Raw genomic sequence first — 57,671 nt, forward strand, 5'->3', positions numbered from 1 at the left:
CTACATCGAACTCGCCAGTCTCACGGATAGTACCAAGAGGTAGACGAACTTCTGACTTAGATACCTCAACACCTACTGCAGAGATAGCATCAGCAATATCGCGAGTACCGATAGAACCGAATAGCTTACCTTCGTCACCCGCTTTAGAAACTAGAGTTACTTCAGCTAGTGCTTCTAGTTTTTCAGCGCGTGCCTGTGCAGCAACTAGCTCTTCAGCGATTTTCGCTTCAAGCTCAGCGCGACGTGCTTCGAAAGTTTCAATGTTAGATTTAGTTGCAGGAACTGCTTTACCCTTAGGGAATAAGAAGTTACGTGCGAAGCCAGATTTAACATTAACCTGATCACCTAGGCTACCTAGGTTTGCAATTTTGTCTAGTAGAATAACTTGCATGTCTCTACACCTTTTAAAAACTAGTAATCAGCTGCTTACTTGTGTAAGTCAGTGTATGGAAGAAGGGCTAGGTAGCGAGCACGCTTAATAGCAGTTGCTAGCTGACGCTGGTATTTAGCGCTAGTACCTGTGATACGGCTAGGTACGATTTTGCCACTTTCTGTTACGTAGTTTCTAAGAGTAGCCAGATCTTTGTAATCAATTTGTTGTACGCCTTCCGCTTTAAAACGGCAGAACTTACGACGTCTGAAATAACGTGCCATGAGTAATTTCCTCAATTAATTCTTTCAATATGTTGTGCGTGCAATACCAGCTGACTCAAGCCATTTCGGCTCTCGTGGCGATTTATAAAACCGCGAACTTGTAATGCTTGCCCAACGTATAAATGCTCAGTTTGGTTTCGGAACTGTTCTCCACTGGCAACCACTTGAATACGCACGTAGGCATTTCGAGTAAGGTCAGCCTCTAGCTGCATTGATTTGTGCTCAAGTACAAATATACAGTGTGGGATCCCAGCTGGGCTTTGACTAAATTTAGGTGTTTTACATATCACGCCCGAGAGCAGATATTGATTGGTATACAGGTCAACCTGAGTACTCACCATTACCTCGAAAGGTTAGTCAAATCCGAAATCAACAACGATTAAGCAGAAGCTGCTTCTTTTTTCTCTTCTTTTGCAAGAGGAGATGCTTCAGTTACTGCATTTTTAGTACGCATAACTAGGTTACGAAGCACTGCATCGTTGTAGCGGAAAGAAGTTTCAAGCTCGTTGATTACTTCAGTTGGTGCTTCAACGTTCAATAGAACATAGTGTGCTTTGTGAAGCTTTTCGATTGGGTAAGCCAGTTGACGACGACCCCAGTCTTCTAGACGGTGAATAGTACCGCCAGCTTCAGTGATAGCACCAGTATAACGCTCGATCATACCAGGTACTTGCTCACTTTGATCTGGGTGAACCATGAATACGATTTCGTAATGACGCATGGATATTCCTTACGGTTAGTATAGCCTTGTCCCGTTTCGGCCAGTCGGGGTAAGGCAAGGAACGATAATAGTAGGGCCGAAAGAGCGCGTATTTTACGCGTAGCATTAAAATTAAGCAATCAGTTTGTTGTGAAAAATTGGTGGAATAAGACTATATTTGCAAGGTTTTTTTAGAATGATTGAAAAACAAGGATATTTAGGAGAGTTGGAGCGGCACACGAGGTTCGAACTCGTGACCTCGACCTTGGCAAGGTCGCGCTCTACCAGCTGAGCTAGTGCCGCATTCCATTATTAGCTCGTTATGTTGTTGGTAATTACGCAAGGTCGCGTTGATTACCTACTGCAGCTGAGCTAGTGCCGCATTCCGATGTAGCTCTTAATTTTCCGCTGGGCGCAACCTTGAGGTCGCGTCTAACGTTTTAGCAGCTGAGCTAGCGCCGCGCTTGGGCTAAAAACCCCGCAGGGCTTGTCGTCTCAAGCGGGGCAGGATTCTACAAGATAAAATTTGCTTTGCAAGTATTTTTTTAAACTTTGAAGAATTTTTCTTGGTAAACTTTCAGCTCCATGATGGAGTCTTTGATATCATCCAGTGCTAAGTGAGAGCTTTTTTTCTTTATCTCTCCCAATAGTTCAGGCTTCCAGCGTCTCGCAAGTTCTTTTATCGTACTGACGTCCAAATTGCGATAGTGGAAATAAGCTTCTAGCTCTGGCATGTATTTGTTGAGGAATCGACGGTCTTGACCAATAGAATTACCACACATTGGAGAAGCTCCTGGCGGCACCCACTCTTTAAGGAAATCTAGTGTTTGCTTAACTGCATCTGCTTCCGTGAACTTACTCGCTTTACAGCGAGCAGTCAGACCTGAGCGACCATGTTGATTGGTGCACCACTCATCCATATTGTCCAACAGCTCATCACTTTGATGAATTGCCACTACTGGACCTTCAGCTAAAACATTGAGATCACCATCTGTGATCACCGTCGCGATTTCTAAGATTTTATCTGTTTTCGGTTCTAGCCCCGTCATCTCTAGATCGAGCCAGATCAAGTTTGATTCATGAAAAGTCATACTTTACCTTAGCGGTACTTTCCTTTAGATCCAATGCAATTAGATATATCATATTAGTTTAAACACTCGACCTAAAGCTTTTTTTACCATGCGCGGCGTTTTATTGATTTATAGCCTAAATTTGAACGCTCTGCACGCCAAAGCTTAAACAGATTATAAACATGGCAAAGAAAAAGAAACTCAGTAAGGGCCAATCCCGTCGGATTAGAGCCAATCATCAGAAGCGAATCGATAAAGCGAAGGAGACAGAAGTATCTGATGTTTCATGGCAAAACGACAACTTGGGGCCAACAGAAGCCGCAGTGGTGATCAGCCGCTTCGGCCAACATGCGGATATAGAAACCACAGACCAAGAAGTTTTGCGTTGCAATATCCGTCGTACCGTAACAAGCTTAGTTTGCGGTGATGAAGTCATTTTTCGTCGTGCCAAGGTCAGTGATGGTGACTTAGCCGGCGTAATTGAGGCTGTGCATGAAAGGCGCACGCAACTCACTCGTCCAGATTTTTATGACGGTGTGAAAGTTGTCGCTGCGAATATTGACCAAATATTGATGGTGTCGGCCGTTGTGCCCGAATTTACCCCTCAAATCATCGATCGCTATTTAGTCGCTTGTGAGGATATGGGGATAGAGCCGATTTTATTACTCAATAAGATTGATTTGCTTGACCAAGAAAGCCTCGAATATATTGATGAAGTCTTAGATATATATCGTGAGCTTGGCTATCGCGTACTGTTAGTCAGTACAAAGTCAGGCGAAGGCATTGACGAGTTAAAACACATGCTTGAGGACAAAAATAACATTTTTGTTGGTCAATCAGGGGTTGGCAAATCAACGTTGGTTAATACGGTACTGCCCAATGCAGATATTCTCACCAAAGAAGTCTCCGAAAATAGTGGCTTAGGGCAACATACAACCACAGTATCGCGCTTACACCACTTGCCGTCCGGTGGAAACCTGATCGACAGCCCCGGGATCCGTGAGTTCGGCCTATGGCACTTAGACGTGGAACGCGTCACTTGGTGCTTTAAAGAATTTAGGGAGTTTATTGGCGGCTGCCGCTTTAGAGACTGTAAACACCTGAACGATCCGGGATGCTTACTTCGTGAAGCCGTAGATGAAGGTAAAATCAGTGAATTACGTTTTGAAAGTTACCATCGTATTTTAGAATCTATGGCTGATGGCCGCGCAGGTGCGCGCGCGCCGAGAGTCTGATAATATTTGCTAAATTGGCTCAATGACTTGAGCCCGATAGCCACTTCGCAATACAAAAAAGCGAAAGTGACAAGACTAATAATTAGGAACTGTTAAAAGTGAATTTGGATAAACTAAAAATTGCCATGCAATATGCATTACCTAAACATGCGGTTTCTCGTTTGGTTGGTAAGCTTGCCGCAGCAGAAGCTGGCGCCTTAACCACAAAGCTAATTAAGCTGTTTATCAAACAATATAAAATCGACATGAGCGAGGCATTGCACGAAGATCCAGCTCACTATAAAACCTTTAACGAGTTTTTTACCCGTCCACTGAAACCGGGGATCCGCCCTTTGGCAGAAGAGAGCGATATCCTTGCCCACCCAGTTGATGGTGCAATCAGCCAACTTGGTGATGTCGTCGATGGTCAAATTATCCAAGCTAAGGGTCACAACTACAGCTTACAGACGCTGCTAGGCGGTAAAGAAGAAGATGTTGCGCCTTATGTTGGTGGTAAGTTTGCAACGATTTATCTAGCACCGAAGGATTATCACCGTATCCACATGCCGGTTGATGGCACACTTCGTAAGATGATTTATGTACCGGGCGATTTGTTCTCAGTAAATCCACTTACCGCGCAAAATGTGCCTAATTTATTTGCTCGTAACGAGCGAGTTGTTGCTATTTTTGACACTGAGATTGGTCCGCTTTCTATGGTATTGGTTGGTGCAACTATCGTTGCGAGCATTGAGACGATTTGGGCAGGTACAGTGACACCACCCGCTGGAAGAGACGTCTTTACTTGGACATATCCAGCAGAAGGTGACAACGCGATAACGCTGAAAAAAGGCGAAGAGATGGGTCGCTTTAAACTTGGCTCTACCGTGATCTTAGCGTGGGGGGCAAATAAGGCTGAGTTCTTAGATGGTCAAAACCCAGAGACCGTCACACGCATGGGTACCCCTTTCGCAAAAATAGCAGAGTAGACCACTGTATTAGTGGCTTGAAACTACTTCAAGCCACAACATTCACACTCGGGGTTTTTACTGAGCCCATACTGCTTTTGCTGCAAACTCATAGCATCTAGCGTACAAAATACACTTCCTTGATGATGTCCAAGTAGCACATTTGTGGTCAATAAAGCTTGCTGCGCACCGATCACACCCAGTAATGGACTAATGACGCCAAAGTTGTCACAATTCTCCACAGGAGTTTGCGACCTCTCAGGGAAAACGCAAGCATAACAAGGTGACTCAGCCCTAAAATCAAAGCACATGAGTTGGCCTTGTGTGGCAATCGCAGCTCCTGCTATCAACACCTTTCTCGCTCGATAACAATACCTATTGAGTAAATAACGGGTGGTAAAGTTATCGCTGCAGTCTAGGACAATATCTGCATCATGGAGCAACTCAGCGACGTTTTTATCAGTCAATCTCGCATTAATTGGTGCTAACGTGATCTCGTTATTGAGACTTGCCAGCACCTTTCCTGCCGCTTTGGCTTTTTGCTGACCAAGGTGGTTCACCTTATACAGAATTTGCCTTTGTAAGTTAGACAATTCCACGTCGTCGTCATCAACAAAAGTAAGCTTACCAATGCCACTCGCCGCTAAGTAAAACAACGCGGGACTTCCCAGCCCACCGCAGCCAATCACAGCCACATGCGCCTGTTTCAATGCGAGTTGGCCTTGCTCACCAACCTCTTTTAACAGCAAATGGCGACTATACCTTAGCCGCTCTTTGTCATTGAGTTCAGTCATGCCGCGCCATAGCTTGCTTTAATTCAAGTACAGCTTGCTCTGGGTCTTGGGCCTCAGTGATAGCTCTTACAACCGCAATACTAGATACGCCAGTTGCAGCCACTTCTGGCACGCGACTTAGATCAATGCCTCCAATAGCGACGGTTGGATAGCTACTCTGCATCAAAGGTACAAAGTGCATCAGCTTTTCCAACCCCTGGATTTGGCCGGTCATGTCTTTGGTCGTGGTTGGGTAGATAGCACCAAAAGCCAAATAACTTGGGCGATAGTTATGTGCCCTGAGCATTTCATAAAAACCATGGGTCGAAATACCCAAGCGCAGCCCTGCCTCTTGAATGGCAACAAGATTAGCCTTATCAATATCCTCTTGGCCTAAATGAATTCCATAGGCGCCGTGTTTAATCGCTAACTGCCAGTAATCGTTAATAAACACCTTCGCATCGTATTTTTGTCCAAGTGCAATGGCAGTTTGTATTTCAGCTTCAAGATTAGCTTGCTCTGAATCTTTAATTCTCAGCTGCACCGTATCGACACCTAAAGCAAGACATTTTTCCACCCAATCAGCGCTGTTTACTACTGCATAAAGCCCAATAGGGTCGTCAATGCTGGCAAAGCCCGCGGCAAAATTAAACTCCTCAGGTAATGCAAACTCTAGTTCATCAGCAAGCCAAGAGCCCGCTTCTATCACTTGCGGATAATCATTAAGATCAACAGGGAAACTCGTGTGCGCAACAGGGCCCACACCTTCGCCATAACGTATCGCCGCTTTTAACCCAGCGTTGATATACGCTTTTGCAAGAATAAAGGCATCTTTAAATGGGTACTCCTTGGCCATACATGCCGCGATCACTGACGATAAACTACACCCAGTACCGTGGCTATGCGGTGTTTGAATTTTCTCATTGCCAAGCCAATACTCAGTATCTCCCGCTAAGCCATAATCAATGCAGTAGCCTTTTGGATAATCCCAATGACCGCCTTTAATGATCACCGACTTTGCACCGAATTCACGCAATTTGGCAGCAGCCTCTTTTACCGCTTCAGGACCTATCAAATACACGCCTGTCAGCAGCTGAGTTTCGTGTGTATTGGGTGTAATGATATCCACCAGCGGTAATAAATGGGTTTTTAACGCATCTACCGTGTCTTCTTCGGTTAATGAATCCCCGCTGGTCGCGATAGCCACAGGGTCATAAACCACGAGCGGCGGCTTTTCCCATGTTGCTTTATAATGCACGAGGTGCTCAGCAATCAGTTGGATCTGCTGAACATTGGCGAGCATGCCAATCTTTATCACCGTTGCAGGCATATCTTGCGAAAGCGCCGTTAGCTGAGAGTCGATAACCGTGGTCGATACCGGGTTTAACGCTTCCACCCCTAAACTATTTTGCGCCGTCAACGCAGTTACTACAGTACAACAATGAACATTAAAGCTCTGCGTTGCTTTGATATCCGCTTGAATACCAGCGCCGCCGCCAGAATCAGAACCCGCAATACTCCAAACGATATGTGACAAAGAGAACTCCTTATATAGTTATCCGCAATTCAAGTTAGTTTGCGTGCCAAAAAGGCATGCCTAAGGTTGGCGTAGAAGGTGATGCCACCTCTTTTTGTGACATTGCTTTTGCTAAATAAGACAGGCGCCCTGCAACCGTGCTGGCTTCAAACGCTTTTGCCATGGTGATAGGACAGCCCGCCCCTGCCACTGCCGAATTTAATAATACGGCATCATAACCTAGCTCAAGTGCTTGGCAAGCATGAGACGGCAAGCCGAGTCCCGCATCGACAATCAAGGTTTGATGAGGTAAACGCGTGCGGATGGTTTGCAGGTTATATGGATTTAGCAGCCCTTTTCCCGTACCAATTGGCGCGCCCCAAGGCATTAAAACTTCACACCCCAGCGCATCCAACCGCTGACATAGCACCAAATCATCAGTGCAATAAGGCAATACTTTAAACCCATCTTTTATCAAGATTTCGGTGGCTTCGAGCAATGCAATTGGGTCTGGCTGCAAGTTATATTCATCGCCAATAAGTTCAAGCTTAATCCAATCCGTGGCAAACACTTCCCGGCACATCTGCGCCAAGGTCACCGCTTCTTTTACGCTATGACAACCTGCTGTGTTTGGTAAGACTCGTAGTCCCATCTCTTTGATAAGCGACCAAAAGTCATCACCTGCCTGCTTAGTTTGCTGGCGTCTCAGCGACACAGTAACAATCTCAGCACCCGAGGTGGCGATAGCTGCCTGCATTACCTCTGGAGAGGGATAAAGTGCCGAGCCAATTAACATGCGGCTAGTAAATTGTTCACCATAAATAGTGAGCTTAGTATCAGTCAAAGACTGCATGTTTATCCCCCTTGAATTGGTGATAAAAGCTCAATCTTATCACCGTCGCTCAATGTCACGCTTGGCAGCTCCGTGCGGGAAACAAAAGTACCATTAAGCGCGACGGCAAAAGGCGGTTTGGCACCTCTGGCTTCAATAAATTCCTGAATATTTTGCTCGCGGTTGATATTAATCGTTTCGCCATTAAATTCGACTTTCATAATAACTCCTTAGATAGTGCTTGTTTCACGATAAGCGGTGCTAGCAAATAACCGTGTCTATATAGGCCATTGATACTGATCACATTACCTTGCTGTTCAATTTTGGGGTGATTATCTTTAAAGGCAGGTCTAAGTCCTGCTAATAAAGACAATACTCGCGCTTCGGCAAACCCACGATGAACCGAATAAGCAGCAGAGAGTAATTCGAGTGTAGAACGTACCGTTATCTCATCATTATCTTGCGACTCAATTTCCGTCGCACCAATAACAAACTGATGATCTGGTTTTGGCGCAATGTAAATGGGGTATCTTGGGTGCATCAAGCGCACAGGTCGAGTCAGGGTCACTTCTGGGGCATAAATTCTCGCCACTTCGCCGCGCACACCACGAAGCCCACTACACGTGGCTTTCGCGCCAAGACCGCGACAGTCAATCACCCAATCATACGCTTGACTAAGCTGCGCCTTTTGCGCTTCGTCACAATGAACACCGTAGTTAATCTCTACCCCTTGCTTAGTCAATGTTGCCGCACTACTTTGATAGAACGCCTGGTTATCAAGCTGCCCTTCGCAAGGTAAATACAAACCTTGATGGAACACACCGCCAAGTTCTGGTTCCAATTGCGCGATCCGAGCACCATTCACCACTTCCGCGCTATGATCTTTTAACGGCTTTAAGCGCTGCTGAAAACTCACTAAATCACCACGGTCTTGGCCATGCGCCACAATAAGGGAGCCTTGCTGCTGGAAAAATACCGAGCTTTCCAGTTTAGCCAGTAATTGTGGCCAGAGTTTCATGGACTCCAGCCCCTGCAGCACCAACGCCTCATCGCATATCACAGACTCAGCCAACGGCGCTAACATGGCCGCCGCCACACTACCTGCTGAGGTCTCAGTACCTTGCTTTGCTTGTTCAAATACGCTGATTTGATAACGCTCAGCGAGCATCAATGCAGCGATACGCCCTGTTAAGCCAAAACCCAAGATAGCAACACGTGCTCGAGTAGACATAGCTACACTCCTAAAGTTAGCCACCCGACAGGCATCAAGGTGGCTATGATGGGTTAGGTTATATCGCTTTGTGGTAAAGCTCAGAGCCCGACTGCTTAAACTCTTCTGATTTTGCTTTCATCTCGGCTTCAACATCCACCATTTTAATGCTGATCTCTTCACCTACATTATTAGGATCAATACCTCGCGCTTCTAATTCTTTTGCATAGTCACGCACATCCTGAGTGATCTTCATTGAGCAGAATTTTGGACCACACATAGAGCAGAAGTGAGCGACTTTGCCCGACTCTTGCGGCAAGGTCTCATCGTGATATTCTCGAGCACGCTCTGGATCTAGACCGAGATTAAATTGGTCGTGCCAGCGAAACTCAAAGCGCGCTTTAGACAGCGCATTGTCACGAACTTGAGCGCCCGGGTGGCCTTTCGCCAGATCCGCTGCATGCGCCGCTATTTTGTAGGTGATCAGGCCTTCTTTTACATCTTCTTTATTCGGTAAGCCTAAGTGTTCTTTTGGTGTCACATAGCACAGCATCGCACAGCCATACCAAGCAATTTGCGCCGCACCAATCCCTGAAGTAAAGTGATCATAGCCCGGAGCGATATCGGTAGTGAGTGGGCCAAGCGTGTAAAACGGTGCTTCATCGCAGTGCTTTAGCTGCTCTTCCATATTCTCTTTGATCATATGCATCGGCACATGTCCTGGGCCTTCAATAAAGACCTGAACATCGTGTTTCCACGCAAGCTTGGTTAACTCACCAAGGGTACGCAGTTCACTAAATTGCGCTTCATCATTGGCATCGGCAATAGAACCCGGACGCAAACCATCACCCAATGAGAAACAAACATCATACTGTTTTAAGATTTCACAGATTTCTTCAAAGTGCGTATAGAGGAAGTTTTCTTTGTGATGCGCTAAACACCACTTCGCCATAATTGAACCACCGCGAGACACAATACCGGTCACGCGTTTTGCCGTCATCGGCACGTAACGCAGTAGTACTCCCGCGTGGATAGTAAAGTAATCCACGCCTTGCTCAGCTTGCTCAATCAAGGTATCGCGGAAGATCTCCCACGTAAGGTCTTCGGCAACGCCATTGACTTTTTCTAGTGCCTGATAGATTGGAACCGTACCGATTGGCACGGGAGAGTTACGTACTACCCACTCGCGAGTTTCATGAATGTAGCGCCCTGTCGACAGATCCATTACGGTATCTGCACCCCAACGGGTCGACCATACCATTTTTTCTACTTCTTCTTCGATAGAGGAGGTCACTGATGAGTTACCAATATTGGCGTTAACTTTTACTAAGAAGTTACGTCCAATGATCATCGGCTCAGTCTCAGGGTGATTGATATTGTTTGGCAGTACAGCACGACCACGAGCAATTTCATCACGGACAAATTCAGGCGTAATAAACTCAGGAATACTGGCTCCAAACGATTGGCCTTTGTGTTGCTGCGCCAGCAATTCTTCACGCAACTTAGCGCGTCCCATATTTTCACGGATCGCCACATATTCCATTTCAGGTGTCACTATGCCTTGGCGGGCGTAGTGCATTTGTGTGACATTTTTACCCGCCTTGGCACGGCGAATTTTAGGTAAATGTTCAAAGCGAATATGATCAAGTCCTTCATCCGCCATACGCTGCTGGGAAAACTGTGACGTCACCGACTCTAGCATTTCGGTATCATCGCGCTCAACTATCCACTGCGCTCTAAATTTAGGAAGACCAGCACGAACGTCAACCGGTACTTCAGGGTCTGTGTATGGACCTGAAGTATCATAAACACGAATAGGGTCGTTTGATTCAAATACCGGATTTTCTTCGGTGCCACCAACAAACGAATCACTTAGCGTGATTTCACGCATACCAACGCGTACGCCTGTTTGTTCGCCCTCCACATAAACTTTATGTGAGTTTGGAAAAGGTTGGCCTTTAAGATTATGGATAAATTCTGCCGCGGCTGCTCGCGCTTCACGACGACTTAGCTTGCTACTATTGTTTGACATGACGTCCCTCTTATTTTCATACAAAGGTGTCTTGTCAGATCTCCAAAAGGAGAGAGACGAGGATAGTCCTCGGGTAAGGTGGATAGCAATAAACCACTATTGCTACAGACAAACGCAGCACGTTTGCTGTCTTGTTCCCTACGCAGGCATTAACCTGATCAGGTCCACGGATCCCGCAAAATGCGATCTCAGCCCGACTATCTGCAACAAATTTGTTGCAAAAACTCAAGGCACTCCGACAAGTAACGAATTAGCGCCAGTCTACTTGCTAACACGAAAGCTCGCAAGCACTGACACTGGAATTCTTATTTTCAGCTTATTGTTTAATAAAACTAAACTGAGGTTTTCCTTTCAAGGTCAACTTATTAGCATTCACTTCAAGCAAGACACCAATTTGTAATTGGTTAATAAGCTGCGACTCAACCTGAGCGATTTCTTCACCACAGTACTTACGCGTCATGCCTAAGTTTTTAACTTTTAGCTGCCCTTCGACAATTTCGCCTTCACCAAAAAAGCGATTACAACCCGCAAAACCATTGACTTGCAGCGCATCAATAAAGCGAATATCAATAGGCTTTTCACCAAGTCTGACGTCTGATTGTAACTGCGCAATATTTTGGCCGTTGATACTCTGTAACTGCCAAGCGGAATACTTAAGCGCTTCCGTGTCTACCTTCCCTGTCGATATACATCCACTGAGCGCCATTATTGCGCCGATTATGCTGATGAATTTCATGGTAAACCATCTATTTTATGCCCTGACTTTATTATAACGTTTCAAGACGCAAAAATTGCAGTAAAATTCTGTAAAATTGTCTTACCTGAATGTTTTAACACCAACTATTTCACAAATTGCTGCTCTTCAAATAAGTGAGTAATAGCCTCAGGTAAAAACGGCCTACCACGCTCGTTGAGTGACGTGCCGGTGACAATAGCATCTAACATCAGTTTATTGTCATACGCTCTGATTACTTTTTGTTTAAAGGCAAATTTAACTTTGCTCTCGCGCTCAAGCGCAACTTCTACGTAAAATTCATCGCCTGGTCGTAGTGAGCCTCGATAATTCATTTCACTACGAATAACGACTAAGTTTATTTTTTGCTCTGCAAGTGCAGCAAAGTCAACGTTATTCGCTAATAAAAACTCATGTCTTGCATGCTCTAAATAATTAAAATATACACTGTTATTCACGATACCTTGTAAGTCACACTCGTAGTCTCGGACTTTAAAATCAACTTTAAAACTCATTTCTGACCTGTTTGTTTAGTATTAACGGGCTAACATATAACACAATTTCACTGTTAACTGGTCTGGCTTTTGCTAAACTGTGCCCAATTAAAAATGGGACAAAGATTAAGCATGAAGTTAAAACTCTCTACGATCACCTTGGCATTGCTGCCATTTTTATCTCATCAGGCGCTTGCCGACGATAACTTGGAAACCATAGTCGTCACAGGTGACTTCCAAAGTGAAACGATCCAGACATTAAGCGCAAGCGCGTCAGTAGTTGACGAGCTCACGATTAATAAACGCGGCGCGCAATATTTAGATGAAATATTGGGGGCCACTGCCAATGTTAACTTTACAGCTGGTGCGGCTCGTGGTCGCTTTATGCAGATCCGTGGCGTTGGTTTACGTTCACAATTTGTTGATCCCATTTATCCCAGCGTTGGATTATTAATTGACGGTATTAATTACTCAGGATTAGGCGCCAGTGCGTTGCTATTTGATACTGAATCTGTAGTCGTGTATCGCGGCCCTCAGGGTACTAAGTTCGGCTCAGATGCTTTAGCAGGAATCGTTGAAGTAAACACCCAAGCCGCTACCATAGCGCCATCATTAAAAGTGAAATTAGGTGCGGGCAATTACGGTAGCTATGAAGCTGGACTGGCTGCGGGCACAGGGTTAAGTGACAACACAGCAGCCCGTGTCAGCCTTTATCAACGAGAGTCAGACGGCTACGTAGATAATCTTTATCTAAATAAACCCACTCAGCAACAAGACGAACAAATAGCGAGAGTTAAACTTAACTCTCAAGTGAGCGACAACCTTGCGCTAGAGTTCGCTTATCACCATATTGACACTGAAAATGGTTACGACGGTTTTACCTTGGATAATTCACGTAACAGCGTCGCTGATACCCCGGGCCAAGACAACCTCAGCTCAGATGCGTTTTCACTACGCGGAATTTATACGCGCGCAGACTTATTCAATGTAGAATTTAAAGTATCTGGGCTAGATGCTGACACTTTATATAGCTACGACGAAGATTGGGTATGTAATGACGCAACTAAACCTGCGCTGTGTGCAGCAGGTTTGCACCCAGAAGGATATAGCTCAACCGACGCCTATGAGCGTAACCACGAAAAAGGCAACATAGAGTTTTTACTCAAAGACAAACAAAATGATTGGGTTGTGGGTGTTTTTGCAAAACGTAACGATGTTGATTTAACCCGTCACTATACTTGGCTTGATAACCCATTTACGTCTGCTTACACCGTAGAAAGCAACGCAATTTTTGGTCAATACGTACACCATCTATCTGACAAAACCCGTCTTATCGGTGGCCTTCGCGCAGAGCAATATGATGCTGACTACCTAGACAGTAACGGCTTTAGCATTGAAACCGATGATGTAATGTGGGGTGGAAAAATTGCACTTGAATATCAAGCAGTGCCTCGCACTATGATCTACACAAGCCTTACTCGTGGTTACAAAGTGGGCGGTGTAAACGGTGAGGCTCTGGCAAAAGCCAAAGATGAAGGTTTAAACATTCCAGCCGAACACCATTACTTTGACCCTGAATACGTTTGGAACGCAGAGTTTGGTGTAAAAGGTGAATCTGAAGACAAACGTCACCTCGTGCGGGTTACCGCTTTTTATATGCAACGTGACGACATCCAACTAAAGCAATGGCAAGTTTCTAACCAGCAGTTTGCAGGCTACATCGATAACGCCAGTAAAGGCAGTAACTACGGCCTAGAAGTTGAAGGTAACCTACAATACACTGACCGCCTTGGCTTTAGCTATAGCGCAGGTTACTTAGAAACAGAAATTGAAGACTTTGTGGCTGCAAGCGGTCAAAACTTGGATGGTCGCGACCAAGCGCAAGCACCAAATTACCAATACTCATTTGCCATCAATTACGAGTTAATGAATAACCTAGTGGTTGAAGTAGGCGTTGAAGGCAAAGATAATTATTACCTATCAGATAGTCACAACGAACAAGCACGCAATCATAACCTGATAAACGCAAGCCTTAGCTACTATGGCGACAACTGGTCATTAACGGCTTGGGGTAGAAACCTAGCAGACGAAGACATTGTGGTACGTGGCTTTAGATTTGGTAATAACCCATTAGATGGCTGGCAAAATAATACCTATGTACAGTACGGCGAGCCTCGCGTTTATGGCTTAAGTTTTACCTACGAGCTGTAGTACGACTCGTTTATCATCTGCACACTAGGCGATAAACGAGCACACAAAGAAAAAAGGGGAACGTAAAACTAGCGTAAAACGTTCCCCTTCACCGCAAAACTCAAAAGCAATTACTTTTTATTCCATGCTTGGGGCACTGGAATACACCAACTCAACCAGATTATTCATCGTCTTTGATTTTTGCATGTAGGCCTTTTCCATATGGGCAAGCTCTTGCAGTTCAAACAAGGTTGTTTCCACCAGAGCTAACCATTTAGTTGTGGTATCTGGCACCTCGTCACCCTGCCTTGCCGCCTTCTTGAGGGCATCGTAATAAATCGTTAAGTCATGATATTGGCGTAGATAATCCATATTGCTCTCCAACATGTCACTTTATTTCACACTAAAGTAACAAAAGCTTCGTGCAAAAATCTGCGCGAAAAAAGTTTTTTTTGAATTGACTGTTAAATTTATCAGTAGATACACAAACTAAATAACAACACATCGGTACTTAATCCAAATAATTTTGGTGTGCTTCGCACAAAAAATTATGCGAAGAAAATAACAGTGAAACAAAATATACATTTTTGATCTGACTTCGAAATAGCTAAATTAGTCGGTGTAATGAAAGCTATGAAAAGGGAGTCAGTAAATTCCCATATGCGTATTTTGAAGTGTAGTGTGTCGCTTGTGGTATTAACCTAAACCCATTAAGGGAGCAAATTTTAGCGCTCAGAGATAAAATTGATGATGCTAAACTTTGGCGTAAACCCCCAAACCAAAGCAACAAATCAAGTAAAGAGGGTAGCCGCAAATGAATGCCTAACCTTTTCTCCTTGCAATCACACATGCAAAACAATCAAGATACGTATAACGCATATTTACTACATGATGTTTTCAAATTATTTATTAAGGAGTAAAGTGGAATCAGAGCACATTAAAACTTAACCTAGGAAGGACATCGTTATGCGCTTTTTGCTAAAAAAGACCACTAATAAACTTTCAGATATTTATCAGCTCCACATCAAAGAAATAAAAATGATTTCTGGTGGCAGCGGTCCAAATAAAGATAAAGACCCAAGAGGAGAGAAAGGGTCTTCAACGAAAACTGTGATTTATTGACCATTACTAGTGGGTAGCCACTCTCTTAAGAAGGTGGCTTTTTACTCCCCTAGAGGAGGGCGTTATAATCTCTTCATCTATCCCTACAATATCAACGGAACATCCTCTTTGCCAAAAGTAATTTTCCTATAACTCTAGGCTCAAAATTAAAAAAGTGCCTTTTACTCTTACTTAACCTAACATCACGGACTAGTACACTTCAGGTAAATTACGACTCTAGAGCACTTCTTGAATTTCGCAGCTTAGCTTTTGACGAATTTCTTCTTAGTCTTAATCATCAATGCTTAATCCAAATAACTCTAATGTGCTTCGCACAAAAAATTACGCGAAGAAAATAACAGTGAAACAAAATATACATTTTTAGACTGAATACACTTGAAAAAGAAATTTTCTACGATAGACTCGCGTTTACGGTTTAGATACAAAAATGCAACTTAGTTAAGCAAACAATAGAGACAAACAAATAGCGTACATCCAGCTACATAGGGACTGATGCTGTTTGTGATGCAAGTGCGACAGGCAAAAAGGATTGAGTTGGTGGGGAAATTTGATAAGCGCTTTACAGGAGACGACCTGCGCCGCATGCGCAAAGTCGCCGGCAAAACCACGCAAGAAATGGCTAACTTGGTCGGCGTGGAGCGTGGCACTTATGAAAACTACGAAAAAGGTGTAAGCAAATTTCCCTACGAGTATTTTGAAGTATGGTGCGACACCTGCGGCATCAACCTCAACCCACTCAGAGAACAAATTCTTGCCTTGAGAGACAAAATTGACGACGCCAAATTATGGCGCAAGTCTCCAACACCGCGAAATAACAAACCAAGCAATGAGGATAACGGCTAATGAAAGATGCGCACTTCCATAGCCCCTCACCACAATGGCAGACAATAAAGTTACGAATAAGGTCGATTTGCAACACGATGTTTTCAACTTTGTTGTTAAAGAGTAAAGTGGAGTGGAAACTAAACACCGCAAAACTTAACTTAGAAAGGACGTCATTATGCGCTTTTTTATAAAAACTATAGCTAACCGACTCGTAACTTTAACAGCACTTACCCAAAAACAAGCTAACAGGGTATTTGGTGAAACGCTTGGGCCAAAAGCAAAAGACCCTAGAGGCGAACGCGACTCCATAGCACCAAGTAAACAATCAGCACTTAGTGCTGATTCAGTTAATCTGGTGATTGGTGGAAGCCACGCAGATAAAGGTGACGATCCAAGAGTGAAAAACGAAACAGTTCGATCAAATAAAAAGTCACCTTTAGAGACTAGTTCATTCAATAAAGTGGTTGGAGGGAGTACTGGTGGCCAGGCTGAGGATCCTAGAGTTAGAAAATCACGTAATAAATGCACAACTTCCGACCGAGTCTATTTAACTGACAGTAATATTGAACAAGTGTTTGGCGGAACTGGGGGAGCTAAAGGTGATGATCCCAGAGTACTATTCGTAAATGCAGAAGCTCGTACCTCCAACCATAGAGTGTTAGGCATTGCTGAAGTTAGGAAAACTCTTGGTGGAAGCAGCGGTACCAAAGGAGATGATCCTAGAGTGAAAATGCTTGATTCCGATGGCTCAAATTAGCTCTATACATTTTAAGGAATAGTGATGAAATTATCGTGGCTCTTTTTGCTGCTTTGCATTATAGGTAGTACATTACTTACGTATATTCATATTGAAGTTAACAACTATGTTAATATTGTATTTTTGGCCAGTATATTTACGCTTAGTTTGTTCGCCAAAAGGCAAGAAAATATAAAGCACCTATCAACAATCCTTCTATTACTGACAGCTGCAGAGTACTATTTTAATAGTTGGATGCTTTCTATGCGCGCTCAAGGTTTGGAAGCACATTTAACAAATGCGTACATTTTTGGGCTCCATCTCATCTTTGACACTCTGATGATCGTTATATTAAAGCGGAGGGTTTACTGGTCATTAAAATATATTAGAAAAATAGCCCCTGATAATTGGCGTTCCATTTATATGACTCACGCAGATCCTATTCTATATGCTATTTTCTTTGGGTTTGTATTGGTCGATTTAGCCGCTTTTGGTGAAAACTTGATTCGCTATATGGATCTCTTTTTTGGTGTGTCCGAGGAAGCGTCTAAACCCTATTGGAGTTGGAGCTGGGTATATAAAAACTACGAAATCTTAAAATCGATTTTACTTTCCTGTGTAGTCACCACTCTACTGGCCACTATCTTTGTCGAACGACAACGTTCTGATACGCCAGATGAGGAATTAGAAAGTGAATCTTAGTACTTTGTAACCGTCACTCTATAAGCGGTACTGTCGTGCTCTATGCGCTTATATGATGACTTAACAAGGAACTTCAAACATTAAAAAAGGCGCTTGCGCGCCTTTTTTAATACCTTAATTTACCGCTGATTATTCAGTCTCTGGTAAATTGCGACCGTAGAACACTTCCTGAATTTCACGATTCAGCTTAAGACGAATTTCTTCCTCTTCTTCTGCATCCAAGTCTTCAGTGCTAATTCCAAATAGATACGCATTTAGGTCAGTTTCCTTAAGCATCATCTTAGTATGGAATAGGTTCTCTTGATACACGTTTACGTCTACCATGTGGTATGCGTCTTTAGTATCTTCCGTCATGTAATTCTGGATAGAGTGAATTGCGTGGTCGATATAGTGTTTTACACCATTAACGTCACGAGTAAATCCACGAACACGATAGTCAATCGTCACCACATCTGACTCTAAAGAGTGAATTAAGAAGTTAAGCGCTTTAAGTGGCGAAATAATACCACACGTTGAAACTTCGATATCCGCTCTAAAAGTACAGATACCATCATCAGGGTGTGCTTCTGGGTAAGTATGAACACAAATGTGACTCTTATCCAAATGCGCGACCACGGAATCAGGTAGTGGCCCTGGTGCTTCGTTGCTATCAAAAGTCTGTTGTTCAACAGGCTCTTCTGATACTAAGATCGTCACACTTGCCCCTTGTGGTTCATAATCTTGACGTGCGATATTCAGTACATTCGCACCGATAATATCCGTTACGTCTTTTAGAATATCTGTCAAACGATCAGCACTGTACTGTTCATCGATGTATTCTAGATATTCTTTACGTTGCTGCTCGGTCTTGGCGTAGCAAATATCGTAAATGCTAAAGCTTAAACTCTTAGTTAAGTTGTTAAAGCCATGGAGTTTAATTTTATCAAAGGGCTTGTTCACGATAGACCCACCTTAATACAAAAAATCTGCGCTGCAGAAACAAAAGTTCGCGGATTTTATACGAAAATAGCGCTATGAAAAAGCGTTATTTTTCGTCAATTTCAACCACTTCATGGCTATGCGTAATTTCTACTGCTTTTTCAAGCATTAATGCCACTGAACAATACTTTTCAGCGGATAAACTTACGGCTCTTTCTAGGTGTTTTTCAGAGACATTACGCCCTTTCACCACAAAGTGTAAATTGATCTTGGTAAAAACCCGAGGTGCGCTTTCTGCTCGCTCTGCGGTTAATTTTACTTCCACGTCGGTCACATCCTGACGTGCCTTTTGTAGAATGCTGACGACATCGACTGACGAACAACATCCCGCTGACATTAATACCATCTCCATTGGACTTGGCGCTGCACTATCTGAACCGGCATCAAATACCACATTATGTCCCGACGCAGAGCGACCAATAAAGGTATCTCCTTCAACCCATTTTACGCTAGCTAACATAGTTATCCTCTATAAAGCATAACACCGCCAAATGGCGGTGTATCTTAAACCTAGAATTGCCTCTAAGTGTGTTTGTGTAAACTGTCGATAGTGATTGTGCCGAGCTATACAGCAGAATCAAACAGGTTTTTAACCAAACCTGCGAACTCTTCTATAAACTCTTTTTGTTCTACGGTGACACGTCTATCCACGACGCTTGATAGCACTTCTTGTAAGTCGTACACAATGCCATCCACCTCACGCACAATCATACTGCGCTGCTCTGTAGACAACTCAGAGTGTTGCTCGCATATACGAATAACGTTTTCGGCGATCACATCTTCGATTAATTCCATGACTGTTGGAGCCCCTGGTTCTACCGTCCCAGACTTCTCAAACAAGGCTAAGTTTTGCGTCAAATACATGACTAAATCATCGTACCCTTGTTTATCTAAAACCATACTTTGCTCACCCGAACCTATCAAAGACATCTCCTATTGATTTAAGCAGAAAGTTTTTTCGATTGCTACCTTTGTAGTCAACTAGACACAAAAAAGCAGCCGAAGCTGCTTTTCTTTTCAATTTTTATTGAGTAAACCTCAATATTGATATTTTAATCCAAAGATAAACCTGGGCTCAAGCTAGAAGGTAAAGTTACCTTTTCTAGTTCCACGGATGCTACTGGGTATGCACAGTAATCTGCCGCGTAGTATGCGCTTGCACGGTGGTTACCTGACGCACCAATACCACCAAACGGAGCAGCACTTGAAGCACCCGTGATTGGGCGGTTCCAGTTTACGATACCTGCGCGAATACGACGTAAGAAACGATCGTAATCCGCTTCGTTGTCGCCAAGCAGACCTGCTGATAAGCCAAAGCTTGTTTCATTCGCTTTTTCGATTGCAGCGTCAAAGTCTGTGTAGCGGAATACTTTTAATAACGGGCCAAAGTGTTCTTCATCAGGGAAGTCTGCAATGTTAGTACATTCGATGATACCTGGCGTCACAAAGCCTGTGCCTTCTGTGTGCGTCAGCTCTATAAGCGACTCACCACCTAACTCAACAAGCTGTTGCTGTGCTTTTACCATGCCTGCAGCTGCTGCATTTGAAATCATTGACCCCATGAACGGTTGATCTGCATCGTCAAAGTTACCCACTTTAATCGCTTTCGTTGCTTTGATCAGTTGTTCAAGGATTGCATCACCTTGTTCACCTACAGGAAGAAATAGCTTACGAGCACAAGTACAACGCTGACCGCTTGAAATAAACGCAGATTGAATAATGTCGTGTACTGCCGCTTTGGTATCCGCTACGTCTTTTACGATAAGTGGGTTATTGCCACCCATTTCAAGCGCTAAGATCTTACCTGGTTGACCTGCATATTGCTCATGTAGCAAGTGACCCGTACGAGAAGAACCAGTAAAGAATAAGCCGTCGATACCCGCGTGTGACGCAAGTGCTTTACCTGTTTCAACTTCGCCTTGAACTAGGTTAATAACACCAGCAGGAAGGCCTGCTTGTTGCCAGTATTTAAGCGTTAGCTCAGCAACATAAGGTGTAAGCTCAGACGGCTTAAAGACAACCGTGTTACCAGCAAGTAGCGCAGGTACGATATGACCATTTGGTAAGTGGCCAGGGAAGTTATATGGACCAAATACAGCAACTACACCGTGTGCCTTGTGACGGATCACAGCTCGGCCAACTGGCATTGGGTTTTCAACAACGCCCGTGCGCTCTTGATAGGCTTTCTCAGAAATCGCGATTTTACCTACCATAGCACCCGCTTCTGTACGAGTTTCCCAAAGTGGCTTACCCGTTTCTTTAGCTATTGCGATGGCCAGCTCTTCACTATTTTCTTTTAGTACTTCAGCGAAACGCTTAACAATTTCTAAACGCGCTTCAAAACTCATGTCGCTCCATGAATAGAAAGCTTCACGAGCCGCTTTTACTGCGCCATCAACTTGCTCAGCAGTCGCTGCGTTTGCGCTCCAAATAACGTCGTTGTTTGCTGGGTTTACAGAGCTAAAGCTTGCGCCTTGTCCTGCAATCCACTCACCATTTATTAGTTGTGCTGCATGTGTTGTCATAATCTGTTCCCAATCTTAAATCTTTACTAGGCTTACTTGATCGCCTTCTTCAACTTTTAGCGCCGCGGCAACATGTGGAGCAAGCGTTACTTCATTGCTATCAGTCAGGGCTAACTCGATTACCGCTGCGCGATAATCAACAAGTTTACCATTTGCGACCATAACAGGGAATCCACCGTTGCTTTCGCCTATTTTTACAGTACGAGTTTCACTATTGCGAACCGTGCGGATATTCCCCACTTTTGCTTCTACCGTTGGACCCGCGTCGAAGATATCAACATAACCATTAAATGTGAAACCTTCGCTCTTTAATAGCTCAATAGCAGGACGTGTATTGTCGTGAACTTCACCAATCACCGCTTGTGCTTCTTTACTAAGCAGATTTACGTAGATTGGATACTTAGGCATTAACTCAGCAATAAAGACCTTTTGGCCGATCCCCGTTAGATAATCCGCTGTCGGGAAGTCCATCGAGAAGAAGTGCTCTTCAAGCCATTGCCAGAACGGACTTTCGCCTTGCTCGTTAGAAACACCACGCATTTCCGCGATAACAGTCTCAGCAAAACGATCACGATGTTGATTAATGAACATAAAGCGAGAGCGAGACAACAGTTTGCCATTTGCGCCTTTGCGATAGCCATCTTTCAAAAACAGGGTGCATAATTCAGTCGCGCCAGTGTAGTCGTTACATAGCGTTAAAATATCCACTGCTTTATAAACATCGAGTGTGCGTGAAGAGTGGATCACTTTGCTTAGGTGATAATGATAAAACGCATCATCTAAACCAACCGCAGCTTCGATACCGCTGGTACCAACCACCTCGCCTGTTTCAGTATCTTCTAATACAAATAAATAACCTTCATCAAAAGGCTTGTCTGCTTGCTTGCCAAATGAAGCAACAGAGCGTGCAATCTTCTTCTGTAATAGCTCTTCGTTTACAGGCAAAGAGGTAAAACCGTGGCCTGATTCGTGAGCAATGTTTAAAAGCGCTGGATAATCGCTTTCTTGGATTGGGCGAAGGATCATCATGAGCCCGCTTACTCCTCAAAAATGTGGATAACAACAAGGCCACCAAAAGGTGACCTTGCAACCAGTATTAAGCGTTGTTAGCAACTACCGCAGCAACGGCTTTTTCGAATCGTGCCATCCCTTCGCGGATGTCAGCTTCTGGAATAACAAGAGACGGAGTGAAACGCACTACGTTTGCGCCTGCAACGAGTGACATCACGCCCTGCTTGATACCTTCAACTAAGAATTCTTTTGCTTTGCCTTCGTACTTTTCAGTGACCACACCACCAAGCAATAGACCTTTACCACGTACTTCTTTGAATACGTTGTACTTTTCGTTGATGTCGTTTAGTAGTTCACGGAATAGCAGCTCTTTTGCTTTTACGCCATCAAGTACTGCTGTTGTATTTACTGTGTCAAATGCCGCTTCTGCAACCGCACACGCCAGCGGGTTACCACCATAGGTAGAACCGTGAGTACCTACTTTTAGGTGTGCTGCAATCTCAGTTGTTGTGATCATCGCACCGATAGGGAAACCACCGCCAAGTGCTTTAGCCGTTGTTAAAATATCTGGCGTTACGTTTAAACCTTGGTAAGCATACAGGTCACCAGTGCGGCCAACACCAGTTTGCACTTCATCAAAAATAAGTAGCGCGTTGTGCTTGTCACACAGCTCGCGAACACCTTTTACAAACTCAGCAGTTGGTGAAATGATACCACCTTCGCCTTGTAGCGGCTCCATCATCACGGCACAAGTGCTGTCTGAGATAAGCGCTTCAAATGCAGCTAAATCGTTATAGTCTGTATGAACGATGTCGCCCGGCTTTGGACCAAAGCCATCAGAGTATGCAGCTTGACCACCTACGGTCACAGTAAAGAAAGTACGGCCGTGGAAACCTTTGTTGAAAGAGATAATTTGTGACTTTTCAGCACCAAATTTATCAAGCGCCCAACGGCGTGCTAGTTTAAGCGCCGCTTCGTTCGCTTCTGCACCTGAGTTTGCAAAATAGACTTTTTCTGCGAACGTCGCATCGGTTAGCTTTTTCGCTAAACGTAGTGCAGGCTCATTCGTCATCACATTAGAAAGGTGCCAAATTTTTTCGCCTTGCTCTTTAAGCGCGCCCACCAAAGCTGGGTGACAATGACCTAGACAGTTAACTGCGATACCACCAGCAAAGTCGATGTACTCACGACCTTCCTGATCCCATACTCGAGAACCTTCACCTTTCACTGGAATTACCGCTGAAGGTGCGTAGTTAGGTACCATTACGTCGTCAAACAATTCACGATTGATAGTCATTTTATTTCCTCATATTTGGTGAGTGAAAGTGCAAACAAGGAGTCATTTCCCTTTGGAGGTCGGCGTGTAGCCGCCACTTGATAGGATATTTATTCACACCAATTCGGTGCTATGTATTTTGACCCGCCCCTTGATGGCACAAAATTCATACGCTCATTATTCCAGAAAAAGCGCTATTTGTCTCACTTATACCACGTTCTCAGCCCTTAGTATTCAAGGGTTTAACATATATTCTCAACTCAAGTGAATAACTATCTAGGGCAGATATTTAGGGCAAAGCAAGCCCCGTGCAGCCTTGCACAGATCATTTAAGATTAGGTTTTGAATGAATAGTCGCAAAAAAAATTTCAATTTTTTTTACAAAATCGTCAACTGTAGGTTATGGAACGCACATTTTGCCAGCTGTTGACGCATTTCCTCGGTAAGTTCCAAATGATTGAGCAAAATTTCCGCTTCATCGTCTTCAATCAACTGACTATCTTTTAAAACAAGTAGTTGTCCGTAGCCATAGGCTTTTTGCATCACTTGCGTCAAAGGTAGTGGGTCGGTAATGTTTTTATGCGCATTAGGTAGATAAGTTTGCGCATACTCTTCCATGACGGCATTAAAGGGCAAATAACGTAACTCCATTTTTTCAATTAACTTACGTGAAATCTCTGCCGAGTGTTCAATCAACAAGTTACGTAAAAATAACGGATCAGGAGATAACTCCATTAATGCGGTGTGTAGGTCTTTTTGCTTTTTGTCTCGTGCTATTTGTACCTTGGCTTGCCATACCTTTTCGAAGGTCCGTAAATAAAGACGGATCAAGGCCACTTTCCCAAGCTCCAGTAACATGCCCAAAGTAAATGCATGTTGCTCTTTTACCCCAAAAAATGGCGCCAGTTCTTTTGCCGCAATAGCCGTGCTCATGCTCAGCTCGCGTAATTTACGCTTCATTAAACCAAATGGTTCTGTAGCATGCGGCATCCAATGTCTCACCGCCATTGTCGGGATGACCATTTGCAAGTTCTCAAGGCCTAAATACCTTAAAGCTAATGCCGGCGTGTCGACCTTAATAGACGTACCTTTGCTGTTTTTTTTGCGATATTGTGGCAAGTTGACTAGCGAAACCAGCTCACGACCCAACCAACTTAAGTCATTGACCAAAGGCTCTAAACGCCCAACCGAAGCTGAGCGCACGGCAAGAATATCTAAGATCGCAGGAACGGAGTCTTGAATACCAATCACTTCATGATAGATATTATCAAGGTCATGCAGCTGCTTTGTGATAGCTTCTTCGATAACGGAATGTAGATGCTTACTCGCTTTAGCAATATATTTGTGATGACTTGTACTACTTTCTTGTCGTTTGGCAGCCGCAGCAATTTCCACCTCTAGCATAGTGCGCTGGGCGATATTCTCACCGTAGCTAATATCAAACGTGTGGATATAGCCTATTTGCTTTTGCGCAAAGTTGAGGCTGATAAGAAGGTCATGGGCACGCTCGGATAGCGCTTGTGCCATTCTAATTTGCTTATTTTCTTGCGTCATGCATGCTACTTATCTAAAAGAAAAATACTGAGTTAAGCACTCAACAGAATCGTCTTACTGACTAACATTATACCAGTAAAAGCAATATTATGATTTGATATTGCGCACAATAGAATCAAAAAGTTATGTATCAAAAACCAGTCTAACCAGCAAAAGCGCAGTAAATATGGATGTATAACACTTAGGCGAAATCCTGTTGGTTTTGTTTAAACTTTAGAAGCGTTTTATAAAGTTATCAAGTAATGCTAAGCCGTGTTCCGTGAGGATAGCTTCTGGGTGAAATTGCACACCTTCAAGTGCTCTATCGGATGCCAAGAGCCCCATAATTTCATCACGCTCCCCCTCTTGTGTCTGTGTCCAAGCCGTTACGGCTAGAGCATTTGGTAAGCTACTTTGCTCAACAACCAAAGAGTGGTAACGGCATACTTCGTATGGTGATGGTAGGCCTTGAAATACGCCTATGTTGTTATGGTGCACTTGAGACGTCTTACCATGCATCACTTGTTTTGCTCGAATGACTTTGCCACCTAAAGCTTGTGCGATAGTTTGATGACCTAGGCAAATGCCGAGAATAGGGATTTGTCCCTGTAGACGTTTTACGACTTCAAGCGAGATCCCAGCTTCATCAGGGCTACAAGGACCTGGAGATAACACAACATATTTAGGATTAAGCTGCTTGATTTGTGAGGCGCTGATTTCATCATTTCGCTTTACCAGCACATCCACATCTAAGTGCTGAAAATACTGCACTAGGTTGTAGGTAAAGGAATCATAGTTATCAATCATCAACAGCATGTAGGTACCACTAAAAGAACCAAGCAGCCTATTCGCCACTGGGGTAAAGATCTTCGTTATAAATCTATTTTATCACGAACTCAACAGGAAGGTTTTCTTATATCTAGTATCTGCTTTAAGCCAAGGGGCTATCGCCCCTTTTAATACAAAAAGACACCATAAATGGTGTCTTTTCTTTGTGTTTTTATCAACCGCGTGGAATAAAACCGACGGCGTCATACACAGCTTTAAGCGTTTTCTCGGCACGAATACTTGCTTTTTCCGCGCCTTTTTTCATGATTTCGTTCAGCAGAGTTTGATCTTCACGGATTTCTTTAAAGCGCGCTTGAATAGGCTCAAGCATATTCACTACCGCATCGGCAGTGTCTTTTTTCAAATGACCGTACATTTTGTCTTCGTACTCTGGCACTAACTCTTCAATTGAGCGTTTAGTTGCAACACTGAGTAGCGTCAGTAAGTTGGACACACCTGGCTTTTCAACACGATCAAAGTAAATCCGTGCTTGCTCATCTGAATCCGTTACCGCTTTTTTCAGCTTTTTCTCTATCTTCTTAGGTTCATCCAACAGCATCACAAAACCATTTGGGTTTTCGTCTGATTTTGACATCTTCTTGCTCGGATCTTGCAGACTCATAACACGAGCGCCAAACTCTGGAATATAAGGTTCTGGGATCTTAAAGACATCGCCATACAGGTTATTAAAGCGCGTTGCGATGTCTCGGGTCAACTCAAGGTGCTGTTTTTGGTCTTCACCAACTGGTACCTGATCCGCTTGATACAATAAAATATCCGCAGCTTGCAATACCGGATAGGCGAATAAGCCAACGTTGACGTTATTGGCGTGCTTTGCTGACTTATCTTTAAACTGCGTCATGCGGTTTAATTCACCCATTTGTGCATAACAGTTCAGTACCCAACCTAGCTGTGCATGCTCAGGAACCTGTGATTGTACAAATAGTGACGATTTATCTGGGTCAATGCCGCAAGCGGTATATAGCGCTACGCCGTCTAATACACGATCGCGTAGTTGCTGTGGTTCTTGGCGAACCGTAATGGCGTGCAAGTCAACCAACATAAAGTAACAATCATGATCGTTTTGTAGTTTAAGCCACTGGTTAATGGCACCTACGTAATTGCCTATTGTCATACCACCGGTTGGCTGAATACCACTTAATACTACAGGTTTACTCATGTCGTTCCTTTATTTCTTCATTGAATTAACGTTGATTGATAATGGGGATAATATCTAAGAATCCATCACAAAGGTACTGTGGATTGAATTCTTTCAAATCGAATCCCTGATTATACCCATAATTTAAAGCAATCACAGGTATCTTAGCGCCCTGAGCGGCCAAAATATCGCTTTTAGAATCGCCAACCATAATTAGCTTATCCGCAGGTATACCTAGACGCTCGGCAGCCAACAATAGTGGTGCTGGTGATGGTTTCTTGTCAGTATCATCACCACAGACGATACAATCAAAATGCGCTGTGAGATTTAATTTATCCAGCAGCTTTAGCGTAAATGCACGATTTTTATTGGTCACGATGGCTTTTGGCACTGTGGCAAATGCAGATAGCCCTGTCTCAACATGCGGATACAAACCCGCATACTGACCAACTAATTCATCATAATGCACTTTAAAACGTTCAATGGCAGTGAGCGCTAAACTGTCCGATAGCGCTTCGCTAACTTCATGGCTACCGCTTAGGCCTCTTTTTACTAACATATCGATGCCGTTACCCACCCATTCACGCACTAGAGCATGACTAACAATTGGATGAGCAAGCTCGCACAAGGTTAAATTGAGCGCCATATACATATCCTCGACGCTATCAACTAACGTGCCATCGAGGTCAAATAAAATACCCTCAAAACGCATTATTTTACCTTTGCTAATTCTTGACGCATGGCGTCTATTACCGCTTTGTAATCGGGTTGATTAAAGATAGCGGAACCCGCAACAAACATGTCTGCACCTGCCGCTGCAACTTCAGCAATGTTATCCACTTTAATACCACCATCAACTTCAAGACGGATCTCGCGACCAGAAGCGTCAATACGTGCCCTTGCTTCTTTTAATTTCTCAAGCGTATGTGGAATAAAGCTTTGTCCACCAAAGCCCGGATTCACCGACATCAATAGAATTTGATCAATTTTATCCATCACATGATCGAGATAATGTAGCGGCGTGCCCGGATTAAATACTAAACCCGCTTTACAACCTGACTCTTTAATCAAAGCAAGGCTTCTGTCTATATGCTCGCTGGCCTCTGGATGAAATGTAATAATGCTCGCCCCTGCTTTAGCAAACTCGGGAATTAGGCTATCTACTGGCTTTATCATCAAGTGTACGTCGATAGGAGCGGTAATTCCGTAATTTCTTAATGCGTCACAAATCATTGGGCCAAAGGTTAAATTTGGCACATAGTGATTATCCATTACATCGAAATGAACCACGTCGGCACCTGCTGTCAGTACCTTTTCAACATCTTCGCCTAACCTCGCAAAATCTGCGGATAGAATGGATGGTGCAATTAAAAAATCAGACATACTTTTCCCCTAAACGTAAGACCGCGTTACTGTACCGTAAATTGCCCAAAATGTCTGCGATTTAAGGTTCTTTATGATTGTGCAATAAACGAACATTGTGTATCATTATAAGATATCTAACTTCTGGGGATAGGGTTATGGTTTCTAGATATAAAGCACGGATTGCTCTGCTTGGTGCGGTATTAGCCGTGTCGGCAGGGGTATTTTCTTTCGACAATGATGAAAATCTTGCCGCAAACTACTCCGCATGCACTTGTAGCACTAGCAATTTAAGTAGTCGAATGAATACAGTGGAGTGTCAGCAAGAAGCGCACACCAGTTGGGCTGCATGGTTGACTGGCGGTAGTTCGAGTGGTCAATTCCATTATTTGGATTTGCTTGAGCTGTTACTTGGCTCTAAAGATAATCAAAGCAGTAGTAAAGTTTCATCTCCCTACTAATATCAGTTGAGCCAATCAACTGGTAAAAGGTAAATACTATGGCTACTTCCAATAGTAAACTCGCGTTAGTTCAAAGTGTCTGTGCAGCAATGTTTGGTGTACAGAGTGGTCAAAAACAAGCATATGACTTTAACAAAAAGCATTTTTGGCCGTTTGCTTTTGCCGGGATCGTTTTTGTAGCCGTCTTTGTCATTGGCTTAATTTGGTTTGTAAATGGTGTAGTGTTGGCTTAGCCCTTTATGCCGCAGCAAATTACGGACGGTGATATAACGCCATTAGCTCGTCAACTTTATTCCGTCCATTACCTTTAGGGCTAATTGTACGTTTTACCTTGATCACATCTAGCTTCGCTTGATTATAAATCTTTCGCGTCCACACCGTATCGTGATTGGAGATTAACACTGGCGTTTGCTTTTCAAAAGCCGCAGTTTCCGCAAGGTTCGCCAGCTGTGCTTGATCGTCTAAATTAAATCCACCTTTCGCATAGCTAGTAAATGACGCAGTTTTACTCAAAGGCACATACGGAGGATCGCAATATACCACAGCGCTCTTTGGAATGGTTTCAAATACTTGGCTGTAACTTTGGCAAGTAAAAGTGGCATACTGGGCTTTTTCAGCAAACACATATAACTCACGTTCTGGAAAGTAAGGCTTTTTGTATTTACCAAAAGGGACGTTAAAAATACCTTTTAAGTTATAACGACATAAGCCATTGTAGCCATGACGATTCATATATAGAAATAGAATCGCACGCTCATACACATCAATGCTTTCGTTAAACTGTTGTCGGTAGGCGTAGTAAGCATCTGGATGGTTATTCAGCTCGACGAATAGCCTTTTAGCGTCACTAATAAATTCATCCGGAATACGCTTCAACTCTTTATACAGGTTGATAAGATCAGCGTTAATGTCATTTAGGACATAGTGCTTAAACTGAGTATTCAGGAATACAGATCCCGCTCCAACAAAAGGTTCTACTAGCGTGTCGGCATCATTACTTGCTGCTTGTAGGCGCTTAGAAATATCTTCTACTAAGCTGTATTTTCCGCCTGCCCATTTTAAGAAGGCTCTAGTCTTTTGTTGCATGCTCGTTCTATGTCGTGAGTGGTTGCGCGATTTTACACTAAATGTGGCTAATTACCGAGAGACTGAGTAATTTCTTGTTTAATTTTACTCACTCTCTTAAAAAATGGCTGACCTTTTTGTAGCGCTTCTGGCAATACCGCCTTCGCTTGCTTGGCAGACGCTAAATTCTCATAAGCATCAGTAGTAACTACAAACCAAGTCCGACCATTTCTTAAGACAGTAAACTGCTGTGTCACTACCTCGTTATGCTCCGCCATAAACCCTGCAGCAATTTCTCTTTCTGTCACCGCTAGTAATTGGATCACCCATTCATCATCTGAACGACTGAGATACCAAGAGTTACCAGTCAATGGGTCAGGTTCTATGTGTTGAGGCACCGGTCTTGGTGTTAAAGTGGCAGGAGCACCATCAACATCGACTTTTTCAGCTGCATTCGCTTGCTCTGATAGCACGTTATTGTTGTTTGTAGTATCTTCTTTCGCTTCGGTTAGTGCAGATAAAATACTATCAACAGGTGCGGTTTCGACTTGCGTTGGCGCTTCGGCTGGCAGCTTTGGTTGCACGTCGTTTTCAATTTCAACTTTTTCAACTGTAGCATTTGGCGCTTCAAATACAGCTTGCGCATCAATAGCAGTAGCGACAGTTTCTTCATTATCTTGAGTCGGTGTCCAGTATCGCTTTAATTCCTGCTTATACACTAAAGCGACCATCAACGCGGTTAGCATTAAGCAAAGTGCAATAACATACCACTGCCATTGTGAGCGATGAGAAGCGCTAATACTTTGTGCACGTAGGTTCAAGCTTTCTTGCTGCGGCTGCCAAGAAAGTAAAACACTCGGATTACCTTGCGCTTCGGCAACAAAAGTATTAAAAATAGGATCTTCATCAGGCGGTAAGTCTTTGTAAAACATGCCCATCAAGCGCTTACTTTCGAGTGTAGATAAAGGCTCGATATGAATATCTAAACCTTCAGGGAGCAACAAGGGCTGCTGTGCCGTAGCAAGTATGTAAATGGTTTCGCGAGAAGATTTCGCGAGCTTTTGCAATTGCTCTACAAGTTCTGACGTCAGATGTCGGACATTGTCTAAAACCCACAAGCATGGTCCACAAGCCTGCTCATCATGGAGCAACATGAAGTTTTCACTTAGAGATAACTTCTGATCAATGAGAGGACTACGAAAGCTATGCTCAAGCAGCTGGCGAACCACATCAAACTCAGAGGTATTTGCAGTTAACTTTACAAATGCTTTGTTAAAGTCTGGATATTTATCGGTTAGAAACGATTCCGCTAAGTAGCTTTTACCAAGACCAGAAGAGCCAACTAAGGTTATCAGGTTTTGGCCATAGTCGAATTGCATAGCAATTCTATCTACCAATGCAGCTCTGCTTGGTAAAATTTGCGACTGCATTTAACGACCTATCAGAGTTACCACGGTTTCATCGCTCACATCATCTACCAGCGCGCATTGACCTAGTTGCGTTGGCAGGATAAAGCGAATTTTGCCTTGTTTGTTCTTTTTGTCTTTGCGCATATGTTGTAAAAATTGCGCTGCAGTCATATCGCTTGGTGCTTCTGTTGGTAATTGATAAAGCGCAATGACGCGACGGATTTTTTCAACATCCGCAGTACTAAGCGCACCACGCTGACAAGCCAGATTTGCAGCTATCATCATACCTGCAGCAACGGCCTCACCATGCAACCAATTACCGTAACCCATTTGCGCTTCAATCGCATGGCCAAAAGTGTGGCCTAGATTTAGTAATGCGCGTAACCCAGCTTCAGTTTCATCTTTGGCGACTATCTCAGCTTTTATTGCACAGCACTTATAAATAACTTGTTGAAGGCTTTCAGCATCTAGTGCGCTGAGCTGAGAATGACGATCGGTTAAGGTATCAAGAAAAGATGCATCATAGATCAAAGCATATTTAATGACTTCGGCCATACCTGCAGCAAACTCTCTTGCAGGTAAGGTGCTTAAGGTCTTGGTATCGATAAAAACCGCTTTTGGCTGATAGAAAGCACCAATCATGTTTTTACCTAGTGGGTGATTTACCGCTGTTTTACCACCAACTGACGAGTCTACTTGTGACAGCAAAGTTGTAGGGATTTGAATAAACGGAACGCCGCGTTGATAGCATGCAGCAACAAAACCAGTTAAGTCACCAACCACGCCGCCACCGAGGGCAATCAAACACGTATCTCGGCCACAATTGTGTTCAAGTAAAAAGGCTGAGATCTTTTCAAACCATTCAAGTGATTTGTATTGTTCACCATCAGGGATAACAAAATATAGCGGCTCTTGAGCGTCAAATATCGCCAATAGATTGTCTAAATATAAAGGTGCGATGGTGGTGTTGGTGATGATAACGGGACGACCCTGCCCAACGTACTGCTTAAGTCGTCCTTCATCTGATAAGAGATGTTCACCGATAAAGATGGGATAGCTCCGCTCGTTTAAATCAACCTTTAATTCAAGCATGGCTTCCCTCCTACGGTGTTGTTATTAGAAATCTAATTTTTCAATAATTTGGTTTGCAACTACTTTAGCGCTTTGCTCATCCGTTCGAACAACGTGATCTGCCACTTCTCTATATAGTGGTTCACGCTCATCGGCTAAGCGCTCCAGTACGTCACGTGAGTCTTCACTGGTTTGTAGTAATGGACGACGCTTATCACGCTGAGTACGAGCTACCTGTTTTTCGATTGGCGTTTCTAGGTAAACAACAATACCACGCGCAGACAACTTGTTGCGCACTTCTTTGCTGATCACAGAGCCACCACCCGTTGCTAACACAATGCCTTGCATTTCTGTTAGGTCAGAGATGACACTTTCTTCACGCTTGCGGAACCCCTCCTCACCTTCGATATCGAATACCCAAGAAATATCAGCACCAGTACGGCGTTCAATTTCTTGATCCGAATCGAAAAATTCAAGGTGTAATTGATCTGCAATGTGACGACCAATCGTGCTTTTACCAGCCCCCATCGGGCCTACTAGAAATATATTACGTTTCTCAGCCATATCTTTTTAGTACAAACGAACTCTAAAATTTGAAATAAAACCCCGCCTAACGACCTGGCCCCAAAATTAAGGAGGGGATTATCTCAGTAATCCGTGAACAATTTCAAGTCAAACCACGCAAAAAGCGTAATACTTTTACTGTCAACGGGCCTATAAACTGTCTTGAATGATCTTGGGGGTCACAAATATCAGCAATTCTCGCTTTTCGTTAATATCACGAGAGTTCTTAAACAATAGACCTAAATATGGGATATCGCCCAAAATTGGGATCTTACTTACTGCTGTTTTCACTTCTTGCTGATAGATACCACCCAGTACGATAGTTTGACCATTTTCGACCAGTACTTGTGTTTGGATCTGTTGGGTGTTGATCGCCGTCGCTGGGCCATTCGGCGTTTGCACGGTATCACCTTTAGTGTCTTGTGTAATCACTAAGTCGAGAATTATTTTATTATCAGGCGTGATTTGCGGCGTCACCTCCAAACTTAACACCGCTTTTTTGAAGCTTACTGTCGTGGCACCACTCGACGAAGCTTCTACGTATGGAATCTCTGTACCTTGCTCTATACGCGCTTTTTTCTGGTTAGCCGTAGTAATGCTTGGCGTCGCGATTATCTCACCCTTGTTCTCTTGCTCCAGTGCTGACAGCTCAAGATCGATCAACGTACCATCCGCCAATTTGGCAATGTGCATACCAATACTACCAGCAGGAACCCCTTTCACGCCTAGATTAACGTTTAAGCGGTTTTCCAAAGACGGGATATTGCCATTGGACAAAGCATCTGCGCCTTCCAGCGTACCAGATATAGCATCACTCCCTTGCTGGTCGTTAAAGCCCCAGCGGACACCTAAGTCTTCTTGCACGGTATCATCCACAGTAACCATGCGCGACTCAATACGCACCTGTTTTACTGGCACATCTAAGGTTTCAACCATCCGGCGCACACTTTCAATACTGCGCGAGGTGTCTTTAATTAGTAATGTATTGGTACGTTTATCAACGGAAACACTACCGCGATGGCTAATAATAGAATTAATATCGGTTTTGAGTAAGTCAGCAAACTCTTCCGCTTTTGCGTAATTAAGCTGAATATACTCGCTATATAATGGCTCCAGCTCTTCCACCTGCTGGCGCGCTTGTAACTCTTTGGCTTCTCGCGCTGCCAGTTCTTCTGAAGGTGCAACCATCAAAATAGAACCATCCATACGCTTATCTAGGCCTTTCACACGTAAAACAACATCAAGAGCCTGATCCCAAGGTACACCGTCTAAACGCAGAGTAATATTGCCAGACACCGTGTCACTCGTTACTAGGTTAAAGTTGTTTGTATCGGCGATGATCTGTAATACGGAACGAATTGGAATATCTTGAAAGTTCAACGTGATTGGCTGGCCTTTATACTCCTTTTTATCGCCAAAGGTTTTATTGCCTTCATCCTTTTCGATAGTCAGCGTAAAGATGTTATCAAGCTGCTGATAGGTAAACTTGAACGCCGCATTTGGCTCAATCACGATGCGGCTTTTATTTTCTTCTTTAAAGGTCTCAATACGAGATACCACAGTACCAAAGTCTAACACATCAAGTTCGTATAGCAGGTCTTCTGCAATATCAATATGGTGGAAATCTGCAATGATTTTGCCACCGCGTTCTTGAACATCGATAGCCGCTTGGTTGTGCTCTAGGAATGCAAGGACCTTAGCCTCGCCTCTCTCTCCGCGACGAAAATCAATGGCTTGGATTTGATTGATAAATGCTGTGACTTTTTGACTTTGATCTTGTTCAGAGACAATCGGCTTGTTAGACACATCCACTATCACAAGGTTATTCTTAACCTCAGTTTTATATAGCTTGAGCTCATCCATATTTATGGAAACGGCAAAGCCACCATCTCTGAGTTCACTGGTAATGCCTTGAATACCCGCTTTGTTAATGCTCAATGCTTTTAAGCTTTCTTCAAATTCGGCCTGCTGGAAAAACAATTCAATACTGGCACTTTCGCCAACCACACGAACTTTCGGCTCTGTATTGAGTTTTTCATCAAACACCAGCTGCAACTGAGTCTCCCCTGTCGGCACTGGGTTATAGCGAATGTCATACAACATAGGAATGGCATGCGCAATTGACGAGAGGCCAACTAAAGCAACACCGAGCACGGAACGCCAAATTGTTCGAGTGCTTTTAATGGTTGATTTTAGAACGTTATTATTAGTATTCACTCGTGCCACCTTGTTCCGCTTCTAACATTTCCAATTTTGTTAGCCTTTCTTTCCAACATCCCGTTCCATCTGGGATCAATTCTAATAATTCTAAATGATCAGCTTGTACACTCAGAACTTTGCCGTGATACAAGCCCATATATTCGCCACGTTTTACACGATATAGTCCCTGCGTCGCCGCTTCGATTAGTGCCCAACGGCCGTCCGACTTGGCAATAATGCCTTTCATACGTAGGTTATCCAACGGAAACTTCTCTAATGGGTAACGATCTCTGTCTGGATCTGGATGTAAGCAGTTTTTAATTTGAACTAATTTATTTTCAATCACTTCAGGCTGCGGCGCAACGAAAGGACTACGTAACTCCGAAGCGCTATATTTAAACGGCTCATAATTTTGCATCTCAGGGATAGGCTCGATTTTAGGCGTTGAGCTCGCCTTTACCTGATCAATAAATTCTTTTTGTTCTGCCGTGCTATCATTACAACCTGAGATGAACATCAATGTGGTCACGCCGAGCATTAGTCGGATCATTTCTGACCTCCTTGCTCATAGCGATAAGTTTTTGCCACAACACTAAATACCAGCTCACCGTTTCCTGCATTTTCGATTCTAAAATCATGTAGGCTGACTATTCGAGGTAACTCAGATACTTTACTTACAAACTGACCAAATTCATGATATTTGCCAATTACCTCTAATTTAATCGGCAATTCGGTATAAAACTCTTTTCGCACCTCTGGCATCCAGCCAATTTTTAGGAAGGTTAATCCACTTGAAGTACCAACGTACGTCAAATCATCAAGTAGACCAGGCGTTTCATTGGAGCTTGGTAATCGTCTCAATAGCTCAGTGAATTGCGCTTCCATATTAATCATTTGCTGTTTGTATAGCTCAAGATTGTTTGCTCTTGAATACTTGATTCGGTAACTCGTTCTTAATTCCTGCTCTTTTTTAACCGCTTGATCGTAGCGCTCAATGGAACTTGAAACCATCAGGTTATAACCCAGTATCATCATCAACAAAACAACGAGAACGGAACATAAAACTTTTACTGGAAATGGCCATTGGCCGATGTTGTCAAGTTCCAGCTCATTCCAATCTATTTCTTTTAAACTGTTTAAGTCAAAATTCATGCACTATGCCTCCGCCCTATTTCGCTTTATCGGCTAAGTGGATGTCTTCATGAGACTTAACATAAAAATGCATCGTAAAATCACTCAGTAATTTTGAGCTTTGCTCACCGGCAACTATGCCTTGGATCACTGGTCGCTCTAATAAGTAAGAAGATTCAACTTGTCGTAACATCTGCGATAAGCGGTTGTTTGATTCACTTCGGCCAATGACTTTGATCATATTGTCTTTTCGTTCAAGACTAGTGAGGTAAACTCCAGCCGGAACCACTCGCGCTATTTCATCGATAATTTGTGTACCGAGGCTACGATTTAGTTGTAATTCTTCTATGAGCCGGATCCGACGTTGTAAATTTTCTTTTTGCTTATTAAGGTCGTTAATCGCGATTATCCGGGAATCTAGTTGAGAGATCTCACTTTCGAGATAGCGATTTTTAATTTCTTGTCCGGTTTTTAAGCCGTCATAAAAACTACCAAGTATGTACATTATCAATAGGCAGGCCGCGATGATAACCGCAATGATAGTCAAAAAGATTTGTTGCGACGCTTGCCTTTGCTGCTCGCGCCAAGGAAGCAAATTTATATGTGGCATGATGAGAAGCTCCTTAATGCCAAGCCTGTAGCTAAGGCGAACTGCGCTTTATGTTTTTGCAGCACATGCCTATCCACCTTTGGTGCAATCTCCATGTCAGCAAACGGATCGGCCACTATTGTATGGATCCCAAGCTCATCAATGAGCAGTTTATCTAAGCCATCAACTAAAGCTGTTCCACCCGTCAACACAATGTAGTCAATATGATCTTTACCACTGGTCGTCATAAACATTTGCACCGCTCGGCGAATTTGCTGCAGCATAGAAGTTTGGAAAGGAGCCAAGACTTCAAAGGTATAGTTTGGCGGCAAATCACCCGTCGTTTTAGCCAGTTCCGCTTCGTCGTAAGTTTTGTTGTAATAAGCAACGATACTATTGGTATATTGCTCACCACCAAAGACTTGATCACGGGTGTAAATCGCTTTCCCAGATTGAATAACGCTTATCAGCGTAAGCACTGCACCAATATCTATCATTGCTACGATTTTATCGAAGGCATCGTTGGGTAGCTCAGGATAAATAACGTCCATGGCTCTACTCAGTGCATAGTTCTCTACATCGACAACTTTCGCTTTGAAGCCAGCTTCTTCCAATGCACCTACTCGAGCCTGCACACTCTCGGTGCGAGCCGCTGAGAGCAGTACATTCATTTTTGATGGATCAGCTTCATTTACTCCAATTTTTTCAAAATCTAGGCTAACTTCATCTAATGGGTAAGGGATAAGGCTATCTGCTTCAATAGCTATCTGAGACTCGAGTTCAGCATCAGTTAATGACACATCCATAAAGATCACTTTTGTAATCACGGTCTGACCGGATACGGCAACTGCTGCATATTGCGTGAGCTTTGGAATGCGCCGCTTCATTTTAGTTATCGCGTTGCCGATCGCTTCAATGTCTTGAATGGCCCTTTCATTTACAGCTCCTTTCGGAATAGGCTCAATCGCAACGGCTTCTACACGGTAGCTGGAACTTGTCTTCGACAGCAGCACCGCTTTGACACAATGAGAACCGATATCGATCCCTATCATCAGAGGTGCTTGTTTTTTTAGTAGTTGGCTCAGCATGTGAAGCGCCCGTTTCCTTTTAAGACTGTGTACCATAAAAATTTAGCACACAAAAATATTAATCGTTTTTTAATCAAGATATACTAGCAGTGTCTACCTGTAATTGGGAGTCTAACTAGGGATAATTCCGTGAAATTATTGAAAAGATTTTTACAATTCGTTTTTGTTTGTACCCTCTTAGGCGTGTTGACACTTATCAGTCTTTATTATTATGTCAAATCTGACATACCAAGTGTAGAGGTTTTGAAAGATGTTCAGCTACAAACACCCATGCAAGTCTTTACACGAGACGGGAAACTCATCAACCAGTTTGGTGAAAAGCGCAGGATCCCTGTACGTTTGCAGGATGTTCCACTTCCCATGCGAAAGGCATTCTTAGCAACAGAAGATAACCGTTTTTATGATCATTTCGGTGTAGACCCGATAGGTATCGTCCGCTCCGCTTTAGTGCTCATCACTACAGGGCAAAAAAAGCAGGGAGCGAGTACGCTCACCATGCAACTTGCCAGAAACTTTTTCTTAACAAGAGAGAAAGCCTATATTCGTAAAGTAAAAGAAATCTTTATTGCACTGCACATAGAGCAGCTATTAACGAAAGATGAAATCTTTGAACTTTACTTAAACAAAATTGAACTGGGTAATCGCGCCTTTGGTATCGGTGCCGCAGCACAAGTCTACTACGGTCGCTCACTGTCAGAATTAACTTTAGCAGAAATGGCAATGATTGCAGGTCTGCCAAAAGCGCCCTCTGCGCTGAACCCAATTCGTAATCCTGAGCGCGCACAGCTGCGCCGTAATGTTGTGCTCGGACGAATGCTTGCAGAAAAGTATATTACCCGCGCAGAATATGATGAGGCAACTCAAGCTCCCATCACAGCTAAATTCCATGGTGCCGAAATCGAGCTGTATGCACCTTATATTTCCGAAATGGTTCGTGCCTATATGGTCGAACGCTACGGTACTGATAAAGCTTATAACTCAGGCATGAAAGTTTACACTAGTGTGGAATCTGACATGCAACAGGCTGCTCAGCATGCATTAGTTGATAATTTACATGCCTACGATATGCGTCACGGCTTTAGAGGCGCAGAAGAAACCTATTGGCATGCTGAAACGGAATCGCCGCTAAGCCATGAAGGCATTATTACTCGCCTTAAAAAGGTCAATGAAATTGGACCGTTAAAAGCCGCTGTCGTGCTAAGCATTACAGAAAAAACCGCTGACCTACTTTTAAAAACCGGTGAACAAATTACATTGGAATGGTCAGGCTTAAGTTGGGCCAGACAATACATCAGTGAGACGCGTCAAAGCTTACCACCAAAAACAACCGCAGATATCCTCGCGCCAGGTATGCAAGTGTTTATCCGTAAACAAGACGACGGTTGGATGTTAAGTCAGTTGCCGCAGGCATCCAGTGCCCTCGTCTCACTTGACCCGCAGGATGGGCGTGTAAAGGCGATTGTGGGTGGCTACAGTTTTGAGCTTAGTCAATACAATCGTGCTACCCAAGCTAAGCGTCAGGTGGGTTCAAACATCAAACCCTTTATTTATTCATCCGCATTAGAAAATGGCTATACCCTAGCCACCATTCTTAATGATGCCCCGATTAATCATTGGGACAGAAGCGTTGGCGTGGCTTGGCGTCCGAAGAATAGCCCTGAAGTGTATAACGGCCCAATCCGTATTCGCCGAGCGCTCGCACAATCGAAAAACGTGGTATCGGTTCGTTTGATCAAAGGCGTTGGCATAAATAAGGCCGCTGATCATTTGCTTAAATTTGGTTTCCAAGACGCAGATATTAACCGTAGTGAATCATTAGCACTCGGTAGTGCCGCATTAACTCCTCTTGAAATGGCACGCGGCATGGCCACTTTTGCCAATGGCGGTCACCTCATTGAGCCGTACTTTATCGATAGAATTACCGACTCATTTGGTACCGAGCTGGGTTCGGCAGAGCCGTTATTAGTCTGCGACGAGCAGCAGCTGGAAGAACAACCTGAGCGCTGTGCACCGCAAGTGATTTCGGAGCAAAACGCATTTCTGATTGCCGATGCACTTCACAGTGCTATCTGGGGTGGCGGTAGCTGGAAACACGACACGGGCTGGAGCGGCACAGGCTGGCGTGGTCAATGGTTAAAACGTCGTGACCTTGCTGGAAAAACGGGTACCACCAACGACTCTGTAGATACTTGGTTTACGGGCTTTAACCGCAACGTCCTCACCACAGTTTGGGTTGGCTTTGACGATGCGAGTAAATCCTTGGGTCGTGCGGCCTACAACGCTAACCTTGGTGATAATCAACTTGTTGGCGCAGAAGCCGGGGCAATTTCAGCACAACCTGCTTGGATAGACTTTATGCGTGAGGCACTTAAAGATCAGCCTTTGGCCCCGATAGAGCCGCCTCCAGGGCTTATTTCAACTCGGATTGACTTAAAGACAGGACTTTTGTCTCGTAAGAACGACTACACATCTCGGTTTGAGTATTTCGAGCAAGGTACAGCCCCGACCAAATACGTATTAGATACGGATAGCAGCACACCGTTTGACGATACCGCGCCGCTACCGACTCACGAAGAGTTATTCTAAAATAGAAATGCCGATACAGATGTATCGGCATTTTTGTCTTATACCAGTTGTATTATATTTATTTTCTTAATAGAGCTATTTTAGATTTTGCGTTAGCCAGAATAAATCAGAATGTATTCCCGCCGCTGTCACTTCTTTACCTGCTCCTGGGCCTTGGATCACCAGTGGATTTTGTTCATACCATTTAGTGTGGATCACAAAAATATTATCACCCGGTGTTAAGTTCGCGATTGCCGAGCCGTTTGGTACCTGTGCAATGCCTACTTTTGCAGACACTTTGCCATTGCTTGCAATTTCAAGCGCACCTGTATATCGAAGCGCAGCGTCATTCGCAGTGGCCTTTGCATAGTGTGTCGCATAAAAGTCATCGAGTTGCTGGCGATTTTCTAAAAACGTTTGCCATGTACCCACACTCAAGGACTCAGGCATTAATGCCTCTAATTCAATATCGTCAAGCTCAAGTTCAATGCCTAACTCTCGTGCTAAGATCAAAAGCTTACGCTGCATATCTCGGCCAGATAGATCTTCTCTCGGATCAGGCTCAGTAAAACCAAGTTCTTGCGCCCCAAGCACTAGCTCAGAAAATGCTTCAGAACCATCATAGCGACTACAAAGCCAAGATAAAGTGCCGGAAAAGACGCCTTCAATTCTCACTACTTCATCACCACTATTTTGCAGATCAGCCAATGCAAAGTTAATGGGAAGACCTGCGCCAACACTGGTGTTGTAACGCCATAACAGGTTACGCTCTTGTAACTGCTGACGCAGCTTTGAGTACCAACCTTGTTGTGCCGTGCCGGCATATTTATTGGCGCTGATCAAATGGCAGTCATGTTCAACAAACTGTGGATACAACTCGCTGAAGCGCTCGCTCGCAGTAATATCGACCACCACTTTATGCTCGTAATCTAGCTCTTTAATACGAGTGAATAGCTCTGCTTCATTGTATTCAATAGCCTCATTTTGCCACTGCTGTTGCCATGATGCTAAATTCAACCCGCTTGGACAGAACAACATTTGCTTAGAACGCAGTAAGCCAACCAACTTAAGATCAAAGTGCTCACTCAGCTTAGCGACTTGGTTTTTGCATTGTTCGATAAACACTTCACCCACATTGCCAACACCCGCCACAATCACAGCAAGCTCTCTGCCTTTATTGACCAAACGCTCATGCAATATAGCAAGTAGATCACTATCAATTGCTTGATCGGTTAACACTAAGCTGTAATGACGCTCTTGCAGTACAAAACGGGTGACAATCGCATGTTCATCCAATAGCTCCAGAGCCTGCTGATGTAACCCAGCAACATCCTGACTTGGGGCAACAATAGCAAAGCCTTGTACTTGCGACTCAATAATATTGGCTCGCGAATCCAGCGCTTTGATCACAACATGGCTAAACTCAGATGGCACCAGTAAGTGTGCCTCTCCACCTTTAACAAAATGATGAATGCTATGCTGGATAAGCTGGCTTAGCTGTTTTACTTCACCACTTTTTAGCTGCTCGACGCGTAACAGGTCAAGTTGTCCAAAAGTGGTAATAAAGCGCTTCTCTTTGCTATAGCCTGCCTTTACTATCTCAGTGCCAAGTGCATCGGCATCAAAGCTGCTACGAACTTGTAGTTTTATATCGGTATCTTTAAGTGGAGACAGCGTTTTTGCATGTAATACCGGATTACCTAATCGTGCGAGTAATTCAGCTTGGCCACGGCATACCTTAGTGTATTTTATGGCATTGGCGACTTTACGTGGATCAGTGCTGAATACACCAGTTGTATCCGTCCAAATTGATACTTGAGCCGCATCAAGATAACTTGCCAACAAAGTTGCGCTATAGTCACTGCCATTCCGGCCTAAAGTCACCGTTTCCCCTTGTGCATTTGCAGCAATAAAACCGGTAACGATATAGATAGCGTGATCATCAATAGCGCGATAGCACGCTTCTTTGTTATGGGCGTGGAGTAACACTCCCTCTTGTTGTACAAATAACGTACGAGCGTCGATAGCTTTGGCTTCAACACCCTGAGAGCTTAGGTAGTTTGCTAATATACGAGCCGACCATAGCTCTCCATGTGCAAGTAAACTCGCGTAGTGAAGCTGTTGTTCTTCTCGCCCTGAAGCGATTGCTTGCAGCTCATTGACAAGCTGTTTGAGTAACACACTGTGTTGTTCACCTACAAACAAGGCATCAATTAATTCACGTTGATGATTTTCAACTTGTAATAAAACATCGTTGAATGCGCGAACATCTTGCTGCTCAAAGCTTTGCCATAATTTCACTAGGGTATTCGTTGTTTTTCCTGCAGCAGAAACCACAACACTGTCACCTAGCTGACATTGCTCTAACACTATCTTGGCAACCGCCTGATAACGCTCTGGCGAGCTTAAACTCGAACCACCAAACTTATGTACTACTTTTGCCATTTACTCACCACAACGCTACTGTATGCGCAGGCGTTAATTTGAATGACTTAGCATCATCACTCGCCTGACTTTCATCAATACATGCAAATCCTGACTCCAGATCTGCAATGAGATCCTGTGCATCTTCAATGCCCACAGAAATACGAATTAACGTATCGCCCACTCCCGCTTCTAAACGTGCTTGCGGCTCCATTCCTGCGTGTGTCATCGTCGCTGGATGGCAAATTAGACTCTCAACCCCACCTAAAGATTCAGCCAATGAAAAGTGCGTTAGAGACGTTAAGAACTTCGCTGATGTTTGCAGATCGCCTTTGATATCAAAGCTCACCATACCACCAAAGCCGAGCTGTTGTTTTTTCGCAAGTTCGTGTTGAGGATGCGATTCAAGGCCAGGGTAATAAACTTGGCTAACATACGGCGACTTTTCTAAATACTCCGCAATCAGCTGAGCATTTTCTTGATGCTGGCGTAAACGCACGTTTAAGGTGCGCAGTCCACGTAGAGTAAGGTAACTATCAAAAGGTGCACCTGTAATACCGATATTATTCGCCCACCAAGCTAACTCATCACCCAACTCCTGTGTACGCGCGATCACCGCGCCCCCCACGACATCAGAATGACCATTGATATATTTAGTGGTTGAATGCACGACGACATCCACGCCAAAAGCAATAGGGTTTTGTAATGCAGGAGACAAGAAGGTGTTGTCAGCGGCAACCAAAGCCCCTATGGAGCGCGCTGCGTTTACGACAGCTTCTATATCCGTGAGCCTTAATATGGGGTTACTGGGTGTTTCAATCCAAACTAATTTAGGTTTGATCTGCTGCAGCTGTGCAAGACTTTCTGGTTGCGTAAGATCCAAGACGGCTAATTTGAGCAATCCACGCTTTGCAAGCGATGTAAACAAGCGATAGCTACCACCATAACAGTCATGTGGAATAACCAGCGTATCGTCATGGTTAAGCAGTTGCGTTACTAGGTGAACGGCAGCCATGCCAGTCGCGGTAATAATGCCACGAGCACCGCCTTCAAGTTCGGTAAGTGCCTGTGCCAGCACATCACGATTAAAGTTACCACTGCGGCCATAATCGTAGTCGCGTTTGGTATCAAAATCGGCAAAAGAATAGGTGGTAGAAAGGTAAAGCGGTGGTACTACTGCTCCATGTGCTTTATCAGCTTCTATACCGTGACGCACTGCAACCGTCGATTTGTTAACTTGACTCATAAGGTCACCTAGATAGTTGGATGTTTAGACGTCTAAAAGGTTAGAGCAACAGAAACTAGAAGTCAAAACATTTATACCGCTAAATGGCTAAATAACTAGTATTTGACTATCTTTTTTAAACCGATAAAATTTCGCCACTCTAGGCGTTGCTAATACGACTGAGTTATTGAAAACTATGGCAGAGATTCTTCTATCTCGCTATGGCGGATTAGTTTATTCATCTATTTGGGTTTAGGATTTATCTTTAATTCGTAAAGTTATCCCTATATTCATGCGGTTGGTGAATAATGTAGACCAGAACCCAGTCATATTGGCATTGATGTAACTGAGGCAAGTACACAATTATGGCAAAATGGAACGGTGAGTATATTCACCCATATGCAGAACACGGTAAGAAAGCAGAGCAAGTAAAAAAGATCACGGTGAGCATACCTCTGAATGTACTCAAAGTGCTAACTGATGAGCGTACACGTCGCCAAGTGAATAACTTACGTCATGCCACGAACAGTGAGCTTTTATGTGAGGCGTTTCTACATGCCTTCACAGGTCAGCCACTGCCGAGCGATGAAGACTTGAGAAAAGATAATCCAGAGCGTATTCCGTTAGAAGTAAGACAAATAATGGAAGAACGAGGCTTGGAGATCCCAGAAATAAACGAAGAGTGATAAAAACTCTTTCGCGCTGGAATACAGACACAAAAAAAGCCTCGACCGAGGCTTTTTTCATTTGGATAATACCATTGGTATTATTCCATATATCCAGCTGGCATGTCGATTTGTGCCACGCCTGATTCAATTGCAGCTGCCGCTACCGCTTTTGCAATACGAGGTAACAAACGTGGGTCCATTGGTTTTGGAATAATATACTCAGAACCAAACTCAAGGCTATCCACGTCAGCCGCTTTTAACACTTCAGCAGGCACAGGCTCTTTAGCAATCGTTCTAATTGCTTCAACCGCTGCAATCTTCATCTCGTCATTGATAGCAGTTGCACGTACATCAAGCGCACCACGGAAGATAAACGGGAAACACAGCACGTTATTTACTTGGTTTGGATAGTCCGAGCGACCAGTCGCCATGATCAAATCATTACGTGCACCGTGTGCAACTTCAGGGCTGATCTCTGGATCTGGGTTAGAACAAGCAAATACCACAGGCTTGTCAGCCATTAACTTTAGATCTTCAGCAGAAAGTAAATCTGGGCCAGAAACACCAACAAATACGTCCGCATCTGCAATCACGTCTTGTAACGTACGCTTATCCGTGTTGTTTGCAAACAGCTCTTTGTATTCATTTAGGTCATCACGGCGAGTGTGGATCACGCCTTTTCTGTCCAGCATGTAGATGTGCTCACGTTGAGCGCCGCACTTGATCAATAATTCCATACAAGCAATAGCGGCTGCACCCGCGCCAAGACACACAATAATCGCATCGTGAATATCTTTACCTTGGATTTCCAACGCATTCAGCATACCCGCAGCGGTTACAATTGCAGTCCCGTGCTGATCATCATGGAATACAGGAACGTCACAACGCTCGATTAGCGCGCGCTCAATCTCAAAGCACTCTGGCGCTTTAATATCTTCAAGGTTAATACCGCCAAACGTGTCTGCGATATTTGCCACCGTATTGATGAAGTCTTCGGTGGTATTGTGCTTAACTTCAATATCGATTGAATCAAGGCCCGCAAAACGCTTAAATAATAGCGCCTTACCTTCCATGACAGGCTTTGACGCCAAAGGACCTAAGTTACCCAAGCCAAGAATCGCCGTACCATTACTGATCACCGCAACCATATTTCCTTTACCCGTGTAACGGTATGCATTCGCCGGATCAGCCGCGATTTCACGTACTGGCTCTGCAACACCAGGGCTGTATGCAAGTGCTAAGTCTTTTACGGTCTCGGCAGGTTTAGTAAGTTCAACACTGATTTTACCTGGAACGGGCTTCTCGTGATAATCTAGAGCTTGTTGACGAAAATCTGTCATGGCGCGATATTTTCCTACGAAGTTAATGTGAGAGTGTGGTAAACGTTCGCATTCTGAATGTTGGCAACCTATCAGGCAGGTTAGAGCAACACACAGTGCGATTAACTATATGAGCGACGACATTCAACCACTCAACAAGCCTATGTGCTTTGCTGTCGTGGTATGTCAATAGGACATATAGTTAATCGACCGTATTCACACAATACCGAGTTTTACTCATTATTCAAGTAAAATCAGGTCTATCCACTAGCACGGTATTTTCTATACTTTTCCGAGAAGATAAGCTCAATTTTAAGAAATATTTCACAAATAAAATGGCTAAAACTTAAAAAATAAAACCCTAAAACGAACTCGAAATGTAGAAAATTAGCACAAATGTACACCAATTATAAAAACTATAAGAAAATAACAACTTAATTAATTTTAACGTCAAGATACCTACTTTTAATCGCAATATAGTGACTTTATTTTATATGGGGTGCTCATACCTGATACTATTTACTATATGAGCTTTGATTATTTTCACAACTTAAGTTCGTAAATGTTCAGTATTTATCTACTAAATAGAGTTTTTACTCTACTCAAGAGATCAGTAAAGTTTTGCTGCCAAACTGGCAAGTTTTTTATTTTAGAAGAATAAAAGGCACAATGAGACGGGAAGACTGACAATCTGTCTGTTGACGCAGAATAGGATGTATAAATCGGGAAAGTATTTTCAAACAGGCACAAAAAAAGCACCCTAAGGTGCTTCTTTCGACTAGACCAACAAGATTACTTCTTGCTGCTAAGTGCACCGAAACGCTTGTTAAAGCGATCTACTCGGCCACCTGTGTCAAGGATCTTCTGCTTACCAGTGTAGAACGGGTGACATGCAGAACATACGTCTAGGTGAATATCTTTACATAGCGTTGAACGAGTTTCGAACTTGTTACCGCAAGAGCACGATGCAGTGATCGTCTCGTAATTAGGGTGAATACCTTCTTTCATAGCAACCTCTAGTTAAGGCCGTATCGCTCTCCAAACCCGAAGTCTGGCACCATACGTAGTTATACAAAAATGTGGACGCGTATTTTAGTGCTTAACTGAACAATCTACAAGCAATATTTCAGAGTTTTTTATCACCGCCTCTGAGTACGTTTTCAATTCGTACCGCCTTAGGTATATACTTCGTCACTGCGCTCACTTTATGGAATTGTAATACATGCTCATTCTTGAAGTAGCTTTAAAGCTGCCACTGCACCGAACATTCGACTATTTGCTAGCACCAACCATGCAAGTTGAAGCAGGAATGAGAGTCACCGTCAATTTTGCCAACCGTCGCTGCACAGCGATTGCGCTTGCTAAAAAAGACGACACCGATGTACCAAAAGAAAAACTCAAGCAAATTATTGAGGTGTTGGACGAGCATCCTGTCTTTAATCAAGCACAACTTAGCTTTTTACACTTTGTCTCCCAGTATTACTGTCATCCAATTGGCGATACCTTATTCACAGCACTACCGGCAGTACTCAGAGATGGTGGAAGCCCAGACAAAACTCAGATCCCTATCGTCAGATTAACGGAAAAAGGGCAGAAACTACCAACACTGCGAGCCAAAAAGCAACAAGCACTGCTTTCTCAATTATATGAAGGTGGTGCAATAAAGTTAAGTGAACTCAAAGCGCTCGGGTTTGCTAGCCAAACAATTAAAGCATTGGAAGAAAAAGCGCTTATCTCACAATCTATTGAGCATGATAGTGATTGGTCGCAAAACGAATTACAGCTAGGCGAAAAGCCACGCCTAAACGACCAGCAAGCGACTATTTGTAGCGCCGTTAATGCACAAGTCGGTTACCGTACCTTTTTAATCGAAGGTGTAACAGGAAGTGGTAAAACCGAAGTCTACTTACAGAGCCTTGAAAACATAATAAAAGCGGGTAAACAAGCACTGATCTTGGTGCCTGAAATTGGGCTCACACCACAAACGGTCAACCGCTTCAAAAAACGCTTTAATAACCTGCCCATTGATTTATGGCATTCAAACCTAACCGATAACGAACGCCTACATACTTGGCGTCGCGCCGAAAAGGGTCTGAGCGCTTTGGTCATCGGTACTCGCTCGGCCATTTTTTTGCCATTTCAAAATCTCGGCATGATCATCGTTGACGAAGAGCACGACAACTCGTTCAAACAGCAAGAAGGCCTGCGCTATCACGCCAGAGATCTCGCTGCATTTCGAGCGCATCAGGCACACTGCCCCTTGCTTTTGGGAACAGCAACACCGGCATTAGAAACATTACACAAAGCCATTACCAACAAATATCAACTCGTCACATTGAGTAAACGAGCGCAGACCCAGCACGATAACCAATTTCACCTTGTAGACATGAAAGGTCAGCCAGAACAAGGCGGGTTTTCACCAATGAGTTTACATTGGATGGAAAAAACACTCGCTCGCGGTAAGCAGGTTATGGTGTTTCTAAATCGTCGGGGGTTTGCACCCACATTGATGTGTCACGAATGCGGATGGCTTAATACCTGTAAACATTGCTCAACCAGCGCCACATACCATAAAAACATGAACCGCTTGGTATGCCATCATTGTGGTGAGCAGGACTTTGTACCGCGACAGTGTCCAGATTGCGGCAGCACCCAAATCATGCCCACCGGGCTTGGTACAGAACAACTCGAAGGCTTTTTAAGCGAACGCTTCGATGATATTCCCGTTACTCGCATTGACCGAGATTCTACGCGCCGTAAGGGCAGCCTTGAAAGCGCCCTTGAAGAAATTAATCAAGGTGGCGCGCGAATTCTGGTCGGCACTCAAATGCTTGCCAAGGGCCACCACTTTGCCGATGTCAGTCTTGTTATTATCTTAGATGTGGACTCAGGACTTTACTCTTGCGACTTTAGAGCAACCGAGCAAATGGCGCAGCTTATTACGCAAGTTGCTGGACGAGCCGGACGCGCCGGTGAAGCGGGAACCGTGTTATTGCAAACGCATTTTCCAGAACATCCATTATTGCAAGATTTAATCAATAATGGTTATGGCGACTTCGCGCGATATGCCTTACAAGAGCGTGAAGAAGCTATGCTTCCCCCCTTCGCACACTTAGCTATCATCCGCGCCGAAGCAATAAATATAAATACAGTATTGCGCTTTTTGTCGGATTTGGTTCCAGCTACCCCCTATCCTGGTATACAATTGCTGGGTCCAATTCCAGCACCACTTGAACGAATAGCTGGAAAGTTCAGATATCAATTACATATACACGCACAACAACGCACTGTGCTGCGGGACTACCTTTCGCAACTCGCGCGCTATATCGCTACGCATGAGTCTGCCAATCGAGTACGCTGGAGCATAGATGTTGATCCAATGGATAGCTATTAAAATCAAATAACCTATGGCACAGCACGATTACATCAATAAGAAACCTAAAGGCAAGGGGAAAGACAAGCCAGAAAAGTCGGCGAAATTTCCTGTTATTGCTGCTATTTTTGCATTTCTACTGATCGGTGGGTTTGCCTACGGTCTTTGGTTTATAAAAACCAATGCCGATCCTAAAGAAGTAGAGCAAGCCAAAAATCCGCACCCAGTTGCCGAGCAAAAGGTTATTAAACCAAAGCCTCGCCCACCTGAGTTTATTGAAGAAATTAAAAATCATGAAATCAAGGTCGAAGTTAAAGAGATCGAGAGCAAAGGTCCCTATCAAATGCAGTGTGGTTCATTTAGAACCCATAGCCAAGCCGAAGCTATGAAAGCCAAAGTTGCGTTTGCTGGATTAATCGCGGAGATCCGCCGTACCGAAGGGAGTAACGGTGTCTGGTATCGTGTCCGTCTTGGTCCCTACGATACCAAACGTTTAGCCGAGAGCGATAAAAACAAGTTGCAGCGTGTTGGGATATTTGGCTGCGGGATTTGGGGCTGGACTTGATTTTTATAAGTCTACCCATATTTCCTACTAATCTAGAGCTACACGGGCACAGGCCCAAATAAGGATTACTATGACTACCATCGTTAGTGTTCGTCGCGATGACAAAGTGGTTATCGGCGGTGATGGCCAAGTTTCGCTTGGTAACACAGTTATGAAAGGCAACGCACGTAAAGTACGTCGTCTATACAATGGTAAAGTACTGGCAGGTTTTGCTGGCGGTACAGCTGATGCATTTACATTATTTGAACGCTTTGAAGCAAAGCTTGAGATGCACCAAGGCCATCTCACTAAAGCAGCCGTAGAAATGGCAAAAGACTGGCGTACCGACAGAGCATTAAGAAGGCTTGAAGCCCTACTTGCGGTAGCCGATGAAACCGCCTCACTTATCATCACAGGTAACGGCGATGTGGTGCAGCCAGAGCATGACCTTATTGCTATCGGCAGTGGTGGTAACTTCGCACAGGCAGCTGCAACCGCACTACTTGAAAATACCGACTTAAGTGCGAAAGAAATCGTGGAAAAGAGCCTGAAGATCGCTGGCGATATCTGCGTATTTACCAATAATTTCCAAACTATCGAAGAATTGTAATAGGACTCGTCATGACAGCTATGACTCCAAGAGAGATTGTGCACGAGCTTGATCAACACATTATCGGTCAGGACAAAGCCAAAAAAGCCGTCGCGATTGCACTTCGCAACCGTTGGCGTCGTATGCAGCTTGATGAAGAGCTGCGTGCAGAAGTTACACCAAAGAATATTTTGATGATCGGTCCAACGGGTGTGGGTAAAACTGAAATTGCCCGCCGTCTAGCAAAGCTTGCTAACGCACCATTTATCAAAGTAGAAGCGACTAAGTTCACCGAAGTGGGTTATGTTGGTAAAGAAGTCGAAACCATCATCCGCGATCTAGTCGAAGTTTCTTTTAAACTAACACGTGAACAGCAAACCAAGAAATTCAAATTCCGCGCTGAAGAAGCCGCCGAAGAGCGTATTTTAGATGCACTTTTGCCACCAGCAAAAGATGCTTGGGGTGAGTCTCAGCCAAATGAAAATTCGTCAACACGTCAAGTATTTCGTAAGAAACTACGTGAAGGTCAGTTAGACGACAAAGAAATTGAGATCGACATCGCAGAAACGGCGCCTCATGTTGAGATCATGTCTCCTCCTGGTATGGAAGAAATGACCAGCCAGCTACAGAGCATGTTCCAAAACATGTCGGGTGACAAGAAAAAGAACCGTAAGCTGAAAATTAAAGAAGCACTTAAGCTCTTGATTGAAGAAGAAGCTGCAAAGCTTGTTAATCCAGAAGAGCTTAAAGAGCAAGCTATTGAGTCAGTTGAACAAAACGGTATCGTGTTTATTGATGAAATCGATAAAATTTGTAAGCGCGGAGAATCTTCTGGCCCAGATGTTAGCCGTGAAGGTGTACAACGCGACTTACTACCACTTATCGAAGGTTCAACCGTTAACACTAAACACGGTATGGTAAAAACCGACCACATTCTATTTATCGCGTCAGGTGCGTTCCAAATGGCCAAGCCGTCGGATTTAATCCCAGAACTACAAGGTCGTTTACCTATTCGCGTTGAACTAGAAGCACTAACTGCGGGTGATTTCAAACGTATTCTAACTGAGCCAAATGCATCTCTCACAGAGCAGCAACAAGCGCTACTTAAAACAGAAGACGTTACTATCGACTTTACCAATGACGCTATCACCAAACTGGCTGAAGCTGCATATCAGGTCAACGAGAAAACTGAAAACATCGGTGCGCGTCGCCTTCACACTGTGATGGAAAAGCTGATGGAAGAGATTTCATTCGATGCTAGTGAAAAGGCCGGTGATACCTTGACGATTGATGCCGCCTACGTTGAACAGCATTTAGACATGCTTGTTCAGGATGAAGATTTAAGCCGCTTCATTCTCTAAATGAAAATAAAAAGCGGAGCAAAGCTCCGCTTTTTGAGTTATACCAATTATGTATCAAGTCACCAAACTTCATTATCATAAGCTCAGTAAAGTGCTCGATGTTTATTTTGAGGACGGCCGCCGCTTTACACTAAGTGCCGAATTCTTGCGAACTCACTCACCATCAGCCGAAGTACAGGGCCATAGTCCAGCGCAAAAGCAACTCGTGTTAAACAAACAGAATGTCGCTATCAAGACAATTGACCCCGTTGGACACTATGCTGCACGCTTTGTTTTTGATGATGGTCACGACTCAGGGCTCTACAGCTGGCAATACTTATATTCCATAGCTACACAGCACGATGCGCTATGGCAAGAATACGTAAACGCGGTAGAAGAGTATCAAGCCCAAAAGGACAGCGTACCTATCAAGTTTGTGCCTTAACCAAACCGCCATAACAATGCATGCTGCTCGTGGTACTGAATAAAGCCACTCTTAAATGCAATGTACTTCTCCATATCTTGGTTACAGGCGTTTACAGCTTCTTGCTTAACCTTAGCGTATTGCCTCGCTATATCTGGAAAAGTAATTAAATAGTCACGAAAGGCAAGGTGACGTTTAACTCCGTCAGAACCGGCTAAAAATGCATGCAGATGATGAGTTCTAGACACTATGCCTTTACGAAAATAACGACGCCCAGCAATATCAAACTCTCCCATTATCTCATAACCTAAATCACGCAGCTTTTCTGACTCTATGTCTAATTTATCTAAGTCACTTACTTCCAGTAGCATATCAATTATTGGTTTAGCACATAGCCGTGGAACCGCTGTACTGCCTATATGGTGTAAAGCAGCTACATTTGCCTTGGATAGATGAGCGAGTATCGTCTGTTTCTCTTTGTTGAACTGGTGCGGCCAATCCGAATTGTAACTTACCACTGCTATGTTGGTATTCATTTAAGCGATGCCGTTCTTGCGTCTAAATAAAAGCCCCACTATAAATAAGTGGGGCTTTTATATAAAGAACCTCAGATTGAATTGGTGTTTATACTTGATACTTAGCCACGGCTTCGTGTAATACGCGCGCTTGCTCTGCGACTTCTTCACTACTTTGTGCGTTAGAGTGTGCATGCTCAGAAGCGCTCTGTGCAATATCTCTGATTTTTACTACATTCTTGTTCACTTCAGAAGCAACTTGGTTCTGTTCATCAATTGCCGTCGCAATATGTGTACTCATTTCCATAATAGTTTGTACATCTTGGGTGATCATGCTGAGCAATTCCCCTGCTTTTTCAGCTTGCGACACACTTTCATTACCCTGCTCACGGCATTGATCCATGATATTCACTACTTCTCGTGTACGCTGTTGCAGTGTAGAAATGATGCTTTCGATTTCTTGTGTGGAGTCTTGAGTACGCTGCGCAAGTGACCTAACTTCATCCGCTACAACAGCAAAACCGCGACCTTGCTCACCTGCCCGCGCAGCTTCAATAGCAGCGTTTAGCGCAAGTAAATTTGTTTGCTCTGCAATACCACGGATCACATCCAATACCGAGCCTATGGTTTCACCATCCCGCTCTAGCTGAGCAACGACGTTTGAGGCACCACCCAACGATTCCGATAACTGCATGATGTGCTCAATTGTTGCAGTGACCTCACGGCGACCTTGTTGCGCATTTTCATTCGTTGTCTCGGCTTTATGCGCCGCTTCACCCGTATTGTGAGAAATGTCTTGGATCGTCGCTTGCATCTCAGTCGCAGCCGTTGCGACCATATCCGCTTCGTGCAACTGCTCAGCCATACCAGCGCTCGTTTGAGCAGTTGTCTCTGTTAAATGATCCGTGGCTTCATTAATCGTTGCCAACGCCCCATTCACATCCGCAATAAGATCTCTAAAGTCAGAAATCAAGCTATTAAAATCACGGGTCATAATAGTGATTTCGTCATTGCCTCTTTGCTCAATTTGCAGACTTAAATTATTTTCACGGCGAATGCGTTCAATGGTTTGATAAACACGCTCTACAGGTTGAATAATTGAGCGACTGGTCGATAGCACAAGCGTCATCACGATAATACTTGCAACAATAAATACACCAATGGCGAGCATCTGAGTTTGATCTACGTTCTCTTTAATCTCTGCTTTTGCCTGTTCCACTACTTCAGAGACCACCGCATCACTTTTTTCAACACTTACCTTCATCTTGCCTAGCGCACCGCTCGTCAAATCTAAGCCGAGTGTCTCCTGAGCTTTAACTAAACTCGCAAATTTGGATTGATAGGTGTTCAATAAGCTAAGCAACTTAGATTGATATTGAGCGTTAAACCCAGCACTACGAATTTCCTGAGAAAACTGTGCAACTAGCTCGTCAAACCGTTTCAAGTATTTGATATCAAAACGTAGCATAAAGTCTTTTTCAGCTCGACGAAGCTGTAGCATAGTTGAAAGGAGTTGATAGTTCTGCTGCTCTTTTAACAGTGTTTCTACCTCATGTACCGCGCCACGAAGCTCACCGTAAAGCGCATCTTTTGGATGCAAGCCGATTGTTTTTTGTAACTGCACCACTTTTTGAAAGTCATCGTAATAACTTTTTGCTAAACGTTCAAATTCGTTGATCCGACCTAAATCGACATCAAAATCAGAAAAAGTACCTTGCAACAAAGCGAGCTTTGTTTGTAGCTCTCGATACTCGTTTTCAAACTCATCGAGTGAATCTACCTGCTTGTAAAAAAGGAAGTTTTTCTCGTGTTTGCGCATTGCTAATTCATGAATGTCGAGCTCTTCTGCATATTGAATGGTTTCATTCAATTTCAGCATAGTACGAGCTTCGTACATAATCATAATTAACATAACAACCAAGGCAATCCCTACCACTAATGCATTCACTTGCAAACGACGTCTGATAGTCAGATTTTCTAATACCGCCATCGGCTTACCTACAATGTTAATAGACTGGCTAAAGTATAGCTGAAGCCTTCCGCCCTTGCCTCATAATAGGTAATTATTCTGGGTTCATATTACAAAATAATATATTTACGCCGCTTTTACATACAAGTTATTAACACCACACCAAAGTTGACTGTGCAATAAATCAACATTGTGCCATTGACGTCCTAATAACCAGTCCACTAGCAAGCTGGGATCGGATGGAAAATAAAACGATGCTTTCGCGTCCGTTCGCAGCCATTCTTCCAACGCACCAGCATTGAGGTAATTCATTACTTGGGCATGACCAAGCTCGGCTAGCGTCTGTGCATTATTTTGCTGTTCGAATTGACCATCTAATGGCTTAAGTAGCAGTTTCTTACCGAGTTTTAATGCTTCACTAGAAAGCTCAAATCCGGCATTTGCAACTACACCACTGGTATTTCTAAGGTCTTGAATAAACCCAGAGCGACTTGGTTTTCTCAGATGAATATGTTGCAACGAAGCGTTGTCGGCATCTGGGTGATAGCAGTAAAATTCCTTATCGGGGAAATCTTTTAACAATTCAATAATGCTATCCAAAGCTTCAAACGGCAGATAAACCAGGACTTTATTAATTATAGATGCACACTGCTCTTGCTCTGCCTCATAAGGAATAAAAGGCGGAATAATATGCTTATCAAACGGCTGCCAATGCACACCCAGATGAATATCAGCTGGTGCAAAATAACGGATCAAAGCTCTATGCCAAGGCTGTACGGCAAATTGTGGAACTGCATCATATAAATATGACGCTTGATGACTCATAGCTATCACCGGAACCTTTGCCAGCTTTCCAGCCCATGCACTGACAGGTTCAAAGTCGTTAAAGATCAGATCATAACCTGATACATCTAACTTTTTTACATCGCGGATAAACTCACCAAACTTGAGCGATTGGAAAGTTTTTAAACGATTTAATTGGCCACGCTCGGTAACAAATGACAACCCTCGGCAACTACGATAATCACCAAAGTCATGCATATCAAAATAATTTTCCGAAGGGCGCCCTGAAAAAAAGTAGTCAACAGAAATTCCCATGTTGCGAAAGCAATTTGCCATTACCCGAGCTCGAGTAGTATGGCCATTTCCCGTTCCTTGAACACCATATAGTATTTTCATACGCTTCCTAATATCACTATCGCTAAACTTGCACAAGCAACACCCATTGCCGCACCAAGCACCACATCAAGTGGATAATGTACCCCTACAATTACGCGTGACAATGACACCCCTGAAGCCCAAACCATCAACGGAAATGCAGCCAGTGGAATTTGCTCCATCAGACAAGTTGCATATAGCCAAGCACCAGCACTATGCCCCGAAGGCAGACTAAATTTATCACTCGGCGTCAACAAGGCTTTCACCGCGTAACAGTCACATGGCCGTAATCGTGCAAAACGATTTTTGAGATAGAAGTAAAGCGGCCTTTCAATTGCAAAGGCCAAAATCACGGTGAGTGCAAATTGCTGACCTAGCTGCTCCAAAAACAGAGCGCACGCAATTGCGACCAACACATAAAGTCCACCGTTGCCACTTTTGGATAGACCTAATGCTATCAATCTAAACCAGTTTCTTGGTTTAGGGCAAAACACTACAAAGTATAATGCAGCGTCCAGCTCGGCTAGTTTTGCTTTCATCATTCGAGTCACGCCTAATTGCTCACAATATCAGCATAGAAGAGCAAAATAACAAATGGGTGACACTTTTAAGACACAAATATGTAAGTTGAATCAAAGCATTGCTAAGCACAAGTATGAGAGTATACTGGTTATCGACAATCAATATTCGAGGATTCAATATGGAATACAGCACTTCTGATCTTTGCGACCACTTTGCTGATGTGGTTGATGTGCTAGAGCCTATGTTCATCAATTTTGGCGGCCAGACGTCATTTAGTGGTCGTATCACTACCGTCAAATGTTTTGAAAACAATGAGCAGATCCAAGATGTACTACAACAAGACGGTACCGGTCGTGTGCTGCTCGTTGATGGTGGTGGTTCAACTCGTCGTGCACTGGTTGATATTGATTTAGCTGAGCTGGCGGTCGAGAACAACTGGCAAGGCATCATCGTTTACGGCGCGGTACGCCATGTTGATGAACTAGAAGAAAGCGATATTGGCATTCAAGCAATCGCTTCTATCCCAGTGGCAGCGGATAGCAGTGGCAGCGGTGAAGTTGGCATTCCCGTTAATTTCGCAGGTGTCTCTTTTTACGAAGATGATTTTGTTTACGCCGACTCCACGGGCATTATCATCTCTGCGGAAGAGTTAATTTTAGAAGATGATAACGAAGACAATTAGGCACTAGAAGTAACAGTCATGAGTACAGCAGTCCGTATATATGATGAAAGCGATATTGCCACTTTTGTTAGCGCCAGAGCCGGTGAAACCAGAATTTGGCAAAGCATAAGCTTTTTACAATGTGATCATGACTACGCAGCTTCGCTTAGAGACGCGGCCCAGTTTGGGATCCGCTATGTCTTGTTGGGGATCCCCGAGGATATAGGTCCACGCGCCAATTGCGGGCAAGGTGGTGCCGAGCTTGGTTGGCAAGCCTTCTTAAAACGTTTTTTAAACCAGCCCGATAACCAGTTTTTGTCGGGAGATAAGATTTTACTGCTAGGCGAAGTGGATACCC

Annotated in this window: 60 protein-coding genes, 1 tRNA gene and 1 riboswitch (2 of these 62 cut by a window edge); of the genes, 18 read left to right on the plus strand and 43 right to left on the minus strand. The window is 43.8% G+C overall.

The annotated features are described in order from the left end of the window. From rplI to orn, 6 genes are all read right to left on the minus strand, one after another. On the minus strand, positions 1-391 hold the 5' portion of the coding sequence (gene rplI, locus DRB05_RS22250) for a 50S ribosomal protein L9 (RefSeq protein ID WP_010368808.1). Its footprint begins 62 nt before the window's first position; the window shows 391 of its 453 coding nt (coding positions 1-391); it begins with the start codon at positions 389-391; the stop codon falls past the left edge of the window. A 35-nt stretch (positions 392-426) separates the two neighbouring features. Then, complete coding sequence (rpsR, locus tag DRB05_RS22255; protein WP_002962753.1) at positions 427-654, minus strand: 30S ribosomal protein S18; 228 nt, start codon at positions 652-654, stop codon at positions 427-429. A gap of 11 nt (positions 655-665) precedes the next feature. Beyond that, positions 666-995, minus strand: a complete 330-nt coding sequence (priB, locus tag DRB05_RS22260) for a primosomal replication protein N (RefSeq protein ID WP_088531731.1) — start codon at positions 993-995, stop codon at positions 666-668. 38 nt (positions 996-1,033) lie between these two features. Next, positions 1,034-1,375: a 30S ribosomal protein S6 gene (gene rpsF / locus DRB05_RS22265; RefSeq protein WP_010368810.1), complete on the minus strand. Its 342-nt coding sequence runs from the start codon at positions 1,373-1,375 to the stop codon at positions 1,034-1,036. Between the two features lie 206 nt (positions 1,376-1,581). Then, a tRNA-Gly gene (locus DRB05_RS22270) sits at positions 1,582-1,657 on the minus strand. Positions 1,658-1,899: 242 nt separating this feature from the next. Next, positions 1,900-2,445, minus strand: a complete 546-nt coding sequence (orn, locus tag DRB05_RS22275; RefSeq protein ID WP_010607090.1) for an oligoribonuclease — start codon at positions 2,443-2,445, stop codon at positions 1,900-1,902. Positions 2,446-2,606: 161 nt separating this feature from the next. On the opposite strand from orn, the gene rsgA reads away from it, so the two are divergent. Further along, entirely contained in the window at positions 2,607-3,659 is a 1,053-nt protein-coding gene (rsgA, locus tag DRB05_RS22280; RefSeq protein ID WP_010607089.1) for a small ribosomal subunit biogenesis GTPase RsgA, read from the plus strand. A 98-nt stretch (positions 3,660-3,757) separates the two neighbouring features. Beyond that, positions 3,758-4,624, plus strand: coding sequence for an archaetidylserine decarboxylase (gene asd, locus DRB05_RS22285; RefSeq protein ID WP_039494070.1), 867 nt, complete (start codon positions 3,758-3,760; stop codon positions 4,622-4,624). 23 nt (positions 4,625-4,647) lie between these two features. On the opposite strand, the gene DRB05_RS22290 is transcribed toward asd, so the two are convergent. The 8 genes from DRB05_RS22290 to DRB05_RS22325 form a co-directional block, all read right to left on the minus strand. After that, a complete protein-coding gene (locus DRB05_RS22290) occupies positions 4,648-5,397 on the minus strand; it encodes a HesA/MoeB/ThiF family protein (protein WP_128728856.1) in 750 nt (249 codons plus the stop codon). Then, positions 5,390-6,913 (minus strand): thiamine phosphate synthase, encoded by a 1,524-nt coding sequence (gene thiE, locus DRB05_RS22295; protein ID WP_128728857.1) that lies wholly within the window; start codon positions 6,911-6,913, stop codon positions 5,390-5,392. Before thiE ends, DRB05_RS22290 begins: the two co-directional genes overlap by 8 nt. A gap of 34 nt (positions 6,914-6,947) precedes the next feature. After that, positions 6,948-7,745, minus strand: a complete 798-nt coding sequence (locus DRB05_RS22300) for a thiazole synthase (protein WP_128728858.1) — start codon at positions 7,743-7,745, stop codon at positions 6,948-6,950. A gap of 2 nt (positions 7,746-7,747) precedes the next feature. Beyond that, positions 7,748-7,945, minus strand: a complete 198-nt coding sequence (thiS, locus tag DRB05_RS22305; RefSeq protein ID WP_010368823.1) for a sulfur carrier protein ThiS — start codon at positions 7,943-7,945, stop codon at positions 7,748-7,750. Next, complete coding sequence (locus tag DRB05_RS22310; RefSeq protein ID WP_128728859.1) at positions 7,942-8,955, minus strand: FAD-dependent oxidoreductase; 1,014 nt, start codon at positions 8,953-8,955, stop codon at positions 7,942-7,944. Before DRB05_RS22310 ends, thiS begins: the two co-directional genes overlap by 4 nt. A gap of 58 nt (positions 8,956-9,013) precedes the next feature. Next, positions 9,014-10,966 (minus strand): phosphomethylpyrimidine synthase ThiC, encoded by a 1,953-nt coding sequence (thiC, locus tag DRB05_RS22315; RefSeq protein ID WP_128728860.1) that lies wholly within the window; start codon positions 10,964-10,966, stop codon positions 9,014-9,016. Positions 10,967-11,084: 118 nt separating this feature from the next. Next, positions 11,085-11,214: riboswitch (TPP riboswitch) on the minus strand. A gap of 68 nt (positions 11,215-11,282) precedes the next feature. After that, positions 11,283-11,702: an META domain-containing protein gene (locus DRB05_RS22320; RefSeq protein ID WP_128728861.1), complete on the minus strand. Its 420-nt coding sequence runs from the start codon at positions 11,700-11,702 to the stop codon at positions 11,283-11,285. Between the two features lie 104 nt (positions 11,703-11,806). Further along, positions 11,807-12,214: an acyl-CoA thioesterase gene (locus DRB05_RS22325; RefSeq protein ID WP_128728862.1), complete on the minus strand. Its 408-nt coding sequence runs from the start codon at positions 12,212-12,214 to the stop codon at positions 11,807-11,809. A 111-nt stretch (positions 12,215-12,325) separates the two neighbouring features. Between DRB05_RS22325 and DRB05_RS22330 the strand changes: the two genes are divergently transcribed. Next, entirely contained in the window at positions 12,326-14,404 is a 2,079-nt protein-coding gene (locus tag DRB05_RS22330; protein WP_128728863.1) for a TonB-dependent receptor, read from the plus strand. A gap of 117 nt (positions 14,405-14,521) precedes the next feature. On the opposite strand, the gene DRB05_RS22335 is transcribed toward DRB05_RS22330, so the two are convergent. Then, a complete protein-coding gene (locus tag DRB05_RS22335; protein WP_010607079.1) occupies positions 14,522-14,755 on the minus strand; it encodes a hypothetical protein in 234 nt (77 codons plus the stop codon). A 594-nt stretch (positions 14,756-15,349) separates the two neighbouring features. On the opposite strand from DRB05_RS22335, the gene DRB05_RS22690 reads away from it, so the two are divergent. The 4 genes from DRB05_RS22690 (at position 15,350) to DRB05_RS22355 (ending at position 17,768) form a co-directional block, all read left to right on the plus strand. After that, entirely contained in the window at positions 15,350-15,505 is a 156-nt protein-coding gene (locus tag DRB05_RS22690) for a hypothetical protein (protein ID WP_161568710.1), read from the plus strand. A gap of 492 nt (positions 15,506-15,997) precedes the next feature. After that, positions 15,998-16,348, plus strand: coding sequence for a helix-turn-helix transcriptional regulator (locus DRB05_RS22345; RefSeq protein ID WP_128728864.1), 351 nt, complete (start codon positions 15,998-16,000; stop codon positions 16,346-16,348). A gap of 157 nt (positions 16,349-16,505) precedes the next feature. Continuing rightward, entirely contained in the window at positions 16,506-17,087 is a 582-nt protein-coding gene (locus DRB05_RS22350; protein WP_128728865.1) for a hypothetical protein, read from the plus strand. Positions 17,088-17,111: 24 nt separating this feature from the next. After that, positions 17,112-17,768: a hypothetical protein gene (locus DRB05_RS22355; RefSeq protein ID WP_128728866.1), complete on the plus strand. Its 657-nt coding sequence runs from the start codon at positions 17,112-17,114 to the stop codon at positions 17,766-17,768. 129 nt (positions 17,769-17,897) lie between these two features. Here DRB05_RS22355 and speD read toward each other — a convergent pair whose 3' ends face one another. From speD to rpe, 11 genes are all read right to left on the minus strand, one after another. Continuing rightward, positions 17,898-18,707 carry an adenosylmethionine decarboxylase gene (speD, locus tag DRB05_RS22360; protein WP_128728867.1) on the minus strand — a complete coding sequence of 270 codons (810 nt, stop codon included), beginning with the start codon at positions 18,705-18,707 and terminating at the stop codon, positions 17,898-17,900. 85 nt (positions 18,708-18,792) lie between these two features. Then, the gene (locus DRB05_RS22365) at positions 18,793-19,206 is read right to left on the minus strand and encodes an OsmC family protein (RefSeq protein WP_010607074.1); all 414 of its coding nucleotides are present in this window, start codon (positions 19,204-19,206) and stop codon (positions 18,793-18,795) included. Between the two features lie 104 nt (positions 19,207-19,310). Next, entirely contained in the window at positions 19,311-19,646 is a 336-nt protein-coding gene (locus tag DRB05_RS22370; protein ID WP_171040194.1) for a DUF3802 family protein, read from the minus strand. 152 nt (positions 19,647-19,798) lie between these two features. Beyond that, positions 19,799-21,271, minus strand: a complete 1,473-nt coding sequence (gene astD / locus DRB05_RS22375; protein WP_128728869.1) for a succinylglutamate-semialdehyde dehydrogenase — start codon at positions 21,269-21,271, stop codon at positions 19,799-19,801. 15 nt (positions 21,272-21,286) lie between these two features. Further along, complete coding sequence (gene astA / locus DRB05_RS22380; protein ID WP_010368879.1) at positions 21,287-22,300, minus strand: arginine N-succinyltransferase; 1,014 nt, start codon at positions 22,298-22,300, stop codon at positions 21,287-21,289. A gap of 67 nt (positions 22,301-22,367) precedes the next feature. Further along, positions 22,368-23,579 carry an aspartate aminotransferase family protein gene (locus DRB05_RS22385; protein WP_128728870.1) on the minus strand — a complete coding sequence of 404 codons (1,212 nt, stop codon included), beginning with the start codon at positions 23,577-23,579 and terminating at the stop codon, positions 22,368-22,370. Positions 23,580-23,936: 357 nt separating this feature from the next. After that, complete coding sequence (locus DRB05_RS22390; RefSeq protein WP_128728871.1) at positions 23,937-25,112, minus strand: HDOD domain-containing protein; 1,176 nt, start codon at positions 25,110-25,112, stop codon at positions 23,937-23,939. Positions 25,113-25,325: 213 nt separating this feature from the next. After that, a complete protein-coding gene (locus DRB05_RS22395; protein ID WP_128728872.1) occupies positions 25,326-25,907 on the minus strand; it encodes an aminodeoxychorismate/anthranilate synthase component II in 582 nt (193 codons plus the stop codon). Positions 25,908-26,094: 187 nt separating this feature from the next. After that, the gene (trpS, locus tag DRB05_RS22400; protein WP_039494036.1) at positions 26,095-27,099 is read right to left on the minus strand and encodes a tryptophan--tRNA ligase; all 1,005 of its coding nucleotides are present in this window, start codon (positions 27,097-27,099) and stop codon (positions 26,095-26,097) included. 25 nt (positions 27,100-27,124) lie between these two features. Continuing rightward, on the minus strand, positions 27,125-27,790 hold the full coding sequence (locus DRB05_RS22405) for an HAD-IA family hydrolase (RefSeq protein ID WP_128728873.1): 666 nt from the start codon (positions 27,788-27,790) through the stop codon (positions 27,125-27,127). Further along, a complete protein-coding gene (gene rpe, locus DRB05_RS22410; RefSeq protein WP_128728874.1) occupies positions 27,790-28,461 on the minus strand; it encodes a ribulose-phosphate 3-epimerase in 672 nt (223 codons plus the stop codon). The genes DRB05_RS22405 and rpe overlap by 1 nt, the downstream gene beginning before the upstream one ends. 137 nt (positions 28,462-28,598) lie before the next feature. Here rpe and DRB05_RS22415 point away from each other — a divergent pair, with 137 nt between their 5' ends. After that, on the plus strand, positions 28,599-28,901 hold the full coding sequence (locus DRB05_RS22415) for a hypothetical protein (RefSeq protein ID WP_128728875.1): 303 nt from the start codon (positions 28,599-28,601) through the stop codon (positions 28,899-28,901). A 38-nt stretch (positions 28,902-28,939) separates the two neighbouring features. After that, positions 28,940-29,134: a DUF2970 domain-containing protein gene (locus tag DRB05_RS22420; RefSeq protein ID WP_128728876.1), complete on the plus strand. Its 195-nt coding sequence runs from the start codon at positions 28,940-28,942 to the stop codon at positions 29,132-29,134. Between the two features lie 19 nt (positions 29,135-29,153). On the opposite strand, the gene DRB05_RS22425 is transcribed toward DRB05_RS22420, so the two are convergent. From DRB05_RS22425 to DRB05_RS22465, 9 genes are all read right to left on the minus strand, one after another. Beyond that, the gene (locus DRB05_RS22425; RefSeq protein WP_128728877.1) at positions 29,154-29,987 is read right to left on the minus strand and encodes a Dam family site-specific DNA-(adenine-N6)-methyltransferase; all 834 of its coding nucleotides are present in this window, start codon (positions 29,985-29,987) and stop codon (positions 29,154-29,156) included. Between the two features lie 47 nt (positions 29,988-30,034). After that, positions 30,035-31,396: an AAA family ATPase gene (locus DRB05_RS22430; RefSeq protein WP_128728878.1), complete on the minus strand. Its 1,362-nt coding sequence runs from the start codon at positions 31,394-31,396 to the stop codon at positions 30,035-30,037. Further along, the gene (gene aroB, locus DRB05_RS22435; protein WP_128728879.1) at positions 31,397-32,467 is read right to left on the minus strand and encodes a 3-dehydroquinate synthase; all 1,071 of its coding nucleotides are present in this window, start codon (positions 32,465-32,467) and stop codon (positions 31,397-31,399) included. It lies immediately after the preceding gene. 24 nt (positions 32,468-32,491) lie between these two features. Further along, positions 32,492-33,010: a shikimate kinase AroK gene (gene aroK / locus DRB05_RS22440; protein WP_010607062.1), complete on the minus strand. Its 519-nt coding sequence runs from the start codon at positions 33,008-33,010 to the stop codon at positions 32,492-32,494. A gap of 150 nt (positions 33,011-33,160) precedes the next feature. Continuing rightward, positions 33,161-35,227, minus strand: a complete 2,067-nt coding sequence (locus DRB05_RS22445; RefSeq protein WP_128728880.1) for a type IV pilus secretin PilQ family protein — start codon at positions 35,225-35,227, stop codon at positions 33,161-33,163. Further along, on the minus strand, positions 35,217-35,759 hold the full coding sequence (locus DRB05_RS22450; RefSeq protein WP_128728881.1) for a pilus assembly protein PilP: 543 nt from the start codon (positions 35,757-35,759) through the stop codon (positions 35,217-35,219). Before DRB05_RS22450 ends, DRB05_RS22445 begins: the two co-directional genes overlap by 11 nt. Continuing rightward, positions 35,756-36,361 carry a type 4a pilus biogenesis protein PilO gene (locus tag DRB05_RS22455; RefSeq protein ID WP_128728882.1) on the minus strand — a complete coding sequence of 202 codons (606 nt, stop codon included), beginning with the start codon at positions 36,359-36,361 and terminating at the stop codon, positions 35,756-35,758. Before DRB05_RS22455 ends, DRB05_RS22450 begins: the two co-directional genes overlap by 4 nt. Before the next feature lie 16 nt (positions 36,362-36,377). Continuing rightward, a complete protein-coding gene (locus tag DRB05_RS22460; RefSeq protein ID WP_128728883.1) occupies positions 36,378-36,950 on the minus strand; it encodes a PilN domain-containing protein in 573 nt (190 codons plus the stop codon). Next, positions 36,938-38,017, minus strand: a complete 1,080-nt coding sequence (locus DRB05_RS22465; protein WP_128728884.1) for a pilus assembly protein PilM — start codon at positions 38,015-38,017, stop codon at positions 36,938-36,940. Before DRB05_RS22465 ends, DRB05_RS22460 begins: the two co-directional genes overlap by 13 nt. Before the next feature lie 129 nt (positions 38,018-38,146). Between DRB05_RS22465 and DRB05_RS22470 the strand changes: the two genes are divergently transcribed. After that, positions 38,147-40,603 carry a PBP1A family penicillin-binding protein gene (locus tag DRB05_RS22470; RefSeq protein WP_128728885.1) on the plus strand — a complete coding sequence of 819 codons (2,457 nt, stop codon included), beginning with the start codon at positions 38,147-38,149 and terminating at the stop codon, positions 40,601-40,603. A gap of 75 nt (positions 40,604-40,678) precedes the next feature. Here the strand turns inward: DRB05_RS22470 and metL are convergent, their stop codons facing one another. Then, positions 40,679-43,027 carry a bifunctional aspartate kinase/homoserine dehydrogenase II gene (gene metL, locus DRB05_RS22475; RefSeq protein WP_128728886.1) on the minus strand — a complete coding sequence of 783 codons (2,349 nt, stop codon included), beginning with the start codon at positions 43,025-43,027 and terminating at the stop codon, positions 40,679-40,681. A 4-nt stretch (positions 43,028-43,031) separates the two neighbouring features. Further along, positions 43,032-44,252, minus strand: coding sequence for a cystathionine gamma-synthase (metB, locus tag DRB05_RS22480; RefSeq protein WP_128728887.1), 1,221 nt, complete (start codon positions 44,250-44,252; stop codon positions 43,032-43,034). A gap of 344 nt (positions 44,253-44,596) precedes the next feature. On the opposite strand from metB, the gene metJ reads away from it, so the two are divergent. Next, positions 44,597-44,917: a met regulon transcriptional regulator MetJ gene (metJ, locus tag DRB05_RS22485; protein WP_010368921.1), complete on the plus strand. Its 321-nt coding sequence runs from the start codon at positions 44,597-44,599 to the stop codon at positions 44,915-44,917. A gap of 80 nt (positions 44,918-44,997) precedes the next feature. Here metJ and DRB05_RS22490 read toward each other — a convergent pair whose 3' ends face one another. Both DRB05_RS22490 and rpmE read right to left on the minus strand, forming a co-directional pair. Beyond that, a complete protein-coding gene (locus DRB05_RS22490) occupies positions 44,998-46,239 on the minus strand; it encodes a malic enzyme-like NAD(P)-binding protein (RefSeq protein WP_128728888.1) in 1,242 nt (413 codons plus the stop codon). Between the two features lie 771 nt (positions 46,240-47,010). Continuing rightward, positions 47,011-47,226, minus strand: a complete 216-nt coding sequence (gene rpmE, locus DRB05_RS22495; protein ID WP_010607053.1) for a 50S ribosomal protein L31 — start codon at positions 47,224-47,226, stop codon at positions 47,011-47,013. A gap of 214 nt (positions 47,227-47,440) precedes the next feature. On the opposite strand from rpmE, the gene priA reads away from it, so the two are divergent. The 5 genes from priA (at position 47,441) to DRB05_RS22520 (ending at position 52,509) form a co-directional block, all read left to right on the plus strand. Further along, a complete protein-coding gene (gene priA / locus DRB05_RS22500) occupies positions 47,441-49,612 on the plus strand; it encodes a primosomal protein N' (protein WP_128728889.1) in 2,172 nt (723 codons plus the stop codon). A gap of 13 nt (positions 49,613-49,625) precedes the next feature. Then, complete coding sequence (locus DRB05_RS22505) at positions 49,626-50,156, plus strand: SPOR domain-containing protein (protein WP_017217264.1); 531 nt, start codon at positions 49,626-49,628, stop codon at positions 50,154-50,156. Positions 50,157-50,226: 70 nt separating this feature from the next. Beyond that, positions 50,227-50,745: an ATP-dependent protease subunit HslV gene (gene hslV, locus DRB05_RS22510; RefSeq protein WP_010368932.1), complete on the plus strand. Its 519-nt coding sequence runs from the start codon at positions 50,227-50,229 to the stop codon at positions 50,743-50,745. Positions 50,746-50,756: 11 nt separating this feature from the next. Continuing rightward, positions 50,757-52,085, plus strand: a complete 1,329-nt coding sequence (gene hslU / locus DRB05_RS22515) for an HslU--HslV peptidase ATPase subunit (protein ID WP_128728890.1) — start codon at positions 50,757-50,759, stop codon at positions 52,083-52,085. A 49-nt stretch (positions 52,086-52,134) separates the two neighbouring features. After that, positions 52,135-52,509, plus strand: coding sequence for a DUF971 domain-containing protein (locus tag DRB05_RS22520; protein ID WP_128728891.1), 375 nt, complete (start codon positions 52,135-52,137; stop codon positions 52,507-52,509). Here DRB05_RS22520 and DRB05_RS22525 read toward each other — a convergent pair. From DRB05_RS22525 to DRB05_RS22540, 4 genes are all read right to left on the minus strand, one after another. Further along, positions 52,506-53,024, minus strand: coding sequence for a GrpB family protein (locus DRB05_RS22525; protein ID WP_128728892.1), 519 nt, complete (start codon positions 53,022-53,024; stop codon positions 52,506-52,508). The genes DRB05_RS22520 and DRB05_RS22525 overlap by 4 nt on opposite strands. 88 nt (positions 53,025-53,112) lie before the next feature. Then, on the minus strand, positions 53,113-54,993 hold the full coding sequence (locus DRB05_RS22530; protein ID WP_128728893.1) for a methyl-accepting chemotaxis protein: 1,881 nt from the start codon (positions 54,991-54,993) through the stop codon (positions 53,113-53,115). 105 nt (positions 54,994-55,098) lie between these two features. Further along, the gene (locus tag DRB05_RS22535; RefSeq protein ID WP_128728894.1) at positions 55,099-56,151 is read right to left on the minus strand and encodes an MJ1255/VC2487 family glycosyltransferase; all 1,053 of its coding nucleotides are present in this window, start codon (positions 56,149-56,151) and stop codon (positions 55,099-55,101) included. Further along, entirely contained in the window at positions 56,148-56,672 is a 525-nt protein-coding gene (locus DRB05_RS22540) for a phosphatase PAP2 family protein (protein WP_128728895.1), read from the minus strand. Before DRB05_RS22540 ends, DRB05_RS22535 begins: the two co-directional genes overlap by 4 nt. A gap of 158 nt (positions 56,673-56,830) precedes the next feature. On the opposite strand from DRB05_RS22540, the gene rraA reads away from it, so the two are divergent. Together rraA and DRB05_RS22550 are read left to right on the plus strand one after the other, a co-directional pair. After that, positions 56,831-57,334: a ribonuclease E activity regulator RraA gene (gene rraA / locus DRB05_RS22545; protein WP_010607046.1), complete on the plus strand. Its 504-nt coding sequence runs from the start codon at positions 56,831-56,833 to the stop codon at positions 57,332-57,334. Between the two features lie 18 nt (positions 57,335-57,352). Next, on the plus strand, positions 57,353-57,671 hold the start of the coding sequence (locus DRB05_RS22550) for an arginase family protein (RefSeq protein ID WP_128728896.1). It continues 737 nt past the right edge of the window; the window shows 319 of its 1,056 coding nt (coding positions 1-319); its start codon is at positions 57,353-57,355; the stop codon falls past the right edge of the window.

Origin of the sequence: Pseudoalteromonas sp. A757 (assembly GCF_004103285.1) — a bacterium.
Classification (GTDB): domain Bacteria; phylum Pseudomonadota; class Gammaproteobacteria; order Enterobacterales; family Alteromonadaceae; genus Pseudoalteromonas; species Pseudoalteromonas galatheae.

What these genes read in the sequence shown, in the direction of transcription:
- rpsR (WP_002962753.1), bottom strand. Translation starts at nt 654, where the DNA reads ATGGCACGTTATTTCAGACGTCGTAAGTTCTGCCGTTTTAAAGCGGAA.
- priB (WP_088531731.1), bottom strand. Translation starts at nt 995, where the DNA reads ATGGTGAGTACTCAGGTTGACCTGTATACCAATCAATATCTGCTCTCG.
- rpsF (WP_010368810.1), bottom strand. Translation starts at nt 1,375, where the DNA reads ATGCGTCATTACGAAATCGTATTCATGGTTCACCCAGATCAAAGTGAG.
- orn (WP_010607090.1), bottom strand. Translation starts at nt 2,445, where the DNA reads ATGACTTTTCATGAATCAAACTTGATCTGGCTCGATCTAGAGATGACG.
- rsgA (WP_010607089.1), top strand. Translation starts at nt 2,607, where the DNA reads ATGGCAAAGAAAAAGAAACTCAGTAAGGGCCAATCCCGTCGGATTAGA.
- DRB05_RS22290 (WP_128728856.1), bottom strand. Translation starts at nt 5,397, where the DNA reads ATGACTGAACTCAATGACAAAGAGCGGCTAAGGTATAGTCGCCATTTG.
- DRB05_RS22300 (WP_128728858.1), bottom strand. Translation starts at nt 7,745, where the DNA reads ATGCAGTCTTTGACTGATACTAAGCTCACTATTTATGGTGAACAATTT.
- thiS (WP_010368823.1), bottom strand. Translation starts at nt 7,945, where the DNA reads ATGAAAGTCGAATTTAATGGCGAAACGATTAATATCAACCGCGAGCAA.
- DRB05_RS22310 (WP_128728859.1), bottom strand. Translation starts at nt 8,955, where the DNA reads ATGTCTACTCGAGCACGTGTTGCTATCTTGGGTTTTGGCTTAACAGGG.
- thiC (WP_128728860.1), bottom strand. Translation starts at nt 10,966, where the DNA reads ATGTCAAACAATAGTAGCAAGCTAAGTCGTCGTGAAGCGCGAGCAGCC.
- DRB05_RS22320 (WP_128728861.1), bottom strand. Translation starts at nt 11,702, where the DNA reads ATGAAATTCATCAGCATAATCGGCGCAATAATGGCGCTCAGTGGATGT.
- DRB05_RS22325 (WP_128728862.1), bottom strand. Translation starts at nt 12,214, where the DNA reads ATGAGTTTTAAAGTTGATTTTAAAGTCCGAGACTACGAGTGTGACTTA.
- DRB05_RS22330 (WP_128728863.1), top strand. Translation starts at nt 12,326, where the DNA reads ATGAAGTTAAAACTCTCTACGATCACCTTGGCATTGCTGCCATTTTTA.
- DRB05_RS22335 (WP_010607079.1), bottom strand. Translation starts at nt 14,755, where the DNA reads ATGGATTATCTACGCCAATATCATGACTTAACGATTTATTACGATGCC.
- DRB05_RS22690 (WP_161568710.1), top strand. Translation starts at nt 15,350, where the DNA reads ATGCGCTTTTTGCTAAAAAAGACCACTAATAAACTTTCAGATATTTAT.
- DRB05_RS22345 (WP_128728864.1), top strand. Translation starts at nt 15,998, where the DNA reads ATGCTGTTTGTGATGCAAGTGCGACAGGCAAAAAGGATTGAGTTGGTG.
- DRB05_RS22350 (WP_128728865.1), top strand. Translation starts at nt 16,506, where the DNA reads ATGCGCTTTTTTATAAAAACTATAGCTAACCGACTCGTAACTTTAACA.
- DRB05_RS22355 (WP_128728866.1), top strand. Translation starts at nt 17,112, where the DNA reads ATGAAATTATCGTGGCTCTTTTTGCTGCTTTGCATTATAGGTAGTACA.
- DRB05_RS22365 (WP_010607074.1), bottom strand. Translation starts at nt 19,206, where the DNA reads ATGTTAGCTAGCGTAAAATGGGTTGAAGGAGATACCTTTATTGGTCGC.
- DRB05_RS22370 (WP_171040194.1), bottom strand. Translation starts at nt 19,646, where the DNA reads ATGGTTTTAGATAAACAAGGGTACGATGATTTAGTCATGTATTTGACG.
- astD (WP_128728869.1), bottom strand. Translation starts at nt 21,271, where the DNA reads ATGACAACACATGCAGCACAACTAATAAATGGTGAGTGGATTGCAGGA.
- astA (WP_010368879.1), bottom strand. Translation starts at nt 22,300, where the DNA reads ATGATGATCCTTCGCCCAATCCAAGAAAGCGATTATCCAGCGCTTTTA.
- DRB05_RS22385 (WP_128728870.1), bottom strand. Translation starts at nt 23,579, where the DNA reads ATGACTATCAATCGTGAATTGTTTGACGACGTAATGGTACCTAACTAC.
- DRB05_RS22390 (WP_128728871.1), bottom strand. Translation starts at nt 25,112, where the DNA reads ATGACGCAAGAAAATAAGCAAATTAGAATGGCACAAGCGCTATCCGAG.
- DRB05_RS22395 (WP_128728872.1), bottom strand. Translation starts at nt 25,907, where the DNA reads ATGCTGTTGATGATTGATAACTATGATTCCTTTACCTACAACCTAGTG.
- trpS (WP_039494036.1), bottom strand. Translation starts at nt 27,099, where the DNA reads ATGAGTAAACCTGTAGTATTAAGTGGTATTCAGCCAACCGGTGGTATG.
- DRB05_RS22405 (WP_128728873.1), bottom strand. Translation starts at nt 27,790, where the DNA reads ATGCGTTTTGAGGGTATTTTATTTGACCTCGATGGCACGTTAGTTGAT.
- rpe (WP_128728874.1), bottom strand. Translation starts at nt 28,461, where the DNA reads ATGTCTGATTTTTTAATTGCACCATCCATTCTATCCGCAGATTTTGCG.
- DRB05_RS22415 (WP_128728875.1), top strand. Translation starts at nt 28,599, where the DNA reads ATGGTTTCTAGATATAAAGCACGGATTGCTCTGCTTGGTGCGGTATTA.
- DRB05_RS22420 (WP_128728876.1), top strand. Translation starts at nt 28,940, where the DNA reads ATGGCTACTTCCAATAGTAAACTCGCGTTAGTTCAAAGTGTCTGTGCA.
- DRB05_RS22425 (WP_128728877.1), bottom strand. Translation starts at nt 29,987, where the DNA reads ATGCAACAAAAGACTAGAGCCTTCTTAAAATGGGCAGGCGGAAAATAC.
- DRB05_RS22430 (WP_128728878.1), bottom strand. Translation starts at nt 31,396, where the DNA reads ATGCAGTCGCAAATTTTACCAAGCAGAGCTGCATTGGTAGATAGAATT.
- aroB (WP_128728879.1), bottom strand. Translation starts at nt 32,467, where the DNA reads ATGCTTGAATTAAAGGTTGATTTAAACGAGCGGAGCTATCCCATCTTT.
- aroK (WP_010607062.1), bottom strand. Translation starts at nt 33,010, where the DNA reads ATGGCTGAGAAACGTAATATATTTCTAGTAGGCCCGATGGGGGCTGGT.
- DRB05_RS22450 (WP_128728881.1), bottom strand. Translation starts at nt 35,759, where the DNA reads ATGATCCGACTAATGCTCGGCGTGACCACATTGATGTTCATCTCAGGT.
- DRB05_RS22455 (WP_128728882.1), bottom strand. Translation starts at nt 36,361, where the DNA reads ATGAATTTTGACTTAAACAGTTTAAAAGAAATAGATTGGAATGAGCTG.
- DRB05_RS22460 (WP_128728883.1), bottom strand. Translation starts at nt 36,950, where the DNA reads ATGCCACATATAAATTTGCTTCCTTGGCGCGAGCAGCAAAGGCAAGCG.
- DRB05_RS22465 (WP_128728884.1), bottom strand. Translation starts at nt 38,017, where the DNA reads ATGCTGAGCCAACTACTAAAAAAACAAGCACCTCTGATGATAGGGATC.
- metL (WP_128728886.1), bottom strand. Translation starts at nt 43,027, where the DNA reads ATGGCAAAAGTAGTACATAAGTTTGGTGGTTCGAGTTTAAGCTCGCCA.
- metB (WP_128728887.1), bottom strand. Translation starts at nt 44,252, where the DNA reads ATGAGTCAAGTTAACAAATCGACGGTTGCAGTGCGTCACGGTATAGAA.
- metJ (WP_010368921.1), top strand. Translation starts at nt 44,597, where the DNA reads ATGGCAAAATGGAACGGTGAGTATATTCACCCATATGCAGAACACGGT.
- DRB05_RS22490 (WP_128728888.1), bottom strand. Translation starts at nt 46,239, where the DNA reads ATGACAGATTTTCGTCAACAAGCTCTAGATTATCACGAGAAGCCCGTT.
- rpmE (WP_010607053.1), bottom strand. Translation starts at nt 47,226, where the DNA reads ATGAAAGAAGGTATTCACCCTAATTACGAGACGATCACTGCATCGTGC.
- priA (WP_128728889.1), top strand. Translation starts at nt 47,441, where the DNA reads ATGCTCATTCTTGAAGTAGCTTTAAAGCTGCCACTGCACCGAACATTC.
- DRB05_RS22505 (WP_017217264.1), top strand. Translation starts at nt 49,626, where the DNA reads ATGGCACAGCACGATTACATCAATAAGAAACCTAAAGGCAAGGGGAAA.
- hslV (WP_010368932.1), top strand. Translation starts at nt 50,227, where the DNA reads ATGACTACCATCGTTAGTGTTCGTCGCGATGACAAAGTGGTTATCGGC.
- hslU (WP_128728890.1), top strand. Translation starts at nt 50,757, where the DNA reads ATGACAGCTATGACTCCAAGAGAGATTGTGCACGAGCTTGATCAACAC.
- DRB05_RS22520 (WP_128728891.1), top strand. Translation starts at nt 52,135, where the DNA reads ATGTATCAAGTCACCAAACTTCATTATCATAAGCTCAGTAAAGTGCTC.
- DRB05_RS22525 (WP_128728892.1), bottom strand. Translation starts at nt 53,024, where the DNA reads ATGAATACCAACATAGCAGTGGTAAGTTACAATTCGGATTGGCCGCAC.
- DRB05_RS22530 (WP_128728893.1), bottom strand. Translation starts at nt 54,993, where the DNA reads ATGGCGGTATTAGAAAATCTGACTATCAGACGTCGTTTGCAAGTGAAT.
- DRB05_RS22535 (WP_128728894.1), bottom strand. Translation starts at nt 56,151, where the DNA reads ATGAAAATACTATATGGTGTTCAAGGAACGGGAAATGGCCATACTACT.
- DRB05_RS22540 (WP_128728895.1), bottom strand. Translation starts at nt 56,672, where the DNA reads ATGATGAAAGCAAAACTAGCCGAGCTGGACGCTGCATTATACTTTGTA.
- rraA (WP_010607046.1), top strand. Translation starts at nt 56,831, where the DNA reads ATGGAATACAGCACTTCTGATCTTTGCGACCACTTTGCTGATGTGGTT.